This is a genomic window from Mycobacterium sp. IS-836, from assembly GCF_001954275.1.
Taxonomy (GTDB): domain Bacteria; phylum Actinomycetota; class Actinomycetes; order Mycobacteriales; family Mycobacteriaceae; genus Mycobacterium.
The window spans coordinates 1-54602 of record NZ_MBEU01000066.1 but is presented as its reverse complement, the minus strand read 5'-3'; the positions used below and the strand labels follow the sequence as shown (position 1 = coordinate 54602).

At 67.9% G+C, this 54602-nt stretch carries 61 protein-coding genes, 3 pseudogenes and 1 riboswitch (1 of these 65 running past the window's edge); of the genes and pseudogenes, 33 read left to right on the top strand and 31 right to left on the bottom strand.

Translation table 11 applies throughout. The annotated features are described in order from the left end of the window. Together A5747_RS18230 and A5747_RS18225 are read left to right on the top strand one after the other, a co-directional pair. Positions 1–333: the 3' end of a crotonase/enoyl-CoA hydratase family protein gene (locus A5747_RS18230; protein ID WP_076126788.1), read on the top strand. Its footprint begins 582 nt before the window's first position; 333 of the gene's 915 nt are visible here — the last part of the coding sequence; its start codon lies off the left edge, out of view; it ends in the stop codon at positions 331–333. Between the two features lie 65 nt (positions 334–398). Beyond that, positions 399–851 (top strand): DUF5078 domain-containing protein, encoded by a 453-nt coding sequence (locus A5747_RS18225; RefSeq protein WP_076126786.1) that lies wholly within the window; start codon positions 399–401, stop codon positions 849–851. A 21-nt stretch (positions 852–872) separates the two neighbouring features. Here the strand turns inward: A5747_RS18225 and A5747_RS18220 are convergent, their stop codons facing one another. Then, positions 873–2051 (bottom strand): SRPBCC family protein, encoded by a 1179-nt coding sequence (locus tag A5747_RS18220; RefSeq protein WP_076126784.1) that lies wholly within the window; start codon positions 2049–2051, stop codon positions 873–875. 19 nt (positions 2052–2070) lie between these two features. On the opposite strand from A5747_RS18220, the gene A5747_RS18215 reads away from it, so the two are divergent. Next, positions 2071–2913 (top strand): PaaX family transcriptional regulator C-terminal domain-containing protein, encoded by an 843-nt coding sequence (locus tag A5747_RS18215; protein WP_076126781.1) that lies wholly within the window; start codon positions 2071–2073, stop codon positions 2911–2913. Between the two features lie 2 nt (positions 2914–2915). Here A5747_RS18215 and A5747_RS18210 read toward each other — a convergent pair whose 3' ends face one another. The 3 genes from A5747_RS18210 to A5747_RS18200 form a co-directional block, all read right to left on the bottom strand. Next, entirely contained in the window at positions 2916–5840 is a 2925-nt protein-coding gene (locus A5747_RS18210) for an RND family transporter (protein ID WP_076126779.1), read from the bottom strand. Next, the gene (locus A5747_RS18205; protein ID WP_076126776.1) at positions 5837–6385 is read right to left on the bottom strand and encodes an MmpS family transport accessory protein; all 549 of its coding nucleotides are present in this window, start codon (positions 6383–6385) and stop codon (positions 5837–5839) included. The genes A5747_RS18210 and A5747_RS18205 overlap by 4 nt, the downstream gene beginning before the upstream one ends. A gap of 127 nt (positions 6386–6512) precedes the next feature. Next, positions 6513–7199: a TetR family transcriptional regulator gene (locus A5747_RS18200; protein WP_076126773.1), complete on the bottom strand. Its 687-nt coding sequence runs from the start codon at positions 7197–7199 to the stop codon at positions 6513–6515. Positions 7200–7312: 113 nt separating this feature from the next. Here A5747_RS18200 and A5747_RS18195 point away from each other — a divergent pair, with 113 nt between their 5' ends. Genes A5747_RS18195 through A5747_RS18170 form a run of 6 tightly spaced genes read left to right on the top strand, consistent with a single transcriptional unit; the run spans position 7313 to position 12656 of the window. After that, positions 7313–8608 (top strand): NAD(P)/FAD-dependent oxidoreductase, encoded by a 1296-nt coding sequence (locus A5747_RS18195; RefSeq protein WP_076126770.1) that lies wholly within the window; start codon positions 7313–7315, stop codon positions 8606–8608. Beyond that, positions 8605–9327, top strand: coding sequence for a DUF1365 domain-containing protein (locus tag A5747_RS18190; protein WP_369805136.1), 723 nt, complete (start codon positions 8605–8607; stop codon positions 9325–9327). The genes A5747_RS18195 and A5747_RS18190 overlap by 4 nt, the downstream gene beginning before the upstream one ends. Continuing rightward, the gene (locus A5747_RS18185) at positions 9324–10586 is read left to right on the top strand and encodes a class I SAM-dependent methyltransferase (protein ID WP_076126767.1); all 1263 of its coding nucleotides are present in this window, start codon (positions 9324–9326) and stop codon (positions 10584–10586) included. Before A5747_RS18190 ends, A5747_RS18185 begins: the two co-directional genes overlap by 4 nt. Beyond that, positions 10583–11374, top strand: a complete 792-nt coding sequence (locus A5747_RS18180) for a DUF1295 domain-containing protein (protein WP_076126764.1) — start codon at positions 10583–10585, stop codon at positions 11372–11374. Before A5747_RS18185 ends, A5747_RS18180 begins: the two co-directional genes overlap by 4 nt. A gap of 11 nt (positions 11375–11385) precedes the next feature. Continuing rightward, positions 11386–11961, top strand: coding sequence for a sigma-70 family RNA polymerase sigma factor (locus A5747_RS18175; RefSeq protein WP_076126858.1), 576 nt, complete (start codon positions 11386–11388; stop codon positions 11959–11961). Further along, on the top strand, positions 11958–12656 hold the full coding sequence (locus A5747_RS18170) for an anti-sigma factor (RefSeq protein WP_076126761.1): 699 nt from the start codon (positions 11958–11960) through the stop codon (positions 12654–12656). The genes A5747_RS18175 and A5747_RS18170 overlap by 4 nt, the downstream gene beginning before the upstream one ends. Here the strand turns inward: A5747_RS18170 and A5747_RS18165 are convergent. The 3 genes from A5747_RS18165 to A5747_RS18155 are packed head-to-tail and all read right to left on the bottom strand — an operon-like array spanning position 12653 to position 14421. Beyond that, positions 12653–13504 carry a hypothetical protein gene (locus tag A5747_RS18165; protein ID WP_076126759.1) on the bottom strand — a complete coding sequence of 284 codons (852 nt, stop codon included), beginning with the start codon at positions 13502–13504 and terminating at the stop codon, positions 12653–12655. The two genes, A5747_RS18170 and A5747_RS18165, sit on opposite strands and share 4 nt — an antisense overlap. A 10-nt stretch (positions 13505–13514) precedes the next feature. Continuing rightward, on the bottom strand, positions 13515–14039 hold the full coding sequence (locus A5747_RS18160) for a mycothiol transferase (protein ID WP_076126757.1): 525 nt from the start codon (positions 14037–14039) through the stop codon (positions 13515–13517). A gap of 10 nt (positions 14040–14049) precedes the next feature. Then, positions 14050–14421 carry a VOC family protein gene (locus tag A5747_RS18155; protein ID WP_076126755.1) on the bottom strand — a complete coding sequence of 124 codons (372 nt, stop codon included), beginning with the start codon at positions 14419–14421 and terminating at the stop codon, positions 14050–14052. 47 nt (positions 14422–14468) lie between these two features. Between A5747_RS18155 and A5747_RS18150 the strand changes: the two genes are divergently transcribed. From A5747_RS18150 to A5747_RS18140, 3 genes and pseudogenes are all read left to right on the top strand, one after another. Next, positions 14469–16208, top strand: a complete 1740-nt coding sequence (locus A5747_RS18150; protein ID WP_076126753.1) for an amidohydrolase family protein — start codon at positions 14469–14471, stop codon at positions 16206–16208. A gap of 38 nt (positions 16209–16246) precedes the next feature. Next, positions 16247–16780 (top strand): annotated as a pseudogene (locus A5747_RS18145) (PPE family protein); the annotation flags it as partial. Between the two features lie 182 nt (positions 16781–16962). Further along, a complete protein-coding gene (locus A5747_RS18140) occupies positions 16963–17361 on the top strand; it encodes a hypothetical protein (protein ID WP_076126751.1) in 399 nt (132 codons plus the stop codon). 110 nt (positions 17362–17471) lie between these two features. Here the strand turns inward: A5747_RS18140 and groL are convergent, their stop codons facing one another. Together groL and A5747_RS18130 are read right to left on the bottom strand one after the other, a co-directional pair. After that, positions 17472–19097 carry a chaperonin GroEL gene (groL, locus tag A5747_RS18135; RefSeq protein WP_076062618.1) on the bottom strand — a complete coding sequence of 542 codons (1626 nt, stop codon included), beginning with the start codon at positions 19095–19097 and terminating at the stop codon, positions 17472–17474. A 177-nt stretch (positions 19098–19274) separates the two neighbouring features. Next, positions 19275–19844 (bottom strand): TetR/AcrR family transcriptional regulator, encoded by a 570-nt coding sequence (locus tag A5747_RS18130; protein WP_076126749.1) that lies wholly within the window; start codon positions 19842–19844, stop codon positions 19275–19277. Between the two features lie 103 nt (positions 19845–19947). On the opposite strand from A5747_RS18130, the gene A5747_RS18125 reads away from it, so the two are divergent. Both A5747_RS18125 and A5747_RS18120 read left to right on the top strand, forming a co-directional pair. Then, positions 19948–20874 carry an SDR family NAD(P)-dependent oxidoreductase gene (locus tag A5747_RS18125; RefSeq protein ID WP_076126746.1) on the top strand — a complete coding sequence of 309 codons (927 nt, stop codon included), beginning with the start codon at positions 19948–19950 and terminating at the stop codon, positions 20872–20874. Between the two features lie 26 nt (positions 20875–20900). Then, positions 20901–21395 (top strand): cupin domain-containing protein, encoded by a 495-nt coding sequence (locus tag A5747_RS18120; RefSeq protein WP_076126744.1) that lies wholly within the window; start codon positions 20901–20903, stop codon positions 21393–21395. On the opposite strand, the gene A5747_RS18115 is transcribed toward A5747_RS18120, so the two are convergent. Both A5747_RS18115 and A5747_RS18110 read right to left on the bottom strand, forming a co-directional pair. Next, positions 21380–22819, bottom strand: coding sequence for an NAD(P)/FAD-dependent oxidoreductase (locus tag A5747_RS18115; protein WP_076126742.1), 1440 nt, complete (start codon positions 22817–22819; stop codon positions 21380–21382). The genes A5747_RS18120 and A5747_RS18115 overlap by 16 nt on opposite strands. Further along, the gene (locus tag A5747_RS18110; protein ID WP_076126740.1) at positions 22810–23289 is read right to left on the bottom strand and encodes a VOC family protein; all 480 of its coding nucleotides are present in this window, start codon (positions 23287–23289) and stop codon (positions 22810–22812) included. Before A5747_RS18110 ends, A5747_RS18115 begins: the two co-directional genes overlap by 10 nt. 54 nt (positions 23290–23343) lie before the next feature. On the opposite strand from A5747_RS18110, the gene glp reads away from it, so the two are divergent. Genes glp through A5747_RS18090 form a run of 4 tightly spaced genes read left to right on the top strand, consistent with a single transcriptional unit; the run spans position 23344 to position 28339 of the window. Further along, on the top strand, positions 23344–24549 hold the full coding sequence (gene glp, locus A5747_RS18105) for a gephyrin-like molybdotransferase Glp (RefSeq protein WP_076126737.1): 1206 nt from the start codon (positions 23344–23346) through the stop codon (positions 24547–24549). A 24-nt stretch (positions 24550–24573) separates the two neighbouring features. Beyond that, positions 24574–25296: a phosphatidylserine decarboxylase gene (locus tag A5747_RS18100; RefSeq protein WP_076126735.1), complete on the top strand. Its 723-nt coding sequence runs from the start codon at positions 24574–24576 to the stop codon at positions 25294–25296. Further along, positions 25293–26156, top strand: coding sequence for a CDP-diacylglycerol--serine O-phosphatidyltransferase (pssA, locus tag A5747_RS18095; RefSeq protein WP_076126733.1), 864 nt, complete (start codon positions 25293–25295; stop codon positions 26154–26156). The genes A5747_RS18100 and pssA overlap by 4 nt, the downstream gene beginning before the upstream one ends. Continuing rightward, positions 26153–28339, top strand: a complete 2187-nt coding sequence (locus A5747_RS18090; RefSeq protein ID WP_076126731.1) for an AAA family ATPase — start codon at positions 26153–26155, stop codon at positions 28337–28339. The genes pssA and A5747_RS18090 overlap by 4 nt, the downstream gene beginning before the upstream one ends. Here the strand turns inward: A5747_RS18090 and A5747_RS18085 are convergent. Further along, the gene (locus tag A5747_RS18085; RefSeq protein ID WP_076126729.1) at positions 28313–28915 is read right to left on the bottom strand and encodes a TetR/AcrR family transcriptional regulator; all 603 of its coding nucleotides are present in this window, start codon (positions 28913–28915) and stop codon (positions 28313–28315) included. The two genes, A5747_RS18090 and A5747_RS18085, sit on opposite strands and share 27 nt — an antisense overlap. A 21-nt stretch (positions 28916–28936) precedes the next feature. On the opposite strand from A5747_RS18085, the gene A5747_RS18080 reads away from it, so the two are divergent. From A5747_RS18080 to A5747_RS18070, 3 genes are read left to right on the top strand one after another with little or no spacing between them, the layout of a single operon-like run. Next, the gene (locus tag A5747_RS18080) at positions 28937–29764 is read left to right on the top strand and encodes a DUF2867 domain-containing protein (protein WP_076126727.1); all 828 of its coding nucleotides are present in this window, start codon (positions 28937–28939) and stop codon (positions 29762–29764) included. Between the two features lie 41 nt (positions 29765–29805). Continuing rightward, complete coding sequence (locus tag A5747_RS18075; protein WP_233148079.1) at positions 29806–30255, top strand: hypothetical protein; 450 nt, start codon at positions 29806–29808, stop codon at positions 30253–30255. Further along, complete coding sequence (locus A5747_RS18070; protein WP_076126723.1) at positions 30252–31151, top strand: SDR family NAD(P)-dependent oxidoreductase; 900 nt, start codon at positions 30252–30254, stop codon at positions 31149–31151. Before A5747_RS18075 ends, A5747_RS18070 begins: the two co-directional genes overlap by 4 nt. A 5-nt stretch (positions 31152–31156) precedes the next feature. Here A5747_RS18070 and A5747_RS18065 read toward each other — a convergent pair whose 3' ends face one another. From A5747_RS18065 to A5747_RS18040, 6 genes are read right to left on the bottom strand one after another with little or no spacing between them, the layout of a single operon-like run. Then, positions 31157–31969, bottom strand: a complete 813-nt coding sequence (locus A5747_RS18065; RefSeq protein ID WP_076126720.1) for an enoyl-CoA hydratase/isomerase family protein — start codon at positions 31967–31969, stop codon at positions 31157–31159. Beyond that, positions 31966–32616, bottom strand: a complete 651-nt coding sequence (locus tag A5747_RS18060; RefSeq protein ID WP_076126718.1) for an LON peptidase substrate-binding domain-containing protein — start codon at positions 32614–32616, stop codon at positions 31966–31968. The genes A5747_RS18065 and A5747_RS18060 overlap by 4 nt, the downstream gene beginning before the upstream one ends. 3 nt (positions 32617–32619) lie before the next feature. Then, positions 32620–33759 (bottom strand): glutamate--cysteine ligase, encoded by a 1140-nt coding sequence (locus A5747_RS18055; protein WP_369805132.1) that lies wholly within the window; start codon positions 33757–33759, stop codon positions 32620–32622. Beyond that, a complete protein-coding gene (locus tag A5747_RS18050) occupies positions 33740–34444 on the bottom strand; it encodes a superoxide dismutase family protein (RefSeq protein WP_076126714.1) in 705 nt (234 codons plus the stop codon). The genes A5747_RS18055 and A5747_RS18050 overlap by 20 nt, the downstream gene beginning before the upstream one ends. A gap of 47 nt (positions 34445–34491) precedes the next feature. Then, positions 34492–34971, bottom strand: coding sequence for a LytR C-terminal domain-containing protein (locus A5747_RS18045; RefSeq protein ID WP_076126712.1), 480 nt, complete (start codon positions 34969–34971; stop codon positions 34492–34494). 53 nt (positions 34972–35024) lie between these two features. Continuing rightward, entirely contained in the window at positions 35025–35333 is a 309-nt protein-coding gene (locus A5747_RS18040; RefSeq protein ID WP_046185798.1) for a DUF3263 domain-containing protein, read from the bottom strand. A 195-nt stretch (positions 35334–35528) separates the two neighbouring features. On the opposite strand from A5747_RS18040, the gene A5747_RS18035 reads away from it, so the two are divergent. The 4 genes from A5747_RS18035 (at position 35529) to A5747_RS18020 (ending at position 38303) form a co-directional block, all read left to right on the top strand. Beyond that, positions 35529–36122, top strand: a complete 594-nt coding sequence (locus A5747_RS18035) for a peptide deformylase (protein WP_076126710.1) — start codon at positions 35529–35531, stop codon at positions 36120–36122. Then, entirely contained in the window at positions 36122–36907 is a 786-nt protein-coding gene (locus A5747_RS18030) for a GNAT family N-acetyltransferase (protein ID WP_076126708.1), read from the top strand. Before A5747_RS18035 ends, A5747_RS18030 begins: the two co-directional genes overlap by 1 nt. Positions 36908–36978: 71 nt before the next feature. Beyond that, the gene (locus A5747_RS18025) at positions 36979–37779 is read left to right on the top strand and encodes an exodeoxyribonuclease III (RefSeq protein WP_076126856.1); all 801 of its coding nucleotides are present in this window, start codon (positions 36979–36981) and stop codon (positions 37777–37779) included. 83 nt (positions 37780–37862) lie between these two features. Beyond that, positions 37863–38303: a hypothetical protein gene (locus tag A5747_RS18020; protein WP_076126706.1), complete on the top strand. Its 441-nt coding sequence runs from the start codon at positions 37863–37865 to the stop codon at positions 38301–38303. Between the two features lie 17 nt (positions 38304–38320). On the opposite strand, the gene A5747_RS18015 is transcribed toward A5747_RS18020, so the two are convergent. After that, the gene (locus A5747_RS18015; RefSeq protein ID WP_076126704.1) at positions 38321–38515 is read right to left on the bottom strand and encodes an Rv1535 domain-containing protein; all 195 of its coding nucleotides are present in this window, start codon (positions 38513–38515) and stop codon (positions 38321–38323) included. A gap of 63 nt (positions 38516–38578) precedes the next feature. On the opposite strand from A5747_RS18015, the gene A5747_RS18010 reads away from it, so the two are divergent. Next, on the top strand, positions 38579–38854 hold the full coding sequence (locus tag A5747_RS18010; RefSeq protein WP_139329437.1) for a hypothetical protein: 276 nt from the start codon (positions 38579–38581) through the stop codon (positions 38852–38854). Between the two features lie 10 nt (positions 38855–38864). Here A5747_RS18010 and A5747_RS18005 read toward each other — a convergent pair whose 3' ends face one another. Beyond that, entirely contained in the window at positions 38865–39533 is a 669-nt protein-coding gene (locus tag A5747_RS18005; RefSeq protein WP_076126702.1) for a PAS and ANTAR domain-containing protein, read from the bottom strand. Between the two features lie 101 nt (positions 39534–39634). Next, a riboswitch (TPP riboswitch) is annotated at positions 39635–39744 on the top strand. On the opposite strand from A5747_RS18005, the gene thiC reads away from it, so the two are divergent. The 3 genes from thiC to A5747_RS17990 all read left to right on the top strand — a co-directional run bounded on the left by thiC (position 39736) and on the right by A5747_RS17990 (position 42802). Continuing rightward, the gene (gene thiC, locus A5747_RS18000) at positions 39736–41364 is read left to right on the top strand and encodes a phosphomethylpyrimidine synthase ThiC (protein ID WP_076126700.1); all 1629 of its coding nucleotides are present in this window, start codon (positions 39736–39738) and stop codon (positions 41362–41364) included. Its footprint overlaps the riboswitch before it by 9 nt. Continuing rightward, a complete protein-coding gene (thiD, locus tag A5747_RS17995) occupies positions 41361–42188 on the top strand; it encodes a bifunctional hydroxymethylpyrimidine kinase/phosphomethylpyrimidine kinase (protein ID WP_076126698.1) in 828 nt (275 codons plus the stop codon). Before thiC ends, thiD begins: the two co-directional genes overlap by 4 nt. Continuing rightward, complete coding sequence (locus A5747_RS17990) at positions 42185–42802, top strand: alpha/beta family hydrolase (protein WP_076126696.1); 618 nt, start codon at positions 42185–42187, stop codon at positions 42800–42802. The genes thiD and A5747_RS17990 overlap by 4 nt, the downstream gene beginning before the upstream one ends. On the opposite strand, the gene A5747_RS17985 is transcribed toward A5747_RS17990, so the two are convergent. After that, positions 42803–43588, bottom strand: a complete 786-nt coding sequence (locus A5747_RS17985; RefSeq protein WP_076126694.1) for an oxidoreductase — start codon at positions 43586–43588, stop codon at positions 42803–42805. 296 nt (positions 43589–43884) lie between these two features. Here A5747_RS17985 and A5747_RS17980 point away from each other — a divergent pair, with 296 nt between their 5' ends. Further along, the gene (locus A5747_RS17980; protein WP_076126692.1) at positions 43885–44760 is read left to right on the top strand and encodes an LLM class F420-dependent oxidoreductase; all 876 of its coding nucleotides are present in this window, start codon (positions 43885–43887) and stop codon (positions 44758–44760) included. On the opposite strand, the gene A5747_RS25515 is transcribed toward A5747_RS17980, so the two are convergent. The 6 genes from A5747_RS25515 to A5747_RS17950 all read right to left on the bottom strand — a co-directional run bounded on the left by A5747_RS25515 (position 44727) and on the right by A5747_RS17950 (position 50525). Beyond that, positions 44727–45101 carry a DUF4190 domain-containing protein gene (locus A5747_RS25515; RefSeq protein ID WP_369805131.1) on the bottom strand — a complete coding sequence of 125 codons (375 nt, stop codon included), beginning with the start codon at positions 45099–45101 and terminating at the stop codon, positions 44727–44729. The genes A5747_RS17980 and A5747_RS25515 overlap by 34 nt on opposite strands. A 10-nt stretch (positions 45102–45111) precedes the next feature. Then, positions 45112–46608, bottom strand: coding sequence for a peptidase (locus tag A5747_RS17970; protein ID WP_076126853.1), 1497 nt, complete (start codon positions 46606–46608; stop codon positions 45112–45114). A 125-nt stretch (positions 46609–46733) separates the two neighbouring features. Beyond that, entirely contained in the window at positions 46734–48200 is a 1467-nt protein-coding gene (locus tag A5747_RS17965) for a M28 family peptidase (RefSeq protein ID WP_076126851.1), read from the bottom strand. An 8-nt stretch (positions 48201–48208) separates the two neighbouring features. After that, positions 48209–49708, bottom strand: a complete 1500-nt coding sequence (locus A5747_RS17960; RefSeq protein ID WP_076126688.1) for a M28 family metallopeptidase — start codon at positions 49706–49708, stop codon at positions 48209–48211. Between the two features lie 39 nt (positions 49709–49747). Beyond that, positions 49748–50125 (bottom strand): DUF2752 domain-containing protein, encoded by a 378-nt coding sequence (locus A5747_RS17955; protein ID WP_076126686.1) that lies wholly within the window; start codon positions 50123–50125, stop codon positions 49748–49750. 61 nt (positions 50126–50186) lie between these two features. Continuing rightward, positions 50187–50525: a CD225/dispanin family protein gene (locus tag A5747_RS17950; RefSeq protein ID WP_076062675.1), complete on the bottom strand. Its 339-nt coding sequence runs from the start codon at positions 50523–50525 to the stop codon at positions 50187–50189. Between the two features lie 399 nt (positions 50526–50924). On the opposite strand from A5747_RS17950, the gene A5747_RS17945 reads away from it, so the two are divergent. Both A5747_RS17945 and A5747_RS17940 read left to right on the top strand, forming a co-directional pair. After that, a complete protein-coding gene (locus tag A5747_RS17945) occupies positions 50925–51425 on the top strand; it encodes a serine/threonine protein kinase (RefSeq protein WP_076126684.1) in 501 nt (166 codons plus the stop codon). Between the two features lie 86 nt (positions 51426–51511). Continuing rightward, a complete protein-coding gene (locus A5747_RS17940; protein ID WP_076126681.1) occupies positions 51512–52030 on the top strand; it encodes a hypothetical protein in 519 nt (172 codons plus the stop codon). 3 nt (positions 52031–52033) lie between these two features. On the opposite strand, the gene A5747_RS17935 is transcribed toward A5747_RS17940, so the two are convergent. From A5747_RS17935 to A5747_RS17920, 4 genes and pseudogenes are all read right to left on the bottom strand, one after another. Then, positions 52034–52798 carry an SGNH/GDSL hydrolase family protein gene (locus A5747_RS17935; protein ID WP_076126679.1) on the bottom strand — a complete coding sequence of 255 codons (765 nt, stop codon included), beginning with the start codon at positions 52796–52798 and terminating at the stop codon, positions 52034–52036. Next, complete coding sequence (locus tag A5747_RS17930; RefSeq protein ID WP_076126676.1) at positions 52795–53553, bottom strand: thiazole synthase; 759 nt, start codon at positions 53551–53553, stop codon at positions 52795–52797. The genes A5747_RS17935 and A5747_RS17930 overlap by 4 nt, the downstream gene beginning before the upstream one ends. Continuing rightward, a complete protein-coding gene (gene thiS / locus A5747_RS17925) occupies positions 53546–53743 on the bottom strand; it encodes a sulfur carrier protein ThiS (protein WP_076126674.1) in 198 nt (65 codons plus the stop codon). Before thiS ends, A5747_RS17930 begins: the two co-directional genes overlap by 8 nt. Next, positions 53740–54390 (bottom strand): annotated as a pseudogene (locus A5747_RS17920) (FAD-dependent oxidoreductase); the annotation flags it as partial. The gene thiS and the pseudogene A5747_RS17920, both read right to left, overlap by 4 nt. Between A5747_RS17920 and A5747_RS17915 the strand changes: the two are divergent. Beyond that, a pseudogene (locus tag A5747_RS17915) lies at positions 54382–54602 on the top strand (glycine oxidase ThiO); the annotation flags it as partial. The pseudogenes A5747_RS17920 and A5747_RS17915 sit on opposite strands and share 9 nt — an antisense overlap.

Below are 54602 nucleotides of genomic sequence, written 5' to 3'. Positions count from 1 at the left end.
GAGGCGGTGCCGTTCGAGCGACTCGAGGCTCGCGTGGCCGAGATCGCCGCCGAGCTGGCCCGCATCCCGCTGTCCCAACTGCGGGCGCAGAAGCTGATCGTCAACCAGGCCTACGAGAACATGGGCCTGGCGTCGACCCAGGTGCTGGGCGGCATTCTCGACGGCCTGATGCGCAATACCCCCGACGCCCTCGACTTCATCAGGACCGCCGAAACCCAAGGTGTGCGCGCCGCGGTCGAGCGCCGCGACGGCCCGTTCGGCGACTACAGCCAGGCCCCGCCGGAGCTCCGCCCGGACCCCTCACACGTCATCGTCCCTGATAGCGGTACTTAGTAAGATAGGTTACGAATTCGCTACCGCCTGTCCTTCGCCACCCGGGAAGTGCTACCGTAGCCACTATGTCTCGGCTCAGCACCAGCCTGCGTGCAGGCGCCATGTTCCTCGCCCTGGGCTTCGCCGCTGCGACGGTCCCGACCACCGCGGCGGCCGATTCCACCGAAGATTTCCCCATCCCGCGCCGGATGATCAACACCACCTGCGACGCCGAGCAGATCCTCGCGGCGTCCAGGGACACCAGCCCGGTGTACTACCAGCGGTACATGATCGACTTCAACAACCACCCGAACGTCCAGCAGGCGACCATCGACAAGGCGCACTGGTTCTACTCGCTGTCGCCGGAGGACCGCAGGAATTACTCCGAAAACTTCTATGCGCCCGTCTCCGATCCGCTGTGGGTGGCCTGGCCCAACCACATGAAGATCTTCTTCAACAACAAGGGTGTCGTGGCCAAGGCCACCGACATCTGCAACCAGTACCCGCCCGGCGACATGTCGGTCTGGAACTGGGCCTAGTACTCGGGTCAGCGCTCGCAGCTAGCCGACGCGCGCCAGCCGCGCATCCAGAGTCGCGTGAAAGCGACCGATCGCGCTTTCGTGGCGCCCGAACTCCAGGAAGGTGTTCGCCCCGGCGTGCAGACCGCGCTGCACGCCTTCGGACATCTCGTTGTCCTCTAAGGCACCGGCATCGAGCAGACTGCGCGCCCGCGGCTCGGCGTCGCCCGCGTTCCACAGCTTCTGGGCAACCGCGGGCGTGACCATCGCGTAGAGGGAGACGACGGAGTTCGCGACGTCCACCGGGTCGATCACGATCAATATCGTCTGGTCGGGGAACGTCGCAATCATCACATTGGGGAACAGGTGATACACGTAGGTCACCCGGGCATCGATGTTCCACGCCGATTCGGGACGATCGCGAAGTCGCTCAATGTTGCGGTACGGGAACGTGATTCGAGTATTGGGGCCGAACGATTCGACGACGGTGAGATCGTCGTACTGGAGCGGGAAAAACGTGTCCTTGTGCGTCGAGCGGATGTGATAGCCCTCCAGAAACTGTTCGACGAGGACTTTCCAATTCATCTGCCGCGCAGTGGCGTTCACCAACACCAGCCTCTCGGCCGGCAGCAGCTTGTCGCGCCAGGGGCTGCCGTCGGACAGGGCCGCCATGGCATCGTCGGCACGCTGTCGCCCCGAGTCGGTTGCCGGTGGATCGAGGGCGTCGATGACGATCAGGCCGTCCACCTCGCGGCTTTCCACCTCGACCAGGCCGCGGGCCGACATGTCCAGATCGGGGAACGCCTCGTCGTGCGGAACGTGTGACAGCGAGCCGTCCAGCCGATACGTCCAGCCGTGGTAGCGACACACCAGCGCGTGCGAGCAGCCCCGACCCTCGACGAGGGCCAGCCCCCGGTGCCGGCATGCGTTGCGGAACACCCGGGACCGGCCGTCGCGGCCGCGCACGGCGAACAGTGGCACCCCAAAGGTGGTGCGTTCGGCGTGGTCGCCGACGTTGGGGATGGCCGCCGAGGGCAGGTACACACTCGGGTAGGCGCGCAGCACCCGCATCTCCTCGGCGAATCGGCTTGGATCCACGTAGTTGCGGACCGGCTCGCGCCACACCTCGCCCTCGTCGGTGGTTCCCGCGTCGATATGGGAAAGGATCCGCCGGACGATCTCCACGTCCGGGGCTACCGGAGATCTTGTCGGAGTGCTCATAGTCTGGAAGTATCACACTGTGCCCGTCACGCGTCAATCGTTTCGTGATAACCGTTCCGAGGTCGCCGCGGTAGTCGGAGACCGGGCGCTCAGCGCGCGCTCGGTACTCGCGAGCGCGTTACTGGGGGCCGACCAACCTCGGCTCACCGCCGCCGAGCTCGTCGCGGTGGCCTCACTGTTCGGCATCAGCGGGGGCGCCGCGCGCACGTGCCTGTGGCGCATGGTCTCCAGCGGGGAACTCACCAGCGACGACGGGACCTACGCCCTGGCGGGACACTTGCTGGAACGACGCGAACGCGTCGACGACGCCTCGCGCATCCCGGACGTGGCCACCCGCGGCTGGGATGGAACGTGGGAACTGGCCGTCGTCTCGGCCGAGCGCCGGCCGCCGTCCGAGCGGCTCGAGCTGCGTAAGGCCGCCACCGCGCTGCACTTGGCCGAACTTCGCGAGGGCGTGTGGATGCGCCCGGATAACCTTGACCCGCAACGACTCCCGACCATGCGCAGCGTCCTGGACCGCCAATGCGTCCATTTCCACAAGGCCGCCTCGACGATCGCTGACGACACCGTGAGATCGCTGTTTTCCCTTGATGATTGGGCCAGTGAGGCGAAGCGGTTGGCCGGCGCCATGCGGGCCGAACTCGACGGCCCCGCGCTAAACCATGACGACACCAGCGCCAGCTTCCGCTTCCAATTCGCGTTGTCGATCGCCGTCGTCCGGCACCTGCAACTCGACCCGCTACTGCCGACGCACTTCATCTCGGACGACTGGCCGGGAAATCGGCTGCGCGATACCTACCGGGTTTTCGACGAAGCGTTCAAACACCGTATGCTCAACGCCTTTCGGCGCACACCGACGTAAGATCAGCGCGCTTGTACCAATCCGCCCGCCGGGGGCTCATCGACGTCGATCAACTCGCGCACGGCGGGACGCGGTCCGTATGGCCGCAGCATGGTGCTGGCCGGCCGGGGTCGCACGTGCTGCGGCCACCAGAACCAGCGCCCGAGCAGGGTGGCCAGCGACGGTGTCATGAACGACCGCACGATCAAGGTGTCGAACAATAGACCCAGCGCGATCGTCGTACCCACCTGGGCCATCACCAGCAGCGGGCTGAACATGAACGTGGCCATGGTCGCGGCGAACACCAGACCGGCGGAGGTCACCACCGAGCCCGAACCGGCCATCGCGCGGATCGTCCCTGTCTTCAGCCCGGCGTGGATTTCCTCCTTGAACCGCGATATCAGCAGCAGGTTGTAGTCGGAGCCGACCGCCAGCAGCAGGATGATCGCCATCGCCAGGACCATCCAGTGCAACTTCATGCCCAGGATGTACTGCCACAGCAGGACGGAGAGTCCGAATGAGGCGCCTAGGGACAGCAACACCGTACCGACGATCACAAAGGCCGCCACGACGCTTCGGGTGATCACCAGCATGATGATGAAAATCAGTGTGGCGGCGGCAATTCCGGCGATCAGCAGGTCGATGTTGGAGCCGTCGTGCATGTCCTTGTACGTCGCGGCGGTACCGCCGAGGTAGACCTTGGCGCCCTCCCAGGGCGTGCCCTTGATCGCCTCGTGCACCGCCTGCTTGATCGGTTCGATGTGGCGGATGCCTTCGGGACTCGCCGGGTCGCCTTCATGGGAGATGATCAGCCGGACGGCGCGCCCATCCGGCGAGATGAACTGTTTGAGACCTCGCGCGAAATCCGGGCTGTTGAACGCCTCTGGCGGAAGGTAGAACGTGTCGTCGTTCTTCGCTTTGTCGAAGGCATCGCCTTGCGCGGTGGCGTTGTCGGCCTGCGCCTTCGCCTGGTCGTTGAGACCGTTTGTGATCGCGTAGTTCGACATGACGGTGTCGAGGTTGCGCTGCTGACTCTCGATCTGCGGCGGGATCAGCGCCACCAGCTTCGGCTGAATCTGATCCAGCTTGTCCAGGTTCGCGCTGAGCTCCACGATGTTCTCAGCCACCTGGTCGATGCCGTCGAGCGCGTTGAAGACCGACCGGAGTGCCCAGCAGGCCGGGATGTCGTAGCAATGCTTCTCCCAGTAGAAGAAGCTGCGGATCGGGCGGAAGAAGTCGTCGAAGTTGGCGATGTCGTCGCGCAACGCCTCGGTGATCTTCACCGTTTCTTTGGTGAGCCTGGTGGTTTCGTGTGTGGTGTTGCTCAGATCCTGGGTGACCTGCATCTGCTCACGCAGCGTTGCCATCGTCCTGCGCAGCTCGTCCGCCTGCTTGAGCAGGTTTGCCGCCTGCTGTTCCTGATAGTGCTGGGTCTGGAGCCGCCCTGCGGCTTGTGCGCCCATCTGAAAACCGAGGGTGCTGTGGTCGAGCGGCGTGCCCAACGGCCGGGTGATGGTCTGCACCCGGCCGATACCGGGGATGTGGAAGACCGCCTTGGCGACCTTGTCCAGGACGATGAAGTCGGCCGGGTTACGCAGGTCGTGATCGGTCTGGATCATCAACAGCTCAGGATTGAGCCGAGCCTGGTCGAAGTGCCGATCCGCGGCGGCATAACCGACATTGGCCGGGGTGTCCGCCGGCAGGAAGTGGCGATTGTCGTAGTCGGTCTTGTAACCGGGCAGGGCGAGCAGACCAACCAATGCGATCCCAATCGTCACCGCGAGAACCGGTGCGGGCCACCGGACGACCGCCGTGCCGATACGACGCCAGCCCCGAGTCTGCAGCTTTCGCTTCGGATCCAGCAGCTTGAAGAATGACGCCACCGTCAGGATCGCCGGAGCCAGCGTCAAAGCCGCGAGCACCGCGACCAGCATGCCGACCGCACACGGCACCCCCAGCGACTGGAAGTACGGCAGCCGGCAGAAGCTCAGGCAGTACATCGCGCCGGCGATGGTCAATCCCGACCCGAGCACGACGTGCGCGGTGCTGTGGAACATGGTGTAGAACGCTTGTTCGCGCGACTCGCCCAAACCGCGCGCTTCGTGATAGCGCCCGACCACGAAGATCGCGTAATCCGTCCCGGCGGCGATCGCCATCAGCACCAGCATGTTGTTGGCGAAGGTGGACAGCCCCATGACGCCGTAGTTACCGAGCGTCGCGACGACACCGCGGGCCGCCGCCAGCTCGATGAACACCATCGCCAGCATGATCAGCATGGTGACGACCGAGCGGTAGACGAACAGCAGCATCACCACAATCACTGCGAAGGTGACGAGCGTGACCTTCGCGACGCCCTTCTCACCCGCGTGGGACTGATCGGCGAACAGCGGACCCGCCCCGGTGACGTAGGCCTTGATGCCCGGCGGCGCGGGCACCGAGTCCACGATCTTGCGGACGGCTAAGGCAGACTCGGTCGCCTCCCCGCCGCCCATGTTGCCGGCCAGGTAGACCTGGACGTACGCGGCCTTTTGATCGTGGCTCTGGGAACCCGCCGCCGTCAGCGGATCGCTCCAGAAATCCTGGACGTGCTGAACGTGCTTCTTGTCTTGCTCGACGCGCCTGACGATCTCGTCGTAGTAGCGGTGCGCTTCGGCCCCGAGTGGCTTGTCGCCCTCCAGCAAGATCATCGCCGAGTTATCGGAGTTGAACTCCTTGAACGTCGATCCGACCTTCATCATCGACTGAAAGGACGCCGCGTCCGTCGGACTCATCGACACCGAGTGGGTTTTTGCGACGACCTCCAGCTGCGGGGCCACGGTGTTGGTGATGAACACGATGCCCAACCACACCAGGACGATCGGCAGGGCCAGCCGGTGGATCATCCGCGGCAGGAACGGCGGGATCAGCGGCTGGTCGACGCGCGGCGGAGCCTCGGCTGGCTCGCTCATGCGGACTTGTCCAGGCAGTAGACGAAGGCGTTCACGGTTTGGTTGGGATTTGAGCGGTTCGGAGTCTTGATGACGTCACCGCTCCCGTCGTGCTTGTTCACCACGAACTGGCAGGCGATCCAACTGCCGTCGCCTTGCGCCACCAGGTTTGCCGGAATGCCGGGCTTGGTTGAACTCAATACTTTGCTCCAGGGCAAGGGCACGTTGAGGGCCTGCTGCGGGTGGGAGTTTTCGTCGAGGTAGTTGATGGTGGCCGTGCTGCCCGGTGGGCCCCAGACCTGGAGCGTGATCGTCTTGGCGTTGAACTCGTCGAGGACCTCGCCCGAGGTGCCACCACCGAACGAACCGCGGTGAACGCCGAAGACGCCGTGCAATCGATAAACGACGAATCCCGACACCGCGACCACAGCCGCGATCGTGAGCACCAGCCAGAAGCGGCCAAGCAAACCCTTTTTCTTGGCGCGCTGTGGGGCGACCTCGTTGCCCTCGCTGTCGGCGGAGCCCTGCTTCATTAGCGGCTCGGTCCTTGGCTCAGTCGTCGTCATGGGCGCTTCAAGTCCTTCACGGGCGAAACATTAAATAGCCTAACGTTAGCGACGACCCACGGCCTCTTGAACGCGTAGGCCACCTCAGTCCCCCTTCGACGGCCCTTCTGCACCCGCGCGTCGCTGTTCATGACGACTCGGAGACGAGGCCGATGCAGGTAGCCGTCAGCACTCGGGTAAGGGCGGATGCGAAGTCGATGTTCCACTCGGGCGGCAGGGCGTCGGGCTCCTCCGCATAGGCGTCGGTCAGCCGCTCCGGGGGATTGGCGATCTGCCAGAACGCCGCGGCCAACGAGTATGCGGCGATCAACATGTCGAAGGCGCCGGAGCGGCCGAGCGCGGGCAGCGCACCCTCGATGGCATCGGCCAGCGCGACCGCGGCGGCGGCGATGTTCCGCCTCACCTCGACGACCCGCTCAATGTCCACCTCGTGCTCGAGATGCAGGTGCAGGTTGGACAGCAGGTCACAAAACAGCGGGTCGGCCGCGAGCGCGTTGGCCAAGGTCTCGGCCACCAGCGCCGGCGATTTCGCCCCCGGCTTGCCCAGCTCCTCGCAGACCGTGCCCGACCAGCGGGCCCACCCTTCGGCGGCAAGGTGCAGCAGCACCTCCTTGTGCGAGGTGAAGTAGCGCCGCACCGCGGAGTAGTGGATTCCCGCGCGACCGGCAACGGCGGTCAAAGTGACTGAGGCGACTCCGGTCTCGACCGCCAGCGAGCGCGCGGCTTCGACAAGGGCCGCCGCACGTTGACGCTTGTTCTCCTCGGTGCGGGCGCGCTGGAAGGTGAGTTGCGCCACCGGCTGAGGATAACGCACATCGTGTGATTTGTATAACGCACATCGTGTGATTTGCGGTCGTTCACCCTCGGCTAGACACCGGTAAGCGCCCCGCAGCCCGTCCGCCAGGTCGGTGGCTCCGAATAGCTGATGTGGATCAGCCCTACGCACGCTCGGTCGCGGTCATCGGCAGCGGCGTCGCCGGCCTCACCGCGGCCTACGTCCTCTCCGGGCGCGAACGCGTCACCCTGTACGAAGCCGACGCGCGGCTCGGCGGTCACGCGCACACCCACGTCGTCGACGACGGTGACGGGCGGGTCGTCGCCGTCGACTCGGCCTTCTTGGTGCACAACGACCGGACCTACCCGACACTGTGCCGATTGTTCGGTGAACTCGGCATCGCCACCCAGGATTCGGAGATGTCAATGTCGGTGCGGGCCGACGACATCGGACTCGAATACGCTGGCGCCCTTGGGGTCCGGGGCCTCTTCGCATGCCGGCAGTCGCTGCGACCGCGCTACCTGCGCATGCTCGCCGAGATCGTCCGGTTCCACCGTGCCGCCTTGCGCCTGCTGGGCGACGATGCCGACGGCCTCGAGACGCTGGACGCCTTCTTGAACCGACACGGATTCTCGCCGTACTTCATCGACTACTTCATCACGCCGTTGGTGGCGGCGGTGTGGTCCTGCGCCGGCGACGACGCGTTGCGGTACCCGGCCCGCTATCTATTCGTCTTCCTCGCGCACCACGGCATGCTGTCGGTGTTCGGCTCCCCCACGTGGCGCACCGTGACCGGGGGCTCGGCAACCTACGTGCGGGCCGTCGCCGCCCGGCTTGACGAGGTATCGACGTCGACGCCGGTGCACTCCCTGCGCCGGGTGCCCGACGGGGTGGTAGTGCGGGCGGGCAACAACCCGCCGCGGCTTTTCGACGCCGCCGTCGTCGCGGTGCATCCCGACCAGGCGTTGCTGTTGCTCGACGGCGCGACGCCGCGAGAGCGCGCCGTGTTGGGCGCGATTCCGTACTCCACCAATCGGGCCCAGCTGCACACCGACTCGTCGGTGCTGCCGCGCCACCGCCGCGCGCGGGCGTCGTGGAACTACCTGGTGACTCCCGGCAACGACCGCGTGGTGGTCAGCTACGACATCAGCAGGCTGATGCGTCTCGATGCCCGGCGCCGGTACCTGGTCACCCTGGGCGGGCATGACCGGGTGCGACCCGAATCGGTGATCGCCGAGATGACCTACAGCCATCCGCTGTACACGCCGCAATCCGTTGCGGCCCAACGCTTGTTGCCGACTCTGGGCGACGATCGATTGGTCTTCGCCGGCGCCTACCACGGCTGGGGGTTCCACGAAGACGGCGCCGCGTCGGGGCTGCGCGCCGCCCGCCGGCTCGGCGCCGACTGGCCGGCGGCGACCCGGCCCCGGGAGGTGGCCGCGTGCTGACCGACGCGCTTCCCGAAGTGCTGACACCCGCGATCTACCGCACCACGATCACCCACTGTCGGCGGGTTCCGGTGCGCCACGCGTTCGAATACCGAAGCTACAGCTGGTATGTCGACGTCGACGATCTGCCCCGGCTGCCCTGGTGGCTGCGGCCGTTCGCACGATTCCGCGCCGACGACCACTTTTCGAACGGCGGCTCACTGCGCGAACGGCTCAGCGCTTTCTTCGCCGAGAACGGCGTGGCCACACCCGAGGGTCGCATCACCGCGCTGCTGCAGGCCCGCGTGTTCGGTTATGTCTTCAACCCGCTGAGCGTCTTCTGGTGTCATGACCGAGACGGCCGGCTGCGTCAGGTGATCGCCGAGGTGCACAACACCTACGGCGAACGTCACGCCTACCTGTTGCCCCCGGCCGACCTTCCGGTGGCCACGGCCAAACAGTTCTACGTGTCGCCGTTCAACCCAGTCGACGGCTACTACCTGGTGCGAGCGCCCCGCCCCGGCGCCGTCGTCGACATCACCGTTTCGCTGCACCGCGAGCACCGGCGGGCGTTCCCGGAATTCAGCGCCACCATGCGCGGACAGCGGCGTCCGGCAACGAGCAGACAGGTCGCGATCATGCAAATCATTTCGCCGCTGGCGCCGATGGTGGTCGCCGCGCGCATCCGGATACAGGGGATCAAGCTGTGGTTACGTCGACTTCCGGTGGTACCGCGATGAGCCTGAAGGCCATCCAAAAGCCCTCGGCGGCAATCGATTCGAAGCGCTGGCCGGCGGTCGCGACGGTGCCGTCGAGCCCTTTCGCCGGGGCTATCGCCGACCGGCTGCTGCGGCGCGCGGTCGCTCGCCTACCGCTGCGGCTGGTCTATCCCGACGGCGCGGTGGTCGGAGCGGCGGACCCGACTGCCCCGACATTGGTGGTTCATCGAGCGGATGCGCTGGCGCGCCGGATCGAGCGGCACGGACTGATCGGGTTCGGCGAGTCCTACATGGCCGGCGAATGGTCGTCGCACGACCTCACCCGGGTGTTGACGGTCTTCGCCAGCTCGGTGGCCGATCTGGTGCCGCGCGCATTGCAGTGGCTGCGGCCGATCGGCCCGGCGTTTCGGCCGCGCTGGCGCGGCGCCGGCCGAGATCAGGCCCGCCGCAACGTCGCCGAGCATTATGACCTCTCCAACGACCTGTTCGCCGCGTTCCTCGACGAGACGATGACCTACTCGTGCGCGCTGTTCCCCCGGCTGCCCGCGGCCGCGGGCGACCTGGCCGCCGCGCAACGACGCAAGATCGATCGGCTACTCGACATAGCCGAAGTCGGTTGCGGCAGCCGGGTTCTCGAGATCGGCACCGGGTGGGGCGAGTTGTGCATCCGCGCGGCCGCCCGCGGGGCGCAGGTCCGTTCGGTGACCCTGTCGGCCGAGCAGCAGCGCCTGGCGCGGCGTCGGGTCGCCGCGGCCGGGCTGTCCGACTCGGTCGAGATCGACCTGTGCGACTACCGCGACGTCGACGGCTGCTACGACGCGGTGGTGTCGGTCGAGATGATCGAGGCGGTGGGATATCACTCGTGGCCGCGGTATTTCGCCACGCTCGAACGGCTGGTGCGCCCCGGTGGCCGCGTAGCGATCCAGGCGATCACCATGGCGCATCGCCGGATGCTGGCCACCCGCAACACCCACACCTGGATTCAGAAGTACATCTTCCCCGGCGGGCTGCTGCCGTCCACCCAGGCCATTTCCACTATCACCGAGCGGCGCACCGGTTTACACACCGTCGACATGACCTCGCTGCGCCCGCACTACGCCGAGACCCTGCGCCTGTGGCGGGAGCGGTTCACCCAGCAACGAGATGAGTTGACGCACTTGGGTTTCGACGAGGTCTTCGCGCGCATGTGGGAGCTTTACCTGGCGTACTCCGAGGCCGGATTCCGGTCGGGCTATCTTGACGTCTACCAATGGACGTTCACACGCGAGGGCCGCAGATGAATCCGATCAACCTCCTCGAAGTATCCGGTGCGTCGATTGCGGCGCTGGCAGTCGTGCACTCGGTCACGTTCGCCATCGGCAGGCGGATCGGCCGCTACAACGTCGTCGACGTCGCCTGGGGCGTGGGCTTCGTGGCCATCGCCGCCGTCGCCGCGACCCTCGGGCACGGCGAGGCGAGCAGGCGATGGCTGCTGCTGGCGCTGGTGGCGATCTGGGGCCTGCGGCTCAGCTGGCACATCCAGCGCAAGACCGCGGGCAAAGGAGAGGATCCCCGCTACGCCGCCATGCTGCGCGAGGCCACGCTGTCCCAGGTGATACGCAAAGTCTTTGTGCTGCAAGCCTTCATCACCTGGTTCGTCTCCTTCCCGCTGCAGTTGTCGGCGGTCAGCGGTCCCACGCCGAAACCACTGACGGCCGTCACCGTGCTGGGCGTGGCGGTGTGGCTGGTCGGCGTCACCTTCGAGGCGGTCGGCGACTGGCAGCTGAAGGCATTCAAATCGGATCCCGCCCACCGCGGCACGGTGATGGACCGCGGCCTGTGGGCCTGGACGCGCCACCCCAACTACTTCGGCGACGCGGCGGTGTGGTGGGGATTGTGGCTGATCACCATCACGGGCTGGGCGTCGCTCGCGACGGTCGGTTCGCCGCTGCTCATGACCTACTTCCTGGTGTACGTCACCGGAGCCCGGCTCACCGAGAAGTTGATGGCCGGCCGGCCGGGCTTCGACGAATACCGGCAACGGACCGCGTTTTTCTTCCCGCGACCGCCCCGATCGGTGTGGCGATAGGCTACCGATCGATGACCGGAGCGGCGCAGCGAAGCGGGGACCTCGACGCCCTGCTGCGCAGGGTCGCGCGCGGGGACCGCGACGCCTTCGCCGCCGTCTACGACCTGACCAAAAGCCGGGTGTTCGGACTGGTGGTACGGGTGCTGCGCGATGCCGGCTACAGCGAGGAGACCACGCAGGAGATCTATCTCGAGGTGTGGCGAACCGCGTCGGAGTACGACGCCTCGAAGGGTTCCGCCCTCGCCTGGCTGATGACCATGGCGCACCGGCGGGCCATCGACCGGGTGCGCGCCGAGCAGGCCGGCAGCCGTCGGGAATCACGCTACGGCGCAGCCAATGTCGAACCCGTCGGCGCCGCGGCGCACGACCCGGTCGCCGATTCCGCGATCGCCGTCGAGGAACGTCGCCGGGTGACCGAATGCCTGGACGCGCTGACCGAGGCGCAGCGGCAGTGCATCGAGATGGCCTACTACGGCGGCCTGACGTACTCCGAAGTGTCGCAGCGGTTGGCCGCCAATTTGTCGACGATCAAGTCGCGCATCCGCGACGCCCTGCGCGGCCTGCGCAACTGCCTGGACGTGTCATGACCGACCCGACCGATTTCGAGTTGCTCGAACTGGCGGCGCCGTATGCCCTGCACGCCATATCGGACGGGGAGCGGGCCGACCTCGACCGGCGGTTGGCGTCCGCGCCGGCGCCGGGGGCCGCCGCCTTCAACGACGCGGTCCGCGCCGTCCGCGAGACGATGGCGGTCGTGGCGGCGGCCACCGCGACCGAACCCCCGGCACACCTGCGGAGGACCACGCTGGCGGCGGTGAAGTCTCGTGGCGTGCGTCAATTGAGTTGGCGGACGGCCGCTTTGGCGTCCGCGGCGGCGGCGGTCGTGGTGGGCGCCGCGGCGTTCGGTGTCGGGGTGCTGATGCGGCCGCCGGCGCCCTCGACGGTCGCCGAACAGGTGCTGGCCGCCCCCGATGTGCGGACGGTCTCGCGACCGCTGGCGAACGGGACCGCCACCGTCATGTTCTCCCGCGACCGCAACGCCGGCGTGCTGGTGATGAACAATGTGCCGCCGCCGTCGCCGGGCACCGTCTATCAGATGTGGCTGATCGGAACCAACGGCCCGACCTCCGCCGGGACGATGGGCGCCGCGGCCGTCGCGCCCTCGACGAAGGAGACGCTGACCAACCTCGGATCGTCGACGGCCCTGGCGTTCACCGTCGAACCCGGCGCGGGGTCGCCGCAGCCGACCACCCCGATATTGGCCGAATTACCGCTGAGCTAGGCCGTTTTCGGGGACTTCTGCACCAGGGCGCCGAGCACCGCGACGACCACGCCCAACACCACCAGCGCGGCGCCGGTGACCAAGGTCAGGTTCAGCCAATGACGCAGCCCGGCCTCGGCGTGGTCGATCATCACCTCGGCGATTCGGCGGATGTCGCCGGTGGTGTGATTGAGCGCCCTGTTCACATACCCGCCACCGGCCTCGATACCCGCCCATCCCGCCGCGCCGACGAGCAGCGCCGAGACGCCGAGGCTGGTCAGTGCCTTGCCGCGGCGCCGGGCAGCGGCCAGCGTCAGCAGCGCGCAGAATCCGCTCAGGGCCGCCGCGCCGAGACTCACCCACGGGCCCCAGGTGGCGAGCCGGCTCAGCTGCCCCTGCCGCAACGGGCCGGACACCGTCAGCGGAACGGTCAGCGTCGCAGGCACTTTCACGTTGTGACTGCTCAATATCCGTTGCAGCGAATCGTCTTTGAGCATCGGGGCCAGGTCGATGACCCACGAATCGCTCGACCCGCTGCCGGTGAACAACCAGCCGTGGGCGGCCCGGTTCACCTGGGCGAACAGCGGCGGAAAGCCGGGCCCGGACGTGAACGCGGTGGCGGCGGCGTGCACCTGCTGGCCGTCGACCGGATAACGTCCACCGCCGCGCTCGGCGATGAGCGCCATCGCCCGGGTGGTGAGCTCGGAGGCCGCCGCCGACTGCAGCGCCGGATCGGCCGCGGCATTCTTTGCAAACGCCGCGTAGCCGTCGTCGTTGATGACGTTGCACTGCGCCCACGCCGCCGGAATGGCCACGGCCAGCGCGACCGTGGCGGCCAGCCACAAGACCACCGTCGTCGCGAATCGCACGCGTTAGAACCTACTGTGCGATCCCGCGCAGATAGGCCGCCTGCCCGAGGTGCTGGGCGCAGTCGTCGATGATGCTCACCAGCCGCGCGCTGGCGGTGACCGGTGGATCCCAGTTAGTGTCCACGACGCGGGACAGCTCGGCGGCGGTCACGTCCGCGACGTAGGACAGCGTGAACTTGTGCACCTCGTGGTAATAGCCGGACAGCAGGTCGGCGGGCGCATGCACCTTCGCGACCTCGTCGGGGCCGTGCCCGTAGCCGGTGTCGTTGCGCGGCAGGTCCAGGCCGAACCGGTCCACCCAGCCGTCGCGGGTCCACACCTGCTCGACCCCGGCGACATCGGCCAGCTGGATGTCCTGCACCCGGGCGCTGTGCCAGATCAGCCAGGCGATGCTGTTGGCGCTAGGGGTCGGCCGGTAATTCGAGAGCTCGTCGGTCAACCCGTCGGTGAGCTCGTCGACGTGTTCGATCAATCGGGTGAACGAGTCGCGAAGCAGCTCTTGTGCGGCGGCGTCGGTGCCGGGGGTACTGGCCATGCCACCGACATTACGGGCGCCCGTGCCAGACCGCTTCGACGTTGTTGCCGTCCGGGTCGCGCACGAACGCGCCGAAATAGCCGGGGTGGTATTCGGGCCACTCGCGGGGCTCGTGCAACGACTCGGCGCCCAGACCCACCGCGGCCTCGTGGAAAGCGCGCACCGCATGCTCGTCGGCGGCCTCGAACGCGATGTGGTTTTCGCGGTTGGATCCCATGCCGGCGCCGTCGGAGATCCAAAATGCCGGATGCCCGTCGCGGCCGTATCCGATGGCCCGGCCGAAGTCCAGCTGCCGCGAGTAGCCCAGCGTGCCGAGCACGGTGTCGTAGAAGTGCTGCGATTTCGGGTAGTCGGCGCAGTTGATTCCCAGGTGGTCGATCACGGAACTGATCCTGGCATGAGCACCCGACACGGTCGTAGATTATTTAGATGACCTACGACCTCGTCATCCGCAACGGCACCATCGTCGACGGCTCCGGAGGTGAGCCGTACGTCGGCGACGTGGCGGTGAAGGATGGAGTGATCCAAAAGGTGGGGGCCGTCGGGTCGGTCAACGGGGACGGCGCCGCGCGGGAGATCGACGCGACCGGGCTGCTGGTCACGCCCGGGTTCGTCGACCTGCACACCCACTACGACGGCCAGTCGATCTGGTCGGAACGCCTGACCCCGTCGTCGGCGCACGGGGTGACCACGGTGGTGATGGGCAACTGCGGGGTCGGCTTCGCGCCCTGCCGCCAGGAAGACCACGACGTGCTCGTCGACGTGATGGCGGGGGTCGAGGACATTCCCGGTGTCGTGATGACCGACGGCCTGCCGTGGACGTGGGAGACCTTCCCCGAATACCTGGACGCGCTGGACGCGGGTAAGCGCGACATCGACGTCGCCGCCTACCTGCCGCACTCGCCGCTGCGGGTCTACGTGATGGGCCAGCGCGGCGCCAACCGCGAGCCGGCCACCGCCGAAGACCTGGCGAGGATGCGCGCGCTGGCCAAGGAGGCGGTCGAGGTCGGCGCGCTGGGCTTCGCGTCGTCGCGGTTGACCATCCACAAGACCGAGAGCGGTTCGCCGATCCCGAGCTACGAGGCGGCCCGCGAGGAGATCGAAGAGATCGCGCGTGGCGTCGTGGACGGCGGCGGGGGCCTGCTGCAATTCGTGCCCGACATTCCCGCCGGCGGCTACCAGTCCGTGCTGCAAACGGTTTTCGAGGTCGCCGAGGACGTCGGGCTGCCGCTCACGTTCACGCTCGTCGTCGCCAACGCCGGCGACCCGACGTGGCCGGAGGCCATCACGATGATCGAGAAGGCCAACGCGGCCGGTGGCGATATCACCGCGCAGCTGTTGCCGCGGCCCATCGGGCTGATCATCGGGCTGCAACTGTCCGCCAACCCGTTCGTGCTCTACCCGAGCTACCGCGAGATCGCGCATCTGCCGCTGGCCGAGCGGGTGGCCGAGATGCGCAAGCCGGACGTCCGCGCCCGCATCCTGGCCGACAAGCCCGGGGTCGGTCACCCGATTCTCTACGTGGCGCAGATGTGGGACTGGATCTTCCCGCTGGGCGACACCCCCGATTACGAGCCGGACCCCTCGACGTCGATCGGGGCCCGCGCCCGGGCCCGCGGCGTGGACCCGATGGAGGAGGCCTACGACCGGCTGCTCGACGACGACGGCCGCGCCATGCTGTTGGTGGCCACCAGCAACCTGGAGCGCAACTCGCTGCACACCGTCGGGCAGCTGCTGCACCGCGACGACGTGGTGCTGGGCCTCGGCGACGGCGGCGCGCACTACGGCATGATCTGCGACGCGAGCTACTCGACGTACTTCCTGGCGCACTGGGCGCGCGATCGGAAGGCCGGCCGGTTCACCGTGCCGGAGGCCGTCCGCGAGCTGACGTCCGTGCCGGCCCGCATCGCCGGGCTGGGCGATCGCGGCCGCATCGGCGTCGGCTACAAGGCCGACCTCAACGTCATCGACCATGCCGCGTTGCGGCTGCACAAGCCCGTGATCACTTACGACCTGCCCGCCGGCGGGCGTCGCCTGGATCAGGGCGCCGACGGATATGTCGCGACGATCGTGTCCGGGGAAGTGATCGCCGAGGACGGAGTTCCCACCGACGCCCGTCCTGGCCGGTTGGTCCGCGGCCGCAAGCCTTCTCCGGTACCTGCGCCATAACGCCACGAAGGGCGGCTCGTCCCGGTTAACTTTGGTTAGTGACGAGCCCGCACTATGCGCGGTTGCCGCCCGAAATCAACTCGGCACGAATTTTCGCCGGTCCCGGTGCGGCGCCACTGCTCGCTGCCGCAAAGGCGTGGGACGGGCTGGCCGAAGACCTCGCATCGTCAGCATCCTCGTTCTTTTCGGTGACATCGGATCTGGCCAACGGTTCGTGGCAGGGCGCTTCGGCGGCGGCGATGATGTCCGTCGCGACCCAGTATGTGAGCTGGCTTTCCGCGGCGGCCGCGCAAGCCGAGGCGGCGTCCAGCCAGGCCTCGGCCATCGCGGCCGCGTTCGAGACCGCACTGGAGAGCACGGTGCAACCCGCGGTGGTGGCCGCCAACCGCAACCTGGTGCAAGCGTTGGCGTCGACGAATCACTTGGGACAGAACGCGCCGGCCATCGCCGACATCGAGGCCGCATACGAGCAGATGTGGGCGGCGGACGTGGTGGCGATGTCGGGCTACCACACCGACGCGTCGGCAGCGGTGGCGAAGCTGGAGCCCTGGCATCAGGTGCTGCCGAGACTCGATCTCGGCCCGCCCGCTGTGGGGCTCCCCGCGGGCGCGCCGGCCGACATCACGGGGGGCGTGAGCCCCCATATCGGCTCGGGCATCCTCAACTCGACCACCGCGAGCACGGGCTTCAACCCCGGTGTCACCGGCCCCGGCTTGCTCAACCAGACCTGACCGACGCGCCTATCCTCGACTTCATGCGCACGAAGAAGAGGGTGGACTTCCAGCGGCTCGCGGCCGCCCTGCCGGACTACCCGTTCGCGTATCTGATCACCGTCGGCGACGACTACCGCGCCCACACAGTGACGGTCGAACCGCAGCTGCGCGACGGCGCGGTCCTCGACGTCGGGCTGATCGGCGGACGCACCCGCGAAAACCTCGCTCAGCGCAGCGACGTCACTCTGCTGTGGCCGCCGACCGAGCCGGCCGGCTACTCGCTGATCGTCGACGGCACCGCCGAGGTGAGCGACAGCGGCGACGAGACCGTTCGCCTGGACGTGGTGCCCACCCGCGCGCTGTTGCATCGCGACGCCGACTCCCCCTCGGCGGCCAAAGGCTGCCTGCACGACTGCGTGGTGTTCTCGCTGCCGGCGTGAGCCTCGGCGCCGAACGTGAAGCTGGCCGCACGCTCGGCGAACCAGGACAGCCGCCGGCGACACGAAAAAGCCCGGCCCCCAAGGGGACCGGGCTTTTTCTTAACTGGGACCTAGAAGTCCATACCGCCCATGCCGCCGGTCGGGTCGCCCGCCGGAGCGGCCGCCTTCTCCGGCTTGTCGGCAACGACGGCCTCGGTCGTCAGGAACAGCCCCGCGATGGACGCCGCGTTCTGCAGCGCCGAACGGGTCACCTTGACCGGGTCGGCAACGCCGGCCTTCAGCAGGTCCTCGTACTCACCGCTGGCGGCGTTCAGGCCCTGGCCCGCCGGAAGGTTGCGCACCTTCTCGGCCACCACGCCCGGCTCCAGCCCGGAGTTGAAGGCGATCTGCTTCAGCGGAGCCTCCAGCGCCACGCGGACGATGTTGGCGCCGGTCGCCTCGTCACCGGAGAGCTTCAGCTCCTCCAGGACCGGGGCGGCCTGCAGCAGGGTCACGCCACCGCCGGCGACGATGCCCTCCTCGACGGCCGCCTTGGCGTTGCGGACCGCGTCCTCGATGCGGTGCTTGCGCTCCTTGAGCTCCACCTCGGTGGCGGCGCCGGCCTTGATCACCGCAACACCGCCGGCCAGCTTGGCCAGGCGCTCCTGCAGCTTCTCGCGGTCGTAGTCGGAGTCGCTGTTCTCGATCTCGGCGCGGATCTGCGCCACCCGTCCGGCGATGGCGTCGGAGTCACCGGCGCCCTCGACGATGGTGGTCTCGTCCTTGGTGATGACGACCTTGCGGGCCTTACCCAGCAGCGAGACGTCGGCGTTCTCCAGCGTCAGGCCGACCTCTTCGCTGATGACCTGACCACCGGTGAGGATGGCCATGTCCTGCAGCATCGCCTTGCGGCGGTCACCGAAGCCGGGAGCCTTGACGGCCACCGACTTGAAGGTGCCGCGGATCTTGTTGACGACCAGGGTGCTCAAAGCCTCGCCCTCGACGTCCTCGGCGATGATCAGCAGCGGCTTGCCCGCCTGAATGACCTTCTCCAGCAGCGGCAGCAGGTCCTTGACGGTCGACACCTTGGAGCTGACCAGCAGGATGTAGGGGTCCTCGAGGACCGCTTCCTGACGCTCGGCGTCGGTGACGAAGTAGCCCGAGATGTAGCCCTTGTCGAACCGCATACCCTCGGTGAGCTCGAGCTGCAGGCCGAAGGTGTTGGACTCCTCGACGGTGATGACGCCCTCGTTGCCGACCTTGTCCATCGCCTCGGCGATCAGGTCGCCGATCGACTGGTCGCCCGCGGAGATGGCCGCGGTGGCAGCGATCTGCTCCTTGGTCTCGACCTCCTTGGCCGTCTTGAGCAGCGTCTCGGTGATCTTCTCGACCGCCTTCTCGATGCCGCGCTTGAGGCCCAGCGGATTGGCTCCGGCCGCAACGTTGCGCAGACCCTCTTTGACCAGGGCCTGGGCGAGCACGGTGGCCGTCGTCGTGCCGTCACCGGCGACGTCGTCGGTCTTCTTGGCGACCTCCTTGACCAGCTCGGCGCCGATCTTCTCGTACGGGTCCTCCAGCTCGATCTCCTTGGCGATGGACACACCATCGTTGGTGATCGTGGGGGCACCCCACTTCTTCTCTAGGACGACGTTGCGGCCCTTGGGACCCAACGTCACCTTTACCGCGTCGGCGAGGCTGTTCAGGCCCCGCTCGAGGCCGCGCCGGGCCTCTTCGTCGTACGCAATTGTCTTGGCCATTGCGAAGTGATTCCTCCGGATTGGGGATGACACGTCCTGGCCGGGTGCAGTGCCCGCGACGGACGACCGGGCTGTCGTTGGGCCTGGTCTCACCGTCCCGACCTAGCACTCACCGGTCGCGAGTGCCAACGTCATTCTTAGCACTCGCCTATGTCGAGTGCAAGAAGACCCCGGCGGTTATCGCCCCGCGCGTAAACCGTCGACGACGACTTCGATCACCCGGTTGGCCAACTCCGAGTTGTACGCCTCCATCGCCTGGCAGCCGACCAGGATCGACTTGACCTCGCGCACGCCGACGTCGCGGCGCGCGGTTCCCGCTTCCTGCGCCGCGCGCAGCAGGTCGTCGAGCGCGGCCAGGAACGCATCCTCGGCGTCGGGCGCGACGCTCGCGATGTCGATGCCCAGTCCGGCCAGCGCGTCAACCAGCCCGCGGTCGGTCGCGCCCCACCGCAGCACCATCGAGCGCAGGAAACTGAACAGCGCTTCACCCGGACCGTCGGATTTCAGCAGGGCGTACCCGTCGTCGACGAGGTGCTGCATCCGGTCGTGGATGACGGCCTGAAAGAGCGCCTCCTTCGTCGGGAAGTGCCGGTAGACGGTGCCGGCCCCGACCCCGGCGCGCCGTGCGATCTCGTCGATCGGCACGGACAGGCCCTCGGCGGCAAAGGTGTCGTAGGCGACCTCCAGGACCCGCGCGCGGTTGCGCGCCGCGTCGGCGCGCAACGGTCGGGCAGCCGGCTGCGCCATGGTTCCATCGCCCTTTCGGTTGACAAAGCGGGGCGGGCGTTCCGTATAGTAACCAATCAACCGGAGCGCTCGCCCCGTTTACCTTACAAGCTTAGGAGCTTGCATGACCCCTTCTAAGGCCAAGTGGACCACCGCGGACATTCCCGACCAGACCGGCCGCGTCGCCGTCATCACCGGGGCCAATACCGGCCTCGGCTACGAGACCGCCGCCGCGCTCGCCGACCACGGAGCCCATGTGGTGATGGCGGTGCGCAACCTCGACAAGGGCAAGGACGCCGCCGCGCGGATCACCGCCAACAGCCCGCATGCCGATGTCGCGCTGCAGGAGCTCGACCTGACCTCGCTGCAGTCCATCCGCGCCGCGGCGGAGCAGCTGCGCGCCGAGCACGACCGCATCGACCTGCTGATCAACAACGCCGGCGTCATGTACACGCCGAAATCGACCACCAAGGACGGCTTCGAGCTGCAGTTCGGCACCAACCACCTGGGCCACTTCGCCTTCACGGGCCTGCTGCTCGACCGGCTGTTGCCGGTTGCGGGTTCACGGGTTGTGACGGTGAGCAGCGTCGGCCACCGCATCCTGGCCGATATTCACTTCGACGATTTGCAGTGGGAGCGCCGCTACAACAGGGTCGCGGCCTACGGGCAGGCCAAGCTGGCGAACCTGCTCTTCACCTACGAACTGCAGCGGCGGCTGGCGCCCCACGGGACGACGATCGCCGCGGCCGCGCACCCCGGCATGTCGGACACCGAGTTGATGCGCAACATGCCCTCCTGGCTGCTCTCCGCGTTCGAGCGGCTCGCACCGCTCATCGCCCAGGACGCGGCCATCGGCGCGCTACCCACCCTGCGTGCCGCCACCGACCCGGCGGTGCTCGGCGGCCAGTACTACGGGCCCGACGGCCTCGGCCAGACTCGGGGCTATCCCAAGATCGTGGGGTCTAGCAAGAAGTCGCATGATGCCGATCGGCAGCGCCGATTGTGGGCGGTGTCGGAGGAGCTGACCGGGGTGGTCTACCCCGTCGACTGATCCGCGGCGGGGGCCACACTGGACTCATGTCCCTTGTCGTACCGCCCTATCCACCGCCCCGATACACCAAGGACGAGCCCGAGATCAGCGCGTGGCTCAAGCGCGCTGACGAGCCGCCCGACTACGAGACGTTCGGGACCAAGTACCACTACCTGGCCAACCAGCAGGCCACCGACGGCGACTACGGCCTGTACCGGGTCGACATCGCCCCGGCCGGCGGAGGGCCGCCGGCGCACTATCACCGCGCCATGTCCGAGGCGTTCTTCGTGCTGTCCGGGACGATGAAGCTCTTCGACGGCAACGAGTGGGTCGACGGCCACCAGGGCGACTTCCTCTACGTCCCGCCCGGCGGCATCCACGGTTTCCGCAACGAGGCCGACGAAGCGGCGTCGATCCTGATGCTGTTCGCCCCCGGCGCGCCGCGCGAGGCCTACTTCGAGGGTTTCGGCGCGCTGGCCGACATGACCGACGACGAACGCCGGGAATGGTTCATCCGTCACGACAACTACTGGATCCAATAGTCGTCGTGAACCAGCGTGCGAGTGCGTTCGAAGAAGGTCCGCCCGCTGTACGGCAGCTGCGTGACGACCTTTCCGCTCGGATGCCGGAAGTAGTTGGTGCACGCCAGCCAGACCTTGCCTTGCATGGCTGATTGGATCTCGTCGTTGTAGCGCCGCTGTGCGGCGGGCGTGACCTCGACGGTGCGTGCACCGCGGCCACCCAGCACATCGAGGATGTGGCGGATGAAGGTGGTCTGCGCCTCGTGGATGTACAGAATCGAGTTGACCCCGTTGGTATTTGGGCCATACAGCGTGAAGAAGTTCGGATACCCGGCGATCAGCGTGCCGAGGTACGCCTCCGCGCCGTCGCTCCACTCGTCGCGCAAATGGCGGCCGCCGGTTCCGTACACGTCGATGCTGGAGAGGTAGTCGGCGGCTTTGAAGCCGGTGCCGTAGATGACGGTGTCGACGCGGTGTTCGACGCCGTCGACGGTGCGCACCCCCCGTTCGGTCAGCTCGGCGATGGCCGTCGTTTCCAGGCTGACGTTCGGCAACGCGAACGTCGGATACCACTCGCGCGACATCAGCGGGCGCTTGCAGCCGGCGGGATAGTCCGGCGTCAGCTTTGCGCGCAGCTCGGGGTCGGCCACCTTGCGCGCCAGATAGCTGCGGGCCAGCTCGGTCGCTTCGCGCGTCTGCGCTGCGTCCACGTCGAAGCTGGACGACTCGTAGGCATCGAAGGCCTCGTCGCGCAGCTTTTGCGCCATCTCGGGATGGCGTTCGAACTCCTCGTGCTGCTCGACCGTGAACGGAAAGTCGAACCGGGGCGCGATCCAGATCGGGGTGCGCTGAAACACCGTGAGGTGCGCCGTCTTTGGCGCGATGGCGGGCACGTATTGGACCGCGCTGGCGCCCGTCCCGATCGACGCGACCCGCTCGCCGGCCGTCGACTTGCTGTGGTCCCAGCGCGACGAATGGAATTGGCGACCCCGAAACCGCTGCGCCCCAGGGATATCCGGGATGTGGGGCACATCGAGCATCCCCACGGCGCTCACCACGAAATCGAAGTCGTGCTCGGCGCCGTCGTCGGTAATCAGCGTCCAGCGGCGCCGAGAGTCGGACCAGCGCGCCGTGGTGACCGCGGTTCCCGGCCGCAGGTGTGGACCCAGCCCGTGCTCGGCGGCCACCTTCTCCAGGTAGGCCAGGATCTCGGGTTGGTTGGCATAGGTCTTGCTCCACCGCGGGTTCGGCGCGAACGAGTACGAGTACAGATGCGACGGCACGTCGCAGGCCGCGCCGGGAAAGGTGTTGTGGCGCCAGGTGCCGCCGAAGCCGTCGGCGCGATCGAAAATTGTGAAATCGTATCCGGCGTCGGCGAGTTGGATGCCCATCGCGATGCCGCCGGCGCCGGCACCGATGATCGCGACCCTGCGCCTCACCCCCATTGCGCGAAATAGGGTCGCTCGGGCCGGGTCTTCTCCACGAGGATGAACACCACTCCCCACGGGTCGACGAACCACGTCGTGCGCACCCGCGCGACATCCGCGATCCCGCTGACCAGAAAGCGCACGCCTTTGCCCTCCAGCTCCGCGCGCGTGGCGTCGAGGTCCTCACAGATCAGCCCGACGTGCGAGAGCCCGTGGTCGGTCAGGGCCGCGGCGGCGCGCTGCTCGCCGCCGTCGACGCCGAGATATTCGATCACCTCGAGGACGCGGTCGCTGCCGTCGTCGAACCCGACGATGGCCGCCTTCATCGTGGGGTCGGACACCATCTCGCCCATGTCGTCGCGAATGGCGTTACCGGCCATCACGTATGGCGGCGACAGCACACGCAGGCCCAATACGTCTCGATAAAACGCCACCGCGGCCTCGCAATCGGGCACGCACACGCCGGTGTGGGCCAACCCGGTAATCACGTTCTCGACTGTACGTCCGCGAGCCGGAAATCGGGGAGGGCCGATAATGGCCGAGTGCGCTCAGTCGACGAACATCAGCGTGTTGTATCGGGGATGATTCATGCCCGCCCGGCGGTCGCGGTCGCGTTGGCCGAGGCCCAGGGGCTGGTCTTGGCCGAGGATGTGGTCGCGCAGCTGGCGCTGCCGGTTTTCGACAACTCCGCGATGGACGGGTATGCCGTGCGCGCCGAGGACACGTCGGAAGCCACACCGGAGCGCCCCGTAGTGCTGCCCGTCGCCGAGGACATTCCCGCCGGACGCACCGACCCGTTGACGCTCCAACCGAAAACCGCGCACCGGATCATGACCGGCGCTCCGCTGCCGGCTGGTGCGACGGCAATCGTGCCGGTCGAAGACACCGACGGCGGCGTGGACACCGTCGCGATTCGGGCGCCACGCGACCCCGGCAAGCACATCCGGCGGGCGGGCGAGGACGTCGCGCCCGGCACCACTGTGCTGCGCGCGGGTCAGGTCGTGACGCCGGCCGTGCTCGGCCTGGCCGCGGCGCTGGGCATGGCGGAGCTGACCGTGATCCCGCGCCAGCGGGTGCTGGTGATATCGACCGGGTCGGAGCTGGTGGCGCCCGGCACCCCGCTGCAGCCGGGGCAGATCTACGAGTCCAACTCGATCATGTTGGCCGGCGCCGTCCGCGAGGCGGGCGCCGAGGTAACCGCCGTCGCGACCGCCGAAGACGATGTCGCCCAATTCAGTTCGCTCCTCGACCGATACGCGGCCGACGCCGACCTGATCATCACCAGCGGCGGCGTCAGCGCGGGCGCCTACGAAGTCGTGAAGGACGCCTTCGGCCGGGACGGCGACCAGGGCGTGGAATTCGTGAAGGTGGCGATGCAACCCGGAATGCCGCAGGGCATCGGGAGGGTCGCGGGCACCACGATCGTCACCCTGCCCGGCAACCCGGTCAGCGCGCTGGTGTCCTTCGAGGTGTTCATCCGCCCCGCGCTGCGGGCGGCCATGGGACTCCCCGATCCCGAGCGCCCGCACCGGCCCGCGATCCTGGCCGAGTCGTTGACCTCGCCGCGCGGCAAGCGCCAATTCCGGCGCGCGATACTCGACGCCGACAGCGGCAGCGTCACGAGTTACGGCCCACCGGCGTCGCACCATTTGCGGTGGTTGGCATCGGCGAACGGGCTGCTGGACATCCCCGAGAACGTGGTGGAAGTGTCCGCCGGAACCCAACTGCAAGTCTGGGATCTGAGTTAGGCCGTCGCTCCGTAAGATGGCCGCGTGGCACGACGCCCCCGCACCATCGGCCCGACCGCCGAGGATCCGACTTTCGGCCCGCAACACATCGTGGAGTTGGTGCGCTCCACCATCCCGCCGGTGCACCCCGCAGGGCGACCGTTCATCGCCGCGGGTCTGGCGGTGGCCTTCGCCGGGCGCAACCACCGCTGGCTGCGCCGCGCGGGTTTACTCGCGGCGGGTGCCTGCGCGGGGTTCTTCCGTCATCCCCCGCGGGTGCCGCCCACCCGGCCAGGCGCCATCGTCGCCCCCGCCGACGGTGTGGTCTGCGTGATCGACTCCGCGGCCCCGCCGGCCGAACTCGGCATGGCGGAGACACCGCTGCCGCGGGTCAGTATCTTCCTGTCGCTCTTGGACGCCCACGTGCAGCGCGCCCCGGTCAGCGGTGAGGTGATCGCGATGCAGCACCGGCCGGGCCGCTTCGGGTCGGCCGATCTGGCCTCGGCGAGCACCGACAACGAGCGCACCAGCCTGCGGATCCGGACGGCCGGCGGCGCCGACGTCGTCGCCGTGCAGATCGCCGGTCTGCTGGCGCGCCGCATCGTGTGCGACGCGCACGTCGGCGACAAGCTGTCGATCGGCGACACCTACGGCCTGATCCGGTTCGGCTCCCGGCTGGACACCTACCTGCCGCCGGGCGCGGAGCCGCTTGTCAAGGTGGGGCAGCGAGCGGTCGCCGGCGAGACCGTCCTGGCGGAGCTGCCGTGATCAGCAGGCCCCGCGCCAGGCGGCCGGTAAACCTGCAGATCCTGCCCAGCGCGATGACGGTGTTGTCCATCTGCGCGGGGTTGACGTCGATCAGGTTCGCCCTCGAGCATCAGCCCAAAGCCGCGATGGCACTGATCGCCGCGGCGGCGATCCTGGACGGCCTCGACGGCCGGGTGGCCCGCATCCTCGACGCCCAGTCGCGGCTCGGCGCGGAGATCGACTCACTGGCCGACGCGGTGAACTTCGGAGTGACGCCCGCGCTGGTGGTCTACGTGACCATGCTGTCGAAGTCGCCGGCGGGCTGGGTCGTCGTGCTGCTGTACGCGGTCTGCGTGGTGCTGCGGCTGGCCCGATACAACGCCCTGCAGGACGACGGGACCCAGCCGTCGTACACGCATGAATTCTTCGTCGGGATGCCCGCGCCGGCCGGCGCGATCTCGATGATCGGGTTGATCGGCCTCAAGTTGCAGTTCGGCGAGGGCTGGTGGACGTCGGCGACGTTCCTGTGCATCTGGATCACCGGCACGTCCGCGCTCATGATCAGCAAGATCCCCATGCGCAAGATGCACGCCGCCGCGGTGCCGCCGAACTGGGCGGCTCCGCTGCTGGCCCTGCTGGCGATCGCCGCGGCCGCCGCGGTGCTGGCTCCCTACATGCTGATCTGGGTGATCATCATCGCCTACCTGTGCCACGTCCCGTTCGCGGTGCACAGCCAGCGCTGGCTGGCCGCGCACCCGGAGGCATGGGACGACGAACCCAAGCAGCGGCGCGCGACGCGGCGCGCGATCCGCCAGGCGCATCCGAACCGCCGATCGATGACGCGGCTGGGGCTGCGCAAGCCGGGCAGGCGGCTGCCGTGAACCCCGACGCCGGTGATAAAGCGGGCCGTCAGCTCACACTCACCGCGCGGCTGAACACCTCGGCCGTCGACTCACGCCGCGGCGTGATCCGATTACACCCGAATGCCATTGCCGCCCTTGGCATCCGGGAATGGGATGCGGTGTCGCTGACCGGATCGCGGACCACGGCGGCGGTGGCCGGCCTCGCCGATCAGGACATCCCGGTGAGCATCGTGCTGCTCGACGACGTGACGCTGTCCAACGCCGGGCTGCGCGAGGGTACCGCGGTGATCGTCAGCGCGGTCACCGTCTACGGCGCGCGGTCGGTGATGCTGTCCGGCTCGACGCTGACCACCCAATCGATCACGCCGACGAACCTGCGACAAGCCTTGCTGGGCAAGGTGATGACGGTCGGCGACGCCGTGTCGCTGCTGCCGCGCGACCTGGGCCCGGGTACGTCCACGTCGGCGGCCAGCAGGGCACTGGCTTCGGCGGTCGGGATCAGCTGGACGTCGGAGCTGCTGACCGTCACCGGCGTCGACCCCGAGGGACCCGTCAGCGTGCAACCGAACTCACTTGTCACCTGGGGCGCCGGCGTTCCCCCGAGCACCGCCGTGGCCCCCGCCCGGGGATCGGCCGGCCTCGCGAACCCCCCGATCCATGCCGAGGACCTCAAGGGCGCACAGGTGCAGGCCGCCAAGCTCACCGAATGGCTCAAGCTGGCGCTCGACGAACCGCATCTGCTGAAAACCCTTGGCGCCGGGACCAATTTGGGTGTGCTGGTGTCGGGTCCGGCCGGCGTCGGCAAGGCGACGCTGGTCCGCGCGGTGAGCGCCGGTCGCAGGCTGGTTGAGCTCGACGGCCCGGAGGTCGGCGCCCTGGCCCCCGAGGATCGGTTGAAGGCCGTGGCCGCGGCGGCGACAACGATCCGCGACGGCGGCGGTGTCCTGATGATCAGCGACGTCGACGCCCTGCTGCCGGAAGCCGCCGAGCCGGTCGCCGCCCTCATCCTCGCCGAGCTGCGCATCGCGGTGGCCACCGACGGAGTCGCGTTGATCGCCACCTCCTCGCGGCCCGACCAGCTTGACGCGCGGCTGCGCGCCCCCGAACTGTGTGACCGCGAACTCGGCCTGACGCTGCCCGACGCGGACACCCGCAAGGCACTGCTGGAGACGCTCCTCAAGCCGGTACCCACCGGCGGCCTCGACCTCGACGAAATCGCTGGCCGCACACCGGGTTTCGTCGCCGCTGACCTGGCCGCGCTGGTGCGTGAAGCGGCCCTGCGGGCCGCCTCGCGTGCCAGCGTCGACGGTCAGCCGCCCAAGCTGGAGCAGTCCGACCTCGTCGGTGCGCTCAGCGTCATCCGGCCGCTATCCCGTTCGGCCAGCGAGGAACTGACCGTCGGCAACGTCACGCTCGACGACGTGGGCGACATGGCCGAGGCCAAGCAGGCGCTGACCGAAGCGGTGTTGTGGCCGTTGCAGCATCCCGACACGTTCGCCCGGCTGGGCGTCGACCCGCCGCGCGGGGTGCTGCTGTACGGGCCGCCGGGGTGCGGCAAGACCTTCGTGGTCCGCGCGCTGGCCAGCACCGGACAGCTGAGCGTGCACGCGGTCAAAGGCTCCGAGCTGATGGACAAGTGGGTGGGCGCGTCGGAGAAGGCCGTCCGCGAGCTGTTCCGGCGGGCCCGCGATTCCGCGCCGTCGCTAGTGTTCCTCGACGAGATCGATGCGCTGGCGCCGCGGCGCGGCCAGAGCTTCGACTCCGGCGTGACCGACAAAGTCGTCGCCGCCCTGCTCACCGAACTCGACGGCATCGACCCGCTGCGCGACGTCGTGGTGCTGGGTGCCACCAACCGGCCCGATCTGATCGACCCCGCGCTGCTCCGCCCGGGCCGGCTGGAGCGGCTGGTCTTCGTCGAACCACCCGACGCCGCTGCCCGCCGCGAAATCCTGCGCACCGCAGGCAAATCCATCCCGCTGAGCGCCGACGTCAACCTCGACGACGTCGCCGCGGAACTCGACGGCTACAGCGCGGCCGATTGCGTGGCCCTGCTGCGGGAGGCCGCGCTCAGCGCGATGCGCCGGTCCATCGACGCCGCCGACGTGACGGCGGCCGACCTCGCGGCGGCCCGCAAAACCGTGCGCCCCTCGCTGGATCCGGTCCAGGTGGACGCGCTACGCGCGTTCGCCAAAGCTCTCTAGCATCGCCCTCGCCGCGGCAGCCACGTCGGCTTCGAGCCAGCGTGGCAACGGATCGTCGTGCGCGTGGCGCCGCACCACCGCATACGGCAGGTCGGCAACCGCCCGGGAGACCGCATCGACGGACCGCGCACTGCCGCTGCCGAACAGCTCCCGCGCCAGGCCGCGGACCCGCTGGATCAGCGGCGCGTTCATCGCCGCCAGCGTCTCGGAGAACGCCGCGTCGGGCTCGCCGTCGAGCAGGTCACCCGGCCGCATCGTCAACAACAGCCGGGCGTCCTCGGGAAGTTCGCGAGTAAAACCGATGGCCGCGACGGCCATCGCGACGGCGCTCTCCATCGGGTCGGTCGTTTTCGTCCCCGCCGCCATCGCCCGCGCCTGAAAGCGTTCCAGCGCCCTCAGCCATGCCGCCGCCAAGATGCCGTCGCGGTTGCCGAACCGGTGATACAGCGTGCCGGCCGGCGCACCGCTGGACTTCGCGATCGCCGCCACGCTCGCCGCCCGCGGTCCGCCGTCGAGCACCAAGGCGCGTGCTGCGTCGAGGATCACATTGGTTTCGTGCTTCCGCGGTGGGGCCATGATCTAGTACGATCCTTCTATATGGAACGATTACCCTATATCGATGAGCATGCCATAACCGTTGACGCGAATCGCGACGACACGTGGTCGGCGCTGCTGCAAGTGATGTGCCGCGACCCCCGCGACCCCTCCACCGTGCCGCCCGGTTTCGTGCTGGACGAGGCGCGCCCACCCGAACGGTTCGCGCTCAAGGGACGCCACCCGTTCGCGGTGTACCGCTGGGTGTTCGAGCTGGACGAATCGGGGCAGCGGACCCGGCTGCGGGCGGCGACGTGGGCGGATTTCCCGGGCCCGCACGGCAGGGCCTATCGCGCGCTGGTCATCGGCACCGGCGGGCACCGCGTCGCGGTGCGATGGACGCTGCGACGCATCGCCGGGGCCGTGCGCGCGGCGCGGGCGGAAACCGGCGAGAGCGCCGCCGACTACGCGGACATCTTCGAAGTCCCCATCCTGCAGGGCGACTCGCGCACCGCCGAACAGGCGTTCCGCGACGGCCTCGGGGGCGAACCGGGCGCCCTGGCCGGCGTCGTCCCATGGATCCACCGCCACATCCTGAGATTTCGCCTGGGCCCGTATTCCTCGCCTGAGCACGTAATCGGCTGGCCGATCGCGCATTCGGATCGCGACGAGATCGTGCTGGCGACGGGCGGGCCCCTGATGGACGCCCGGCTGACGCTGCGACGCGAGGACGGACGGCGAGCCGTCCTCACCACGCGCCTGCATTACCGTCACAAGCTCGCCGCCCGAGCCGTCTGGACCGCGGTCGGTCCGCTGCACCGCATCGTGGCGCCACGGCTGATGGCGCGCAGCGCCCGTCGCGGCCTCACCCGCGGAGCGACCGTCCCTTGAACCTGGGCCTGACCTGGGGTGTGCGGCCAACAGAACGAACCGTGCCGCTGCCCTGCGACGCATTGCGCCCGCGCGCCGGCGTCCAGGCCGACCGCGCGATCAGCATCGCCGCGCCGCCGTCGATCGTGTTCTGCTGGCTGTGCCAGTTGCGCGTAGCACCCTATAGCTATGACATCCTGGACAACCTCGGCCGCCGCAGTCCTCGAGCGCGCGACCCCGAACTGGTTCACCTCGAAGTGGGACAGCGATTCATGACCTTGTTCACCTTGCAGTCGTTCACCGACGACGAGCAGATCACCTTGCGGTCCAAGGGCGTCGCGGTCACCTACGCGGTCCGGCCCGAGGGACCCGGCTCGCGGCTGCACGCGCGCGTGTGGTTCGCGGGGCCCCGGCTGCCCGCTCGCGCGCTGGCCCTCGGCGACCTGGTGATGATGCGCAAGCAGCTGCTCACGCTGAAGTCCCTGGCCGAGCGGGAAGCCGCACCGCGATGACCGAACGCCCGACGGCCGTGCAGGTCGTCGAGGGAATCGACCTGTCCGGCAAGGCATGTGTGATCACGGGCGCGTCGTCCGGGCTGGGCCGGGAGTCGGCGCGGGCGCTGGCCGCCGCGGGCGCGCACGTGGTGCTGGCCGCGCGCAACCATGATGCGCTGGCCCAGACCGCCGAATGGATTCGGGCCGAAGTGCCCGGCGCGCGGGCGTCGACGGTTCACCTCGACCTCACCGCGCTGGCCAGCGTGCGCGCGGCGGCCACGGCGATCGGCGACCTCGCGCCGGCGATCCACGTGTTGATGAACAACGCCGGCGTCATGTTCACCCCCTTCGAGCGCACGCGTGACGGGTTCGAAATGCAGATCGGTACAAACCATTTCGGACATTTCGAGCTGACCCGACTCCTCGTCCCGCAGCTCGCGGCCGCCGGAGACGCCCGCATCGTCATGCTGTCGTCGCGCGGTCACCTCCTGGGCGACATCGACTTCGGCGATCCCAACTGGCTGGGCCGTGACTACGACAAGTTCGCCGCGTACGGCGCGTCCAAGACGGCGAACATCCTGCATGCCGTCGAGGCGGACCGGCGCCTGCGCGAGAACGGAATCCGCGCCTACGCCGTCCATCCCGGCACCGTCGCCACGTCGCTGGCGCGGTACATGTCCCGCTCGGATTTCTCCCAGCTACGCGAACACGCGTCGGGACGCCTGGAGGTCACCACGCCCGAGCACGGTGCGGCCACCCAGGTATGGGCGGCGGTAAGCCCGGAGCTCGCGGACCGGGGTGGCTTGTACCTCGAAGACTGCCGTGTCAGCGACGCGGTCGCGCCCTATGCCCGCGACCCTCAGCGCGCGGCACAGTTGTGGACGCTCTCCGAGAAGTTGTGTGCGGTACCGTGATGCCCTCATGGCTCCGGTAAATCCGTCCACTCGGCGGAAACCCGCGCGCTGAACCGCGGCGGCCGACGGTCCAGGAACGCGGAGACTCCCTCACGGGCGTCCGCGGTTCCCATCACCCGGTGGTGCAGCTGCGTTTCCAGCGACGCGACCTCCCGCGCGGTGTAGTTGTTGATCGCGCTGTCCCACAGCAGCCGCTTGGCCAACGCCGCCGACATCGGCGCGACGTTGACCGCGATGTCGCGCGCCATTTCCATCGCACGGGCGAGCACCCGTTCGGCGGGCAACGCCGCGTTGGCGACCCCGAGCGCGACGGCCTCCGCCCCGGTGAAGGTGCGGCCGGTCAGCAGTATCTCCGCGGCCGCGCCCAGGGTGGTCAGATGCGCCAACGTCCAGTGCGACATGCAGTCAGGTATCACACCCCGGCGCACTTGCACCACACCGTATTTGGCGTCGACCGCGACGATGCGGATGTCGGCCTGCAGCGCGATGGTCAGGCCGATGCCGAAGGCGTGGCCGTTGAGCGCGGCGATCACCGGCTTGCGCAATTCGAAGGCCGCCGGGTTGATCGGCGATGCCGAGAAAGTCTCGGCCGCGGCGTCGAACGGCGACACGTTGCCCGAGAAGTCCGCGCCGGCGCAAAAGGCGCTGCCCGCCCCGGTGACGACGATGGCCCGGACGTCGTCGTCATCGACGCAATCCCGATACGCCAGACTCAACAGCGAGCCCATGTCGGCGGTGTAGGCGTTGAGATGTTCGGGACGATTCAGCGTGAGCACCGCCACGCCGTCGTTGATCTCAACTGTCACATCGGTATTCATTCGGATAGCTGGAACTCCACCATCTCGGCAACGGTGTCCACGGCCTCGCGCAGCGCGGCGAGCCGGTCGGCGGCCGACGGGGCGGACAGCACGGCGTAACGGTCGGCGGTGCCGATCGGAAGGCGGGATGCCAACCCGAACATGAGCGGTCCGGGGTCGTCGGCGCCGGCTTCGTCGTAGCCCAACAGCACGTCGCGCCCCGGCAGCTGCGCGCCGCGCGCTTCGGCGATCCGCTCGAACAGCGCGATCACCCGTTCTTCGACGTCGTGCAGCTGCGCTCGGGTCACCGGATCCCCCGGCTCGTCGGGCCACAGCGTGACCGTCGCCCGCGGGTAGGGGTCGTCGGTCAGCCACTCGCGCACCCGAATTCGCTCACCGGTACGGCAGCGCAGCGAGTATCGGTCGAGCCCGTGATCGACGCATTCGGTGATCCGGGTCAAAACGCCGACATCACACCGCGTCTCGCCGCCGCCGACCTCGCGCCCGCGGGATATCAGCACCACGCCGAAGGGATCACCGGCCTCGACGCAGTGGCGCACCAGCGCGACGTAGCGGGGCTCGAAAATCCGCAGCGGCAGATCCTGGTTGGGCAGCACCGCCGATTCGAGCGGAAACATCGCCATCTCAACGGCTTCGAGGCCCACCATGACTCAGCTGTCCAGCTCGCTCACGAGCGCGTCGACAACGGCGCGCAGATCGCCGTCATGCTCTTCGGCGACCCGCCGTTGCCGCTGGTACGAAGCGCCGACTCGCGGGATGTCGGCCACCGCCGCCAATTCGTCAGCGCAGTGCAGTGACTTCGCGACGGGCTCGAGCCGGTTCAACACGTCGAGCAGATCCTCGGTGACCAGGCGCTCGTTGCTGTCCGCGTCCTGGATGATGATCGCGTCCAGGCCGTAGCGGGCGGCTCGCCACTTGTTCTCCTGCACATGCCAGGGCGGCATGGTCGGCAACGACTCGTCGGCGTCCAGCCGGCGGTCCAGGTCGACAATCAGGCAGTGTGTCAACGCCACCAGCGCGCCCAGCTCGCGCAGGTTGGACACGCCGTCGCAGACGCGCACCTCGAGGGTGCCCAGGTGCGGCGAAGGCCTGATGTCCCAACGGACTTCGTCCATGTGGTCGATGATGCCGGTCTTCTTCTGGTCGTAGACGAAGCCCTCGAACTCCGCCCACGTCTGGAACTGAAACGGCAGCCCGGCGGTGGGCAACTGCTGAAACATCATCGCGCGATTGCTGGCGTATCCGGTGTCCTCGCCACCCCACCACGGTGAGGAGGCGGACAACGCGAGCAGGTGCGGGTAGTACTTCAGCAGCGACGACATGATCGGCATCACCTTGTGCGCCGACGAGATTCCGACGTGCACGTGCACACCCCAGATCAGCATCTGCCGGCCCCACCACTGGGTGCGCTTGATCAGCTCGGCATAGCGGGGCGCATCGGTGAGCTTCTGGGTGGACCAGCGCGCGAACGGGTGGGTGCCCGCGCAGAACAGCTCCATGCCGCGGTCGCGGACGATCCGGCGGGCCGGCCCCAGCGTTTCGCGCAGGTCCTCGATCGCCTGTCCGGTGCAATCGCAGATACCGCTGACGACCTCGACGGTGTTGCGCAGCAATTCCTTGTGCACGCGCGGGTTTTCGCCGATCTCGGCGATGACGGCGGTGGCCTCGTTGCTCAAGTCGCGGGTCTGCGCGTCGACGAGCGCGAACTCCCACTCGACGCCGATGGTCGGCCGCGGTGAGCGCTTGAAATCGATGCGAGCGCGGGTCTTGTTAGCCGGCACCGATGACACCGCAGGCTACCCGCTTGCCGGCGTCGCCGGTGCTCATCGTCGTCGCGTCGGGCCCCGGCGTGCCGTTGGTCTGGTTGTAGCGATCGCGTGGGATGTTGCCGAAGTTGTCGGCGCCGGCATGAATGATGATCGCGGTCTTCTCGCCGTTCAACAGGTCTTCCATCGTGAACGCGTCGGTGGTCGTCATCAGCGTCCCCGAACCGTCCTTGCGAACTTGCAGCGACGTCAGGTCACCGCTGGCCGGCTCGGCCGCGTGGCCGGGCACCTGGAAGTGCCCGCCGGCGGACAAGAAGTCGCCGGGCGCGCCGCCGGTGGGTGCGACCGAATTGGGTTCGCACTTGCCCACCTTGTGGATGTGCACTCCGTGGAATCCTGGCGTGAGCTGACCCGGACCGGTCGTCGCGATCGTGATGGTGGCATACCCATTGGCGAACTCAAGCGTCGCGGTGGCCACCTGGGCACCGTCCGGAGCCTTGAGATGGGTGATCATGCGCTGCGATGCGGACGCCGCGCCAGCGCCCGCCGGCGCCCCCTCCTCGCCCGAGCCTCCCGACGGCGCGGGCGATCCGGTCCAGACCGCCGGCGGGGTACCCGGGGTCGTCGATGCGTGTTGGGGCGACGAGCACGCACCTACCAACGCGATCGCGAATATGGCGGCGGCAGCGACATTGCGGTGCTTAGGCATAGCGGAAGCCTAGCCCGCCGACCTCCGAATTTGCAGCGATGCGAACGTCAGCCCGTCACCAACACGATGACCCCGGGCGGTTGGTTGGCGAGTGCGGGGATGCGCGGTTGGACGGGTGCGCTCAGCTTCTGGCCGACGGCATCGGCGGTGGCGTGCTCGTCGTCGGCATCGGTGTAGTACACCGTGGTGGCCGCGACATCGGGGATCGACAGGTTCCCAACCTCGGTGACCTTGAAGCCGGCACCCGTGAGCTGGTCCTTGGTGTGCGCGGCGACGCCCTCCCTGGACGAGATGTTGTACACGCGCACCTCGGCCTGGTTCGCCGGGGGCTTACCGGTCGTCGAGGCCGTCGTCGAGGTCGTGCTGCTGGTCACGCTGGACACCTGCGACGCCGAGTCGTCCTCGGAGTTTCCCGAGCTACCCAGGGCCTGCCAGCCCAGCAGCAGGAAAATGACGCCGAGGAACAGCAGCACCATCACCATGGCCCGCAGGGGAAGCCCCGTCGAGTCGGGGACGCGCTCTTTCATCGCAGCCCACTGTAGCTAGAACCGGGCCGGAACCTGCAAAGGCGCGTCAGGTGTCAGGTGACCTCGAAGCCCAGGCGCCGCGCCGCGCGGGCCTTCTGGCGGCTGGCGCGCAGCCGTCGCAATCGCTTCACGAGCATCGGGTCGGCGGCCAGCGCCTCGGGCCGGTCCACCAGCGCGTTGAGCACCTGGTAGTAGCGCGTCGCCGACATCGAGAACAGCTCTTTGATCGCTTCTTCCTTGACCCCGGCAAATTTCCACCACTGGCGTTCGAATGCGAGGATGTCGTGTTCGCGGCGCGTCAGCCCATCGGCGATTTCAGAGTCGTCCCCCGATCGATTTGCCCGCGCCATGGCGCTGTCCATATCGCTTCCCCTGGACCCTTCTCGGCGATTCTCAAACTGTGCGAATGACTTGACTTACATAGGGGCATGTTTCGGCGAATATTGAACCACGCCGCGAACCCTCAATCCGTAATCCAGACCCGCGAGTCGGCGGATTGGCCAAGATTGCCCGGCTGTCCCCCAAGCCGTTGTCCACCCCGCCTAAGCTAGCCGACCATGGCAGTCGTACCCATTCGCATCGTGGGAGATCCGGTCTTGCACGCCCCGACGACACCGGTGGCGGTGGCCGCCGATGGTTCGCTGCCGGCGGATCTGGCCGGCTTGATCTCCGACATGTACGACACCATGGACGCCGCCCACGGGGTGGGGCTGGCCGCCAACCAGATCGGCTACGGACTGCGGCTGTTCGTCTACGACTGCGCCGAGGACCGCGGAATGACGGATCGACGCCGGGGTGTGGTCGTCAATCCCGTCCTGGAAACCTCCGAAATCCCCGAGACCATGCCCGATCCGGGGGACGACGACGAAGGGTGTTTGTCGGTTCCCGGCGAGTCGTTCCCCACCGGCCGCGCGAAGTGGGCGCGGGTCACCGGACTCGACGCCGACGGTAGCCCGGTAGTCATCGAGGGCACCGGCCTGTTCGCGCGCATGCTGCAGCACGAGACCGGGCACCTGGACGGCTTTCTCTATCTGGACCGGCTCATCGGCCGGCACGCCCGCGCCGCCAAGCGCGCGGTGAAGTCGCACGGCTGGGGCGTTCCGGGTTTGTCGTGGTTGCCCGGCGAGGGGCCGGACCCGTTCGGCCACTGATGGTCTCGTGGCCCGAGTTGGGAACGCGGGTGACGGTTCGCTACCGACGCCCCGCCGGTTCGGTCCCGCCACTCACCGATGCGGTGGGGCGTCTGCTGGCGGTCGATCCGGTGGTGCGGGTCCGGACAAAAACCGGCGCCGTCGTGGAGTGCTCGCCCGCCGACGTGGTGGCGCTGCGGGTGCTGACCGACGCGCCGGTGCGCGCGTCGGCGATCCGGGCACTCGAGCACGCCGCCGCCGCGGCCTGCCCCGCGGTCGAACACACTTGGCTGGACGGCTGGCTGCTGCGGGCCGGAGACGATACCACCCTGTGCGCCAATTCCGCTGTGCCCCTGGATATTTCGGCCCACACCGCGACCATCCCCGCGATCGTCGACTGGTACGACCGGCGCGGCCTGACACCCTGGCTAGCCTTCCCCGACCGGTTGCTGCGGCCGCCGCCCGGCCTCGCGGCCGCACACACCGAGCGAGTCTCGGTGTGCGACTTGTCGAGCGTCACGCCAGCGTCACAGCCGGACCCGAGCGTCATACAACGGGAGCGCTGGCGAGCCGCTGTGACCAACGCACCCGACGGCACCCGGTGGCTGTTCCTTTCCGTGGCGGGTGAACCGGCACGCCAAGCGGGCGAGGCGCTGTTGGCCTGGGGTGCGAGTCGCGGCGCAACCCGCGGTTGCGTGCAAGTCGGCGACGACGACACCGACGGCATCGCACTCGCCGATGCGCTCGGCTTCCGGCTGCACCACCGCCGGCGCTACATGCAGGGCCGAAGAATCGATACGGTCTAGCCATGCCCGACGGCGTGCTTGATGGCGGCGACCCGCTGCGCCCGGCTTCGCCGCAATTGCGATCGCCGCGGCTGCGGCTCGCCACCTGGAACGTGAATTCGATCCGCACCCGCTTGGACCGCGTCGTCGACTGGCTTGCTCGCGCCGACGTCGACGTGCTGGCCATGCAGGAGACCAAATGCGCCGATGGTCAATTCCCCGCCCTGCCGTTCTTCGAACTCGGCTACGAGGTCGCACACGTCGGCTTCAACCAATGGAACGGTGTGGCCATCGCGTCCCGAGTCGGTCTGGACGATATGCAGATCGGCTTCGACGGCCAGCCCAGCTGGAGTAGCAAGCCCGAGGTGGCCGCAGCGGCGGAAGCCCGCGCCCTCGGTGCCACCTGCGGTGGTGTACGGGTGTGGAGCCTGTACGTGCCGAACGGACGCGCCCTGGGCGATCCGCACTACGCCTACAAGCTGGATTGGCTTGCCGCCCTCCGTGATACGGCCGCCGGCTGGCTGCACGACGATCCCACCGCGCAGATCGCGCTGGTCGGAGACTGGAACATCGCCCCGACGGACGAGGACGTATGGAGCACCGAATTCTATGTCGGCTCCACACACGTGTCCGAGCCGGAGCGGCGCGCGTTCAACGCCATTGTCCACGCGCAATTCACCGACGTGGTAAGGCCTTTCACGCCCGGCCCCGGGGTCTACACCTACTGGGACTACACCCAGTTGCGGTTCCCGAAGAACCGGGGCATGCGCATCGACTTCATCCTCGCGTCGCCGGCGCTGGCCGCCCGCGTGACCGATGCGCAGATCGTCCGCGAGGAGCGCAAGGGCAAGGCGCCGAGCGATCACGCGCCCGTGCTGATCGACATTCGCTGAGGCGAATCCGTGCGACCATTCGCTCGCGTTGAAATAGTCCAGAGCCGGCGTACGCTTGCGATATCTAAAGCCAGGGAGTCGCTATGGGTGTCGTTGGCGGAACAGTCCGCAGCGTAGGCAAAACGGTGAATCGTGCGGCAGCGGCCACCACGGCGACCGCTGGAGCGGTGGGCGGCGCGGCGGTGAACGGGATCGTCGGCGGCGTAACCGGGGCCGCGGAAGGCATTAGGCGCGGAATCAATTCGGGCAGTCATTCGACCCCCGCGGCCGCGCTGGCCATCGGTGCGCTCGGTGTCGCCGGCCTGGTCGAGTGGCCGGTGCTGCTGGCGGTCGGTGGCGGCGCGCTGCTGCTGCAGCGGCTGAACCGCAAACCGGAGACGCAGCCAACGGCCGCGAAAGCGACCCTCAAGCCGGTTCCGACGGAGCCGCCGCCGCAAAAGGCCCAGAAAGCCGCCGCCAAGCGGCCGGCCAAGAAGACGACGGGCCGCCGCGCGGGCACCGCGCAATTGCGCAGCACCAACTGAATGTGTGAGTACCGGGCTCAGCCGACCGCTCGGCTGTGCCCCGCCCGGCCCGCGGGCGCGGGCTCAGGGGCGCGGCGAGTCATCCGGTCGGTCTCCACAATCTCCACGACGCCCACCCGCCAGAGCAGCGCATATAGCTGCCGCACGGGCACGGTCAGCACAGAAGCTACCGTCGAAGTCATCGGATCGGCCAGGACGTCGGTCGTCGACATATCTCCGACGTTGACCACCCGACCCGGCTCAACGGGAAATGCTTAGTTACGGAAAGGCAAATGATGGCCGAAAAGAAAGCTCGCAGAGGGACCTCGCAGAGCGAGGCGGTGCAGAAAATCCGCGAAGGCGAGACCTTCGCCGTGAATCTTCCGGTTTTTGGTCAGCTGGAGATTCCGCGGCCCGAGCAGATGGCGTACTACGGGGGTCTGGCCGCGCTGGCCGCGTTCGAACTCATCGACTGGCCGGTGGCCATGGTCATCGCCGCCGGACACCTCTTGGCAAGCAACCACCACAACAAGGTCCTCGAGGAGCTCGGCGAGGCGATGGAAGAGGCCTAGCCGCGCCCCGTCACCGGCTGGATTCGGCGGGCACGCGCTCGTGCACGGTCAGCAGCACGTGGTCGAACTGGCTTTGCACGGTCGGCGACGGCGGCGGCAGGCTGACGACTTCGCTGACGAGTTGTTTGGCCAGCACACGCAGCTTGACGTTGGTCTCCTGCGACCGCCACTGCAGCACCCGAAAGGCCTGATCCGCGCTGACCCGGTAGACGGCTATCAGGACGCCCTTGGCCTGCTCGATGGCCGCGCGGTTCTCGAACAAGTCCGGCAGCGCCTCGTCGAGCACCTCCTGGCGGGTCTCCGAGCGCGCTTCACCGAATGTCTCGGTGAGGTCGATGTAGTAGCCCGCGGTGCCCACCACCGCTCCCGATTCGTCCAGGATGCGGTCGGCCACGACGATCGCATCGTGCTCACCGCCGGCGGTGTCGATGAAGCGGTGACGGCTGGAGAACGACTCTCCCGACTGCACCGCGTAGTCGAGCAGATCGCGGACGTGTTCACGGTCATCAGGATGCTTGTGCGACAGCAGTAGCTCAGTGGTCGGCACCACCGACCCGGGTTCGTAACCGTGCATCCGCGCGACCTCGTCGGACCATTCCCAGCGCTCGCCGGCGAACCAAAAGCGGAAGCTGCCGACGCTCAAGTGTCCCGAGGCGGCGCGCTCGGCATCGCCGGTCATTGGCGTGGGCTGTGGCACGTCTCCATCATTCCACCGGCCGGATTCGACGGCGAGAGTCGCCCGGTACGGGGTTGGGGGTAACGTCGCGTGCGGACGATCAAACACAAGGACGCGGGAGCGCACGCCGAGTGCGCTGAGAGGACGGCTGGGGCCGTCGACCGTACGAACCTGACCGGGTAATGCCGGCGTAGGGAGATGACAAATGACCGCAACTGTCGAACCGTCCGTGACCACGGGACCCATCGCGGGCAGTAGCAAGGCCTATCGCGAAATTGCGACGCCGGGCACCGGCGCGGGTCTCAAGGTTCCGTTCCGGCGGGTGCACCTGTCCACCGGCGACCACTTCGACCTCTACGACACTTCCGGTCCATACACGGATCCGGACGCGATGATCGACTTGGCGGCCGGGCTGCCGGCGCGGCCAGGCGTGGTCCGCGACCGCGGGACCCAGCTGCAGCGCGCCCGCGCCGGCGAGATCACCGCCGAGATGGCGTTCATCGCCGCGCGCGAGGACGTGGCGGCCGAGCTGGTGCGCGACGAGGTCGCCCGCGGCCGCGCGGTGATCCCGGCCAACCACAATCACCCCGAGTGCGAGCCGATGATCATCGGCAAGGCATTCGCGGTCAAGGTCAATGCGAACATCGGCAACTCGGCGGTGACGTCGTCGATCGCCGAAGAGGTCGACAAGATGGTGTGGGCCACCCGCTGGGGCGCCGACACCATCATGGACCTGTCCACCGGCAAGAACATCCACGAAACCCGCGAGTGGATCCTGCGCAATTCGCCGGTGCCGGTCGGCACGGTGCCGATCTACCAGGCGCTGGAAAAGGTCAAGGGCGATCCGACCGAGCTGACGTGGGAGATCTACCGCGACACCGTGATCGAACAGTGCGAGCAGGGTGTCGACTACATGACCGTGCACGCCGGCGTGCTGCTGCGCTACGTGCCGTTGACCGCTAAGCGCGTCACCGGCATCGTGTCCCGCGGCGGATCGATCATGGCGGCGTGGTGCCTGGCACATCACCGGGAGTCGTTCCTTTACACCAACTTTGAAGAGCTCTGCGACATCTTCGCGCGCTACGACGTCACCTTCTCGCTCGGTGACGGGCTGCGTCCCGGCTCGATCGCCGACGCCAACGACGCCGCGCAGTTCGCCGAGCTGCGCACCCTGGGCGAGCTGACCAAGATCGCGAAAGCCCATGGCGCACAGGTGATGATCGAGGGCCCCGGACACATCCCGATGCACAAGATCGTCGAGAACGTGCGGCTCGAGGAGGAGCTGTGCGAGGAGGCGCCGTTCTACACGCTGGGCCCGCTGGCCACCGACATCGCACCCGCCTACGACCACATCACCTCGGCGATCGGCGCGGCCATCATCGCGCAGGCCGGCACCGCGATGCTGTGCTACGTGACCCCGAAGGAACACCTGGGATTGCCTGACCGCAAGGACGTCAAGGACGGGGTGATCGCCTACAAGATCGCCGCGCACTCGGCGGACCTGGCCAAGGGCCACCCGCGCGCCCAGGAGCGCGACGACGCCCTGTCGACGGCACGCTTCGAGTTCCGCTGGAACGATCAATTCGCACTGTCGTTGGACCCCGACACCGCACGGGAATTCCACGACGAGACGCTGCCCGCCGAACCGGCCAAGACGGCGCACTTCTGCTCGATGTGCGGGCCGAAGTTCTGCTCGATGCGCATCACACAGGACGTGCGCGACTACGCCGCCGCGCACGGGCTCGACAGCGAGGAAGCCATCGAGGCCGCAATGGCCGAGAAGTCGGTCGAGTTCGCCGAGCACGGCAATCGGGTGTATCTACCTATAACGTGACGTACCTGCCGCTGCCCGGGCCGGGCGAAACGCCGCTGCGGGTGCTGGCCATCGCCGGGTCGGACTCCGGCGGCGGCGCCGGTATGCAGGCGGATGTGCGCACCTGCACGCTGCTCGGGGTTCATGCGCTGTGTGCGGTGAGCGCGGTGACGGTGCAGAACTCGGTGGGCGTCAGGGGTTTTCACAAGGTCCCCGGCAACGTCATCACCGCCCAGATCGAGGTGGTCTGTCACGACATCGGTTTGCAGGCGGCCAAGACCGGCATGCTGGCGTCGGGCGAAATTATCGAAGCGGTCGCCGCGGCCTGGCGCGACCACGGCGGCGACGCACCGCTGGTAGTCGACCCGGTGTGCGCGTCGATGCACGGCGACCCGCTGCTGGACACGAGCGCACTGGATTCGCTTCGTACCGAACTGTTTCCGCTGGCGTGCTTGGTGACGCCGAACCTGCACGAGGTGCGATTGCTGGTCGATATCGACGTCGTCGACCCTGAGTCGCAGCGGGAGGCCGCCCGCGCGCTGCACGCCTTGGGACCCAAGTGGGCGTTGGTCAAGGGCGGGCACCTGCAGGGTTCGGCGAGCAGCACGGACCTCTTGTTCGACGGCACCGACTTTTACGAGTTCGACTCACCGCGGGTGGACACCATTCATGACCACGGCGCCGGGGACACCTTGGCCGCGGCGACGGCCTGCGCGCTGGCGCACGGGTTCACGGTGCCGGACGCGGTGTCGTTCGCGAAGGGGTGGGTGACCGAATGCCTGCGCGCCTCCTATCCGCTGGGCCACGGACACGGGCCGGTCTCGCCGCTCTTCCGGTTGTCATGAACCTCGACCAGATCGCGGGCGTCGCGCACCAGCCGGCAGGCCCGGCCGCCGGGGTGGTCGTGCTGACCCACGGCGCGGGAGGTAGCCGGGAATCCACATTGCTGCAACAGGTTTGCGACGAATGGGCGAGACGCGGCTGGCTCGCGGTGCGGTACAACCTGCCCTACCGCCGGCGCCGGCCGACCGGGCCGCCGTCCGGCTCGGCGGCGGCCGACCGCGCGGGAATCGTGGAGGCGATCACGGTGTGCCGCGGCCTCGCCGACGGTCCCCTGATCGCCGGCGGGCATTCCTATGGTGGCCGGCAGACGTCGATGGTGGTCGCCGCCAACGAAGCACCAGTGGACGTGCTGACGCTGTTCTCCTATCCCGTGCATCCGCCCGGCAAGCCGGAGCGGCCCCGCACCGAACACCTGCCGGACATCACGGTGCCGACGGTGTTCACCCACGGCACGTCGGATCCCTTCGGCTCCCCCGACGAGGTTCGCGACGCCGCGGCGCTGGTCGCCGCATCGGTCGAGGTCGTCGAAATCGCTGGCGCCCGACACGATTTGCGTTCGACGAAGCTCGATGTACCTGCGCTCGCGGTGGACGCGGCGCTGCGCCTGCTGCGCTGATCACAGCGTGGTGACGTAGCCGCCGTCGATGCGATAGTCGGATCCGGTGATGTTCCCGGCGCGGTCGCTGGCAAGGAACAAGACGAGGTCCGCGACTTGCTCGGGGGTGGTGAAAAGGCCCGTCGGAGTATTCTCGATGATCGCCGCCCGGACTTCCCCGGGCGTGCGGCCGTCGGCGGCGGCATACTGAGCGGCCAACCTGCCCTCGTCGGTCCAGATCTCCGTCAGCACCGCCCCGGGGCTGACCAAGTTGACTCGGATGTCCTTCGGCGCCAACTCTTTTGACAACGCTTTCGAAAAACTGGCGAGGGCGGCTTTGGCGGCGCAATAGTCATAGCTTTCGGGATTGGCAAGGTAGGCGTTGATCGAGCCGATGATGACGATAGAGCCGCGGCCGCGCCTTTCGATTTGGGGTAGCGCGGCGCGGACGGATCGCACGGCGGCCATTACGTTGAGTTCCCACGTCGCTTGCCATTGGTCGTCGGTGATGCCGGCCAGCCCGCCCGCACGGACCTTCGAACCGCCGACGTTGTTGACCAGAATGTCGATCCCGCCGCGCTCGGCCGCCACGGCGACCAGCTCTTCGGCGGCGCCGGCGTGGGAGAGGTCGACGGGCACGAACGACGCCTGCCCCGTCTCTTCGAGCGCCGGCAGTCCCTTGCCGGGCGTCCGTGACCCGGCCACCACGTGCACCCCCGCATCCACGAGGGCTTTCGTGATCGCGAAACCGATGCCTTTGCTGGCGCCGGTGACCACTGCGGTCTTCCCCGATAGGTGCAGATCCATATCCGTCCTTCCCGCGTCTGCGGCGCGCACGACGCTAGAGGCTACGCCGCACTGGGCGCGGACTTCGTCAAGCGCGATCCTGGCGCGCCACCGGTTACTTCAGTTTGGAAGCCGCACGGCTGCGACGGCGGTTGAGCGACGTCGCGGCTGGCGGGGATCTGACTCCGTCACAGACGGCGGTGCTCACCCACCTCTGTAAAGAGGGGCGTCGTCGGCCAGCGTATTGGCAAGCGCAGAATGGGTACGCCCCCAGTCGATGGCACCCGAGCGGCGCATACGAGAGGATAGATTTGGCAATGGAATTGGGAGTGCACTTCATCGATTTTCTGCCAGGCGACCCGGCGAAGCTGGGCCCGACGCTTGCCGACGCGGCCAGAGCCGCCGAGGAAGGCGGGGCAACGCTATTCACGCTGGCCGACCACTTCTTCCAGATGGAAGCCCTTGGGGCCGCGCAGGATCCTTTCTTAGAGGGCTATACGTCCCTGGGCTTCCTGGCCGGACAAACGACGACGATCGACCTGGCCCTGCTGGTCACCGGGGTGACGTATCGCTATCCCGGGGTGCTGGCCAAAGCGGTCACGACGCTTGACGTGTTGTCCCAAGGCCGATCGATCCTGGGCCTGGGCGCGGCATGGTACGACCGCGAACATGTCGCCCTCGGTATTCCATATCCGGCGCTGAGCACACGCTTCGAGATGCTGGAGGAGACGCTGCAGATATGCCGGCAGATGTGGAGCGATGATGACGGCCCGTACAACGGCAGGCACTATCAGCTGGCCGAGACAATCTGTGCGCCGCAACCGATTCGACGTCCCCCCATCCTGATCGGCGGCGACGGCGAGAAGAAGACGCTACGCCTGGTCGCGCAGTACGCCGATATCTGGAACAGCATGGCGACCGATGTCGACGAGCTGAAGCACAAGGTCGATGTGCTGAACCGCCACTGCGACGCGGTGGGCCGTGATCCCGGCGAAATCCGCAAGACGGCCGGCGGCCTCGCGACCATGGACCCGTTCGATGACACCGACGCGCACCTGAAGACTGTGGAACGCTTTTCCGCGCAGGGCATCGAGATGATCAACGTCGGTCCCCTGCCGGGAAACCCGGACCCCGTCGGGTTCATCCGCCGGTATGTCGATCAGGTGATGCCAAAGCTCGCCGGGATAGGTTGAGCCGCAACGACTATCACTGTCGTCGGCGCGCTGGAATGCGTGTGTGACGCGCCGCCGAACACGGCCCCGAGGATCCCCGCGAATATCACCAGCGCGGTCACGATGCCGCCGATAACAATTCCGGCAATCGCCAAACCGCGCCCGCCCTGGCCGCTCTGCCTGATCTGGCCCAGCGCCAAAACGCCGAGGATGATGCCCAGAATGCCGCCGATGATGCATAGCCAACCGAACAAGGAACACACCAAGGAGGCGATGGCCAACCCGTTGGTACCGACGGCCGGCGGTGGCGGTTGGTAGCCATAACCACCCGGCGGCGGGTAGCGGGGCGGTGGTTCCGACACGGACGCCTCCTTATCCCGGATAACGCGAGTAGCACGCGTCCATGTTGCCGGTTACGCCGCCGCGGAACGCCGCTATTCGCGTGAAGCCGGCCGGAACGCTGGTACCGTCCGCGTCGCTGGCTACCAGGTGGTTGGTGAGCAGGCCCGCGACGGCTTCGTCGAGGTCGCCGGCGGTCAGCAAAAGCTCCTTCTTGGAAGGCAAGTCGATGGGTTCGGCCATCTTGCGGTGGACTACCCCGGTCAGGCATGCGGTGCGCAGCGCGGTCCACGGGCTTTGCATCGCCAGCTCCCGTTCGTGCTGTACCGCCAGCGCGTATCGCGACATCACGACCGACAGGGCGGTGTCGTCACCCTGCGGCAGCGTGTGTTCGCTCTCGGCGGAGACCTTCCCCATCTTCGCCAGCCCGGGCAGATCGACCACGATGGTGTTGGTGGCCGGACAATACGACGCCGGCGGGCTGGCTTTCGCATCCGGGCAATCGGCCGGCTTGTAGGACAAGGTCGGCGGATTCTTCGGCGAGAAGATCTTCCCCAGCAGCTCCATCAGCGTCGACAGGGTGTCTTCGTTGAGCGTGACCTCGCCGGTTTCCGGGTCCCCGCTGTTATCGACACGCAGGGTCTTGGGGAGGTCGCCGCGGCGCTGCTCGATTTCCTGCTTGTTGATCCCCGCGCAGGCCGAGGCCCCGCTGATGAAGCCCATCTGGAAGGCGCTGATCCGATCCAGGGCCGATCCGTGTTCGTCGTCGTTCTCGGTGTCGGCGTCCATCACCGGATCACGGGTGGTGATGATTCCCGCCAGCACATGGTCGAGTCCGTCGGCGGTGCTCAGCGTGAAGCGCGGCGACTTGCCGTCGGCCACCCAGAACAGATAGACGCCGGCGAAACAGTCGGCCTGCTGCTCGCGAACGATGGTGGGGTCCTTGCGGGTCACCAGTTTCGCCATCTGCTGCAGGGCATGCCCGAACTCGTGGGCCAGCACACCATTGACAGACATGTCGCCGAAATAGCGTTGCGCGACAGGCATGAACACGCCGCGATCCCAGGCGATCAGGTTGCATCTCGACGTGAAAAAGGCGTTGACGAGCTTGTAGGTGTCGTTGTGGCACACGATCGGACTGCTGGGATTGTTGGAGTCGTAGGAGATGAGCTTGCCGACCGGCACGAACGATCCCTGCAGCGATTCGCCGTACACCGACTTCCAGTACTCCTCGATGTCATTGACCGATAGCAACGACAACTTGTCGATCGTGCCGTTGTCGGTGTTGACCACCGTGCCGGTCGGTGCGGGTGCGTTCGGGCGGATCCCGCTGGGACCGTTGGTGGCGGGCAGACCCCCGACCCGGAACGGGTCGTTGAGCATCGACAGGGCTCGTCCCTCGACGAAGGTGCTGCAGCCGGCCACCACGAGTATCGCCGCTGCGCAGGCGATTGCCGCCCGCAGCGATGCCGCCCCCCTGCGTCGGCGACCTCGGGCCGGTCGACGTCGATACCGCGCGTGGTTATCCATGACCAACCCCATCTCGACCGGCCGAATCAAAGGGTCCTTATTGTAAATCCGTCGATCAACGAGCGTGCCACAAATAGGAGCCTCAGCAAACCCCGAATCGGCAATCGCCTGTGGTGGGCCCGGCGCTACGGCAGCCGCGTGCGATGCCGCTTGTCGTGGGACGGGACGCCGTTGACGCCCCCGATTGACATGGCGTAACTGCCGACCGCATACGCCACCCCAGAACCCATGACCGCCAATGCTTCCCGGCTGATGTTGTCGATGGTGTCGCGGGGGGTCTGGAAGTTGGGATCGAAGCCGACACCGGCCTTGCCGCCCCATAGCCGTGCTTGCACAGGGGTTTTCAGCTGTGACGCGCCCGCGCTCAGACCGCCGATCGGCACGCCCGCCACCATGAAGGGGTGGTAGTCGGTGCGGGTGCCCAGCGGCATATCGGCGGGCCGCTTCCCGGCCAGATTCAGGTAGCCGTCCAGCGTGCGCTCGATGCCCGCCGAGCCGTCGGGCACGTCACCGAACGAGACGCCCTGTCCGGGTGGACCGGACTGGTCCCCGTCGTCGGTGAAAAAGCCGGCGTTGAGCGAACCGATCAGGTTGACGTTCAGGTACAGGGCGATGTCGTTGCGTTGCTCGTCATCCAGGCCGAACACGTAGTCCATCACGCCGTTGAGCCCATCCTCGTCGGCGCCCCAGAACACGAACCGCACCGCGTTGTTCACCGGCGCCAGCGGTCCGAGCTGCAGGGCCGTTTCCAGAACGGCGGCAACACCCGAGCCGTTGTCGTTGATGCCCGGGCTGTCACGCGGGCCGTCCAGGTGCGCTCCGACCACGATCACGTCGTTAGTCGAGCCGGTCTTGGTCTGCGCCAGCACATTTCGCGACGTGATCTTGACGTTCTCGGCGTCCAGGACCAGATGCACCGGCGCGGTGCTGCGGGCGAGCGCGCCGGCGGCGTCGGCACCGGCGACGGCGACGGGAACCGTCAGCTCCTTGAAGTAGCCGGGATTGAACAGCGTGGGCGGCGCGCCCTGGCCGCCGGGCGTGCTGAGCACGACCAGCGCGACGGCGCCCTTGGCAATCGCGCTGTTCTGCTTGTCGACCACCGAGCAGCGGGTGTCGTCGACGACGGCGATCGCACCCTGGGGTAGGGCGGCCGGGTAGTCGCCGACCGCGCAGCCCGACGGCGCCGCGGGCCGGACCGGTTGCCCGGTCAGACCGCCGGGCGGTGTCCGGACCAGCAGCGAAGCCTGGTCGACCGGATAGCCACGCCCGGCGACCGTCAGCGCCGGCTTACCCTGGGCAATGGCATACAGCCGGTCGAACTGCGGCGTCGACACCTCGAAACCCTTGCCGCGCAACGCCTTCACCACATACTCCACGCTGGCGTCGTAGCCCGGTGTGCCGTCCGCCCGGTTGCCCTTGTTGGCGTTGGCGATGTCCTGCAGTGCGCGCAGGTGGCCGAACATCCCGTCGACGCTCACCTTTGCGGCCACGCCACGGCCGAGGTCCGGTGCCGCGGCGGGCGGAGCCGGCCGCGGCGGCGAACAGGCGGCGAGCAGCCCGATCACCAGCAGCGCGCCCAGCCGACGGGGCATCGCACGCGTCATGGCTTGGAGAGCACATGGCGCGTGCGGTCCGCCATGGCCGGCACGCCGTTTCGCCCGCCGAGGTCCTGCGCGTACAGCGCCAGCGTGTAGGCAACGCCGCCGCCGTTGATGCCCAGCGAGGTGCGGTCGATGTGGTCGAGGGTGTCGCCCTTCTGGTGGTAGTTGGGATCGAACGGCTCGTTTGCCGTCCCGCCCCACAGCTTGGCCTGCTCGTCGGACTTCTTGTTCTCCGCACCCGAGAACAAGCCGCCCGCGGGGATGCCCGCCAGGGTGAATCCGTCGTAGTCGGAGCGCCCGTCGAACGACGTGTCCTGCGCCGTTTTGCCGGCCGACTTCAGGTAGTCGACAAACGTGCGCTCGATGCCGGCCGAACCCTCGGGCACCACCGGCTGCCCGCGCGCATCCGGCGGCAGCGATTGGTCTCCGTCATAGGTGAAGTAGCCGGGATTCGGCGACGCGAGCATATCGAAATTGAGGTACAGCGCAATGTCTTTGAGCGCGTCGAGGTTGAGTGATTCGACGTAGTTGCGCGATCCGATCAGGCCGAGTTCCTCCGCACCCCAGAAGCCGAACCGCACCGCGTTGTGCACTTGCGGTGAATTGCCCAGCTGCACCGCGGTTTCCAGAACGGCGGCAACTCCCGACCCGTTGTCGTTGATGCCCGGTCCCGCCGGCACGCTGTCCAGGTGCGCGCCCGCCATCACCACGTCGGTGGGCGAACCGGTCTTGGTCTGCGCGATGACGTTGCGAGCCTTGAAACTCTGGCTGCTGGCATTGAGCTTGATCGTCGTGCGCCCCGGCTGGACCCGCAGCTGCACCCCCACGGACTTGCTCACCCCGATTACCGGGATCTTGACGTCGGTGTCCGCCCCCAGGGTTCCGCCCATCTGTTGCTCGTCCACGTTGTCGGCGACGATCATCGCCACGGCGCCGCGCTGCGCCGCGGCGTCCTCCTTCTGGGCAAAGGGGCAGGTGCCGCGGTCCACCAGCACCACGGCGCCATGCACTGCCAGCCCGTCGAAGTCGGAGGCCTTGCAGCCCGCGGCGTCTCCGGTAGGGGCGGCCACCAGCGGGCCGCTCACGCCGTCCGGCGGTGTGGCGGCGCTGTAATCGAGCGCCCGCGCCTCCACGGGCTTGCCGCCGACCGTCACCTCCGGTTTGTCCGCATGGAACACCCGGGCCGAGAACTCCGGCGTCTGCACGTCAAAACCACTGTTACGCAGTGTATTCACCACATAGTCGACGCTGGCCTCGTAGCCTGGGGTGCCCACCGCACGAGTGCCGTTGTTGGCATTGGCGATGTCCTGGAGCTTCGACAGGTGCGCCATCATCGCATCGGTCGTGACCTTGTGTTGCAGGGCACTGGCGAACTTGGCCGCGGCGGGGTCGCCGCTCGGTTGCTCCGAGTTGGCCGTCCGATGGAAGCACCCCGACGCAAAGACGGTGACGGCGACCAAGCCGAGCACCGCCGCGACAGCCCTGGATTTGTGCACCATCGCGCCCAACGTTAGACGCGGGGGGTCAGGAGTTCCAGCTCAGACATACAGCGCGCTGAAGGGCGCAAACGGGATGTTGCGCACCACAAACCAGGCCAGCACCACGACCAGCGTCACCGCCGCGGACCATCGATGGTGCTGCCAGCCCCTAATCCGGCGGCCCGAAACCCGGCCGTAAGTCCACGCCGCGAATGCCCACACCAAGAGCGCTAACGCCACCAGGCCCACGGCGTTAAACCTCGCGGCCGCTAGCAGATTGCCGTGCATCAACGAGTACAGCATCCGCAGGCTGCCGCAGCCGGGGCAGTCGATCCCCAACAGCGCCTTGGTCGGGCATACCGGCAGCGGACCATGCGGGGTCGTCGGGTCGCCCACCCAGATGGCCGCGCACACCAGCGTCGTGCCCGCCGCCACCATTAGTGGCGCACCGACACTCAGCCGGGTCGAACCAGGGCTCACCGTAGAACCAATCGCGGCCTTAGAAAAACATCGTCGTGGCAAGCATCGCCGCGTTCGAGTTGGTGGCCAACCCGCCCGCAATCGCGATGATCGCGTAGATGATGCCCACGACAACACCGATAACGGCCGACCAGATCACGAACTTCTTCGCACTGTCGGCGGCCGCCTGCGCCTCGGCATACTGGCCTTGCGCCCATAATCCGTTGACTTGGCTGGACTTGACGATCGCAACGATCCCCAGCGGAAGGCAGCAGAACAACGTCACCAAAATGGACCACACCAAGTAGTTGTTCGGCGCTTGCCCCGCGGGCGGCTGTTGCGGCGGGTAACCGGGAGGGGGAGGCGGCTGTGCAGTCATCGGGTCTCCAGTCAAGAGAAGTTAGCTGGCGTAAAGCGTGCTTACCATACCTGAGCGGCGCCGTTCGAGCAGCATGTCCGCGAAATTCCCAACTCGGCGATTTTTCGCAAACGCGATGGGAAAAATCGGCGGGTAAACCCTTCATGTCGATCGCGAGCGCATTCGAGTGAAATAGCTTGTCTACTAGGCAATTTGAGCGCGCGTCGGTTTTTGACGCGGCACCGAGGCGCGCCGAGAATGATGCCCAAACAGACAATTTCCAACGGAATGTGTTGCATAGCCACGAGATAGCCTTACGATCCTTTTAGCTGAAGCGCTGTTTTCGGCCGACAACGCACATACACTCCGGGACGTCAGCGCAGCCGCACCGTCGGTCCGGCGACCGTAAGGAGTCATCGAATGTCTCACCTCAGCATCACGTTACGAGCCGCGACGGCGGCAGCACTCGTCAGTAGCTCTGTCTGCCTTGGCACCGCCACCGCCGCAGCAGATCCCACCGACACGCTTGCGGGTCTGCTGTCCAAGGGCTACAACACCAGCAACTGTTCCTCGCAGTCGCCCCCTAGTGGCGTGTCGGCCGTGCTCCAGTGCGGCCAGAACAGCGACCCCAGCGGTCCGGTCTTCGCCAAGTACCTGCTCTTCAACAACGCCAGCGATCTGGCCAGTTCGTTCACCAACAGCATCGGCTCCGACACGTTGACCAATTGCGGGGACGCCAAATCGCCGACCGTGTGGCACCAGGGCAGCTCAACCGACTCGGCCGGGCAAGTTGCGTGCGGCACCTATCAGGGCCAGGCCGAGGTCATCTGGACCACGGACGCCAAGACCGTGATGAGCCTCATCCGCGGATCCAACGGTGACACCGCCGCGCTCTACCAGTGGTGGCGAGCCAACGGCTGAACGGTTGCGCCGCAGCATATTCCGGCGTGGCGACCCGAAACATCCTCGCATTACCCGGTTTTCCCCTCAAACAAAGGAGTTCAGAATTGTCCCCCCTCACCAACACGCTGCGGGCGGCGACGGCCGTAGCGCTCATCGGCGGCTGCGCCATCGCCGGTACTGCCACCGCAACGGCAGCCCCCATCGACACGCTCACTAGCGCGCTGTCGAAGGGCTACACCAGCAGCAACTGCTCGACACAGCAGGTCTCCGACGTGCAGGGCTCGTTTTCCGCCCCGGTGGTAGCGGTGCTGCAATGCGGACAGAACGCCGACTCCAGCGGTCCGATGGGCGGCAAGTATTTCCTGTTTGGCAGCAGCGCCGACACGGCCAGCTCGTTCACCAAACTGATCAGCAGCGACACCCTTGCCAACTGCGGGGACGCCAAGTCGCCGACCACATGGCACCAGGGCAACTCCGACTCGGCCGGACAGGTGGCGTGCGGAACGGATTCGGGTCAGGCCGAGGTGCTTTGGACCGTTGACTCCAAGAACGTGCTGGCGTTCATCCGCGCGTCCAACGGTGACACGGCGGCCCTGTACAAGTGGTGGCAGGCCAACGGCTAAGCGTCACAACCGAGCTGATAGGAGCTCCGCGACCGCACGCATCCCCGCGCCGTTGGGATGCAGCGGGGCCGGCCGGCCCGGCAGTGGCACGCCGTAGCGCGCCGGCAGGGTTGTCCACGGCTCCGCCGACCACGCGTGATGTTGCCGGCTGGCGGCGGCGGCGCTGACGACCTCGCAACCGGTCGCCGCGGCGGCCTCGGCCGTGAGTCGTTCGAGCGTCCCGGCGACGTGCCGGCCGAGGTCGGATTCCGCCGGCGCGAGCGGCGGGGCCGGCGCATCCGCGGGCAGGATCGTCAGATAGTCGACGAAGCAGATCCGGGCGCGGGGCGCGCGCTCGCGCAGCGCGCGCCCGACCGCGCACAACGAATCGAACACCTCGGCCAGGGCCCGATCGCGCGTGTCCCGGTCCAGCAGTTCGGATATGCGCCCACCGACCAGCGGCAGGCGTCGCGCCCAGTAAGGCAGTGCGGCGGCCATCAGCAGCGGGACGTAGCCGACGTCGTTGCCACCGATGGTCACGGTGACCAGGCTCTCCGAACCGTCGAGCGCGGCGATCTGCGGAGGCTGACCGTGTTGGTGGTCGGCCAGCACGTGGGCGGTGGTCGCGCCGGAGAAGGTGACGTCGACCAGGTCCAGTTTCAGCCGTTCGGCGAGCAGATGCGGGTAATTGCGGGCCGACCGGCCCGACCACCGGGGCGCTCCTGCGGCGCGGGGCAGGATGCCGGGACCGGCGGCCATCGAACTGCCGAGAGCCACATAACGTGTCATCGTTCCGGGCTGGATGCCTGCGCCCAGAACCGTTTTGGGATCCGCCCGGCGCGGCGCGCCAGGTAACCGGCGGTGACGGCGCCGGCCATCGCCGCGGCCATCGCGGGCGGGTCGGCGGCCCGGGTTACCGCGGTGGCCAACAGCACGGCGTCGCAACCCAATTCCATCGCCAGCGCGGCATCGCTGGCGGTGCCGATGCCGGCGTCGAGCACCACGGGAACGCCGGCCCGGGCGACTATCATCTCGATGTTGTGCGGGTTGGTGATGCCAAGGCCGGTGCCGATCGGCGAGCCCAGCGGCATCACCGCCGCACAACCGGTGTCCTCCAGCCGGCGAGCCAGCGCCGGGTCGTCGTTGGTGTAGGGCAGCACGACAAACCCGTCGTCGACCAATTGCTCTGCCGCCCGGACCAATTCGACTCCGTCGGGCAGCAGCGTCCGTTCGTCGGCGATCACCTCGAGCTTGATCCAATTGGTGCTCAGCGCCTCGCGGGCCAGTTGCGCGGTGAGCACCGCCTCGGCCGCGCTGCGGCACCCCGCGGTATTGGGCAGCGGGGTGATGCCGAGCCGGTTCAGCAGGTCCAGCAGCCCGGTGCCGCCCTCGGCGTCGACCCGGCGCATGGCGACGGTGGTCAGCTCGGTGCCCGACGCGATCAGCGCCTCTTCCAGTACCGCGAGGTTCGTCGCTCCCCCGGTACCCATGATCAGCCGCGAGGCAAAGCTGCGGTCGGCGATCGTCAGCTTGGAATCAGCCACCCTGCACCGCCGTCACCACCTCGAGTCGCGCACCGTCGAAAAGTGTTGTCGTCCAGCGCGAACGCGGCAGCACGGACAAGTCCATGGCCACCGCGATGCCCCGGTCCGGGAAACCCAGCGACTCCAGCAAGGCCGCGACCGTGGTCCGCTCGTCGACCTCGACCTGTTCGTCGTTGACCGTGACGATCATCGGTGGGCCCCGACCGGAACGAGTTCGGAGACAATCTGTTCGGCGGTCCACGGGGCCAACAGGAACCCCGATCGCCCGTGGCCCGCGGCGACCAGGGTGCGCGCGTCCAAGCGTTGCACGAGGGGCAGATTGTCCGGTGTCATCGGGCGCAATCCGGCGGCGCACTCGGCAAGCTCGTACTCGCCCAGCGCCGGCACCACCGCACACGCGTCGTCGAGGAGGTCGCGCACCCCGGACACCGCCGGGGCGGTGTCGCGGCCATGCTCATACTGGGTGGCGCCGACGACGACGCCGTCCGCGCGCGGCACCAGGTAGACCTGGCGGCCATGCACGCGCGCGCGAATCACCCTGCCCAGCAACGGCATACAGCCCTTTCGCCAACGAAGCCGCAGCACCTCGCCCTTCACCGGGCGCACCGGCAGGCCGGGCCACAGCGCCGGGGCGTCGATGCCGTTGGCAATCACCACGGCGTCACCCTCGAGACCGGCCAGCTCGCGCGCCGGCGGCGCCCACTGCACGCCGAGACGCTCGCAGTCCAGCGACAGCGCGTCAAGCAGGGCCCGGTTGTCCACCGCCAGTTCGGTCGGTGCCCGGAAGCCGTGGCGAATGCCTTGTGCCAGTAGCGGTTCGACGTCGCGGGCGGCTTTACCGACGGGCTGCCACCAGAGGTGATCACCGCACGCGAGTCATTGGTGGTGGCCGTCGACCGGGCCGACGTCGCAGACCTGCGCACCGTCGCCGACTGGCTGTCCGCGCAGGGGCACCCGGTGATCTGGGAGTCGGCCGCCCGCGACGTCGAACCGCTACTGGCACAAGGCATTCGCCACGGCTTCCGGGCACCGACCGAACTGGCGGTGGA

What these genes read in the sequence shown, in the direction of transcription:
- A5747_RS18225 (WP_076126786.1), top strand. Translation starts at nt 399, where the DNA reads ATGTCTCGGCTCAGCACCAGCCTGCGTGCAGGCGCCATGTTCCTCGCC.
- A5747_RS18220 (WP_076126784.1), bottom strand. Translation starts at nt 2,051, where the DNA reads ATGAGCACTCCGACAAGATCTCCGGTAGCCCCGGACGTGGAGATCGTC.
- A5747_RS18210 (WP_076126779.1), bottom strand. Translation starts at nt 5,840, where the DNA reads ATGAGCGAGCCAGCCGAGGCTCCGCCGCGCGTCGACCAGCCGCTGATC.
- A5747_RS18205 (WP_076126776.1), bottom strand. Translation starts at nt 6,385, where the DNA reads ATGACGACGACTGAGCCAAGGACCGAGCCGCTAATGAAGCAGGGCTCC.
- A5747_RS18185 (WP_076126767.1), top strand. Translation starts at nt 9,324, where the DNA reads ATGAGCCTGAAGGCCATCCAAAAGCCCTCGGCGGCAATCGATTCGAAG.
- A5747_RS18180 (WP_076126764.1), top strand. Translation starts at nt 10,583, where the DNA reads ATGAATCCGATCAACCTCCTCGAAGTATCCGGTGCGTCGATTGCGGCG.
- A5747_RS18175 (WP_076126858.1), top strand. Translation starts at nt 11,386, where the DNA reads ATGACCGGAGCGGCGCAGCGAAGCGGGGACCTCGACGCCCTGCTGCGC.
- A5747_RS18170 (WP_076126761.1), top strand. Translation starts at nt 11,958, where the DNA reads ATGACCGACCCGACCGATTTCGAGTTGCTCGAACTGGCGGCGCCGTAT.
- A5747_RS18160 (WP_076126757.1), bottom strand. Translation starts at nt 14,039, where the DNA reads ATGGCCAGTACCCCCGGCACCGACGCCGCCGCACAAGAGCTGCTTCGC.
- A5747_RS18150 (WP_076126753.1), top strand. Translation starts at nt 14,469, where the DNA reads ATGACCTACGACCTCGTCATCCGCAACGGCACCATCGTCGACGGCTCC.
- A5747_RS18140 (WP_076126751.1), top strand. Translation starts at nt 16,963, where the DNA reads ATGCGCACGAAGAAGAGGGTGGACTTCCAGCGGCTCGCGGCCGCCCTG.
- groL (WP_076062618.1), bottom strand. Translation starts at nt 19,097, where the DNA reads ATGGCCAAGACAATTGCGTACGACGAAGAGGCCCGGCGCGGCCTCGAG.
- A5747_RS18130 (WP_076126749.1), bottom strand. Translation starts at nt 19,844, where the DNA reads ATGGCGCAGCCGGCTGCCCGACCGTTGCGCGCCGACGCGGCGCGCAAC.
- A5747_RS18125 (WP_076126746.1), top strand. Translation starts at nt 19,948, where the DNA reads ATGACCCCTTCTAAGGCCAAGTGGACCACCGCGGACATTCCCGACCAG.
- A5747_RS18120 (WP_076126744.1), top strand. Translation starts at nt 20,901, where the DNA reads ATGTCCCTTGTCGTACCGCCCTATCCACCGCCCCGATACACCAAGGAC.
- A5747_RS18115 (WP_076126742.1), bottom strand. Translation starts at nt 22,819, where the DNA reads ATGGGGGTGAGGCGCAGGGTCGCGATCATCGGTGCCGGCGCCGGCGGC.
- A5747_RS18085 (WP_076126729.1), bottom strand. Translation starts at nt 28,915, where the DNA reads ATGGCCCCACCGCGGAAGCACGAAACCAATGTGATCCTCGACGCAGCA.
- A5747_RS18080 (WP_076126727.1), top strand. Translation starts at nt 28,937, where the DNA reads ATGGAACGATTACCCTATATCGATGAGCATGCCATAACCGTTGACGCG.
- A5747_RS18070 (WP_076126723.1), top strand. Translation starts at nt 30,252, where the DNA reads ATGACCGAACGCCCGACGGCCGTGCAGGTCGTCGAGGGAATCGACCTG.
- A5747_RS18065 (WP_076126720.1), bottom strand. Translation starts at nt 31,969, where the DNA reads ATGAATACCGATGTGACAGTTGAGATCAACGACGGCGTGGCGGTGCTC.
- A5747_RS18060 (WP_076126718.1), bottom strand. Translation starts at nt 32,616, where the DNA reads ATGGTGGGCCTCGAAGCCGTTGAGATGGCGATGTTTCCGCTCGAATCG.
- A5747_RS18050 (WP_076126714.1), bottom strand. Translation starts at nt 34,444, where the DNA reads ATGCCTAAGCACCGCAATGTCGCTGCCGCCGCCATATTCGCGATCGCG.
- A5747_RS18045 (WP_076126712.1), bottom strand. Translation starts at nt 34,971, where the DNA reads ATGAAAGAGCGCGTCCCCGACTCGACGGGGCTTCCCCTGCGGGCCATG.
- A5747_RS18040 (WP_046185798.1), bottom strand. Translation starts at nt 35,333, where the DNA reads ATGGACAGCGCCATGGCGCGGGCAAATCGATCGGGGGACGACTCTGAA.
- A5747_RS18035 (WP_076126710.1), top strand. Translation starts at nt 35,529, where the DNA reads ATGGCAGTCGTACCCATTCGCATCGTGGGAGATCCGGTCTTGCACGCC.
- A5747_RS18030 (WP_076126708.1), top strand. Translation starts at nt 36,122, where the DNA reads ATGGTCTCGTGGCCCGAGTTGGGAACGCGGGTGACGGTTCGCTACCGA.
- A5747_RS18020 (WP_076126706.1), top strand. Translation starts at nt 37,863, where the DNA reads ATGGGTGTCGTTGGCGGAACAGTCCGCAGCGTAGGCAAAACGGTGAAT.
- A5747_RS18015 (WP_076126704.1), bottom strand. Translation starts at nt 38,515, where the DNA reads ATGTCGACGACCGACGTCCTGGCCGATCCGATGACTTCGACGGTAGCT.
- A5747_RS18010 (WP_139329437.1), top strand. Translation starts at nt 38,579, where the DNA reads ATGGCCGAAAAGAAAGCTCGCAGAGGGACCTCGCAGAGCGAGGCGGTG.
- A5747_RS18005 (WP_076126702.1), bottom strand. Translation starts at nt 39,533, where the DNA reads ATGACCGGCGATGCCGAGCGCGCCGCCTCGGGACACTTGAGCGTCGGC.
- thiC (WP_076126700.1), top strand. Translation starts at nt 39,736, where the DNA reads ATGACCGCAACTGTCGAACCGTCCGTGACCACGGGACCCATCGCGGGC.
- A5747_RS17990 (WP_076126696.1), top strand. Translation starts at nt 42,185, where the DNA reads ATGAACCTCGACCAGATCGCGGGCGTCGCGCACCAGCCGGCAGGCCCG.
- A5747_RS17985 (WP_076126694.1), bottom strand. Translation starts at nt 43,588, where the DNA reads ATGGATCTGCACCTATCGGGGAAGACCGCAGTGGTCACCGGCGCCAGC.
- A5747_RS17980 (WP_076126692.1), top strand. Translation starts at nt 43,885, where the DNA reads ATGGAATTGGGAGTGCACTTCATCGATTTTCTGCCAGGCGACCCGGCG.
- A5747_RS17970 (WP_076126853.1), bottom strand. Translation starts at nt 46,608, where the DNA reads ATGGATAACCACGCGCGGTATCGACGTCGACCGGCCCGAGGTCGCCGA.
- A5747_RS17965 (WP_076126851.1), bottom strand. Translation starts at nt 48,200, where the DNA reads ATGCCCCGTCGGCTGGGCGCGCTGCTGGTGATCGGGCTGCTCGCCGCC.
- A5747_RS17960 (WP_076126688.1), bottom strand. Translation starts at nt 49,708, where the DNA reads ATGGTGCACAAATCCAGGGCTGTCGCGGCGGTGCTCGGCTTGGTCGCC.
- A5747_RS17955 (WP_076126686.1), bottom strand. Translation starts at nt 50,125, where the DNA reads ATGGTGGCGGCGGGCACGACGCTGGTGTGCGCGGCCATCTGGGTGGGC.
- A5747_RS17950 (WP_076062675.1), bottom strand. Translation starts at nt 50,525, where the DNA reads ATGACTGCACAGCCGCCTCCCCCTCCCGGTTACCCGCCGCAACAGCCG.
- A5747_RS17945 (WP_076126684.1), top strand. Translation starts at nt 50,925, where the DNA reads ATGTCTCACCTCAGCATCACGTTACGAGCCGCGACGGCGGCAGCACTC.
- A5747_RS17935 (WP_076126679.1), bottom strand. Translation starts at nt 52,798, where the DNA reads ATGACACGTTATGTGGCTCTCGGCAGTTCGATGGCCGCCGGTCCCGGC.
- thiS (WP_076126674.1), bottom strand. Translation starts at nt 53,743, where the DNA reads ATGATCGTCACGGTCAACGACGAACAGGTCGAGGTCGACGAGCGGACC.